The following is a 57671-nucleotide window of genomic DNA, read 5'->3' on the forward strand; positions in this document are numbered from 1 at the left end:
AAGTGAAACGCCGTAGCGCCGATGGTAGTGTGGGGTCTCCCCATGCGAGAGTAGGGAACTGCCAGGCATCAAATAAGTGGAAAGCCCTGTACTGACGTACAGGGCTTTTTGCTATGGGAAATTTGGGTGAAGCATCGTGAATTTTGAAGGCAATATATCGCGTTCAGTCTCAACATATTCACGGTAAATGGTTGCTTATTAATAGTGCGTCAGATGATAAGCGCTGTATCCGACAGCCGCTCCTGCAATATCCCAGCTAAAGTCCTTCCAGCTCCAGCCACTTCCTCCCGCACGGCTATCATAAAGCTCTTTTGTCGCCCCAAGGCCGACTGAAAATAATAAGCCGAATGAACGACTGCGCGCTTCATTCCTGCCCTGATTATCTGCGTAGGCTGTGCCTGCTGCCGCTAATACCGCAGAGCCAACAAAGTGCCCGGCTTTGTCCTTACCTGTCCATTGGTCATTGGCGAAATGGGTACAACCGCTGCAAAAAAATATAAGGCTGATGACAGAGAGTCTGACGGAAGAAGGGAGTAATGGCGTCATAAAATGAAATTCCAGATATAAAAAAGCCCGATCAGGATGATCAGGCTTTCAGTATAGCCAATTATAGAATTCGGCTGATTAATCTGTCGATTCGAATCCGCCGCAGACGGCGAATAAGTTTACGTACTTTAACCGGATAATTAGGAATACTTTCCAGTTCCATGTAATGAGAGACAACTTGCGTATGCTGGCGGATCTGTTCCAGCTCTTTTTGACGCTCAACCGCCATCTCTTTAAGCGGATCGTGGATCAAAATGGCATTCTCCAGATCCAAACGCCAGGCGCGTGGGTTGAGGTTATTACCGGTGATCAGCTGCCAGCGGTCATCCACCCACATACCTTTCAGATGGTAACTATTGTCCCCATCTTTCCATAACCGGACAATTAATTGCCCGCTGTCGACAAAGCGTTGCAAACGGCTCAGGAAGCGGCGCAGATTGATTTCATACAAATAAGGCAAGGCGCCGATGATTTTAAAAGGCTGATCTTGCGGAATATAGAAATCGTTAGCGGTTTTATCACCCACAATAATTTCAACCTGTTTACCCCGGCGCAGCAAATGAATGATATTGCGCGCCAGCATTGCAGGCATATTGAAATAAGGAGTACACAGCGTCAGCTTATGATCGGTGCTGGCCATTAAATGGTGAATCGTACGATTCAATTCATTCTGCTTGCCCAGGCCTACAATTGGCGTGACCGCCAGTTCATCATTACCGGCGCTGTCTTTGAAATGATAACCACTGGTGCGCAGGGTTTGCCGAAACTGACGCGTTTCGTTTTTAATCTCAATACTTTTCGGGCGATCTTCACGATCGAGACGCTGAACCGCTGCGGCAGTGAGGATCGATTTCTTTATAAAGTCGATCATCGTGTTAGCCAGCGTAGTATTTGTCAGCAACTGATAACGGTCATAACGATATTTTTCATGACGATGCAGATACACATCATTAAGACTCGCGCCGCTGTAAATGACCTGATCGTCGATAACAAAGCCTTTGAGGTGCAAAACGCCCAGGGCTTCACGGGTATTCACAGGTACGCCATAGACCGGTACGGAAAGCTCAGGATGCTCTTTCGCCATACGACAATACCAGTCAGCATTGGTATTGGCCGCAGCTGCGCCGATACGCCCACGCTGAGCGCGGTGCCAGTCAACCAGCACGCAAATCTCCAGTTCAGGACGCCGCTGCTTGGCATCATACAGCGCCGACAACACATCGCGACCACCATCATCGTTCTCTAAATAGAGAGCAACCAGATAAATCCGTTGGGTGGCGTTAACAATGGCTTCAAGCAGTGCCTTACGGAAATCGGTAGGGCAGTAGAGCGTTTTTACAGCACCAACTGTTTGGGGGAGTTTTGGCAGTTGAGCAAGGTGTTGTTGATGTTTATTACGTTTGAATTTTGACAACATCACAGTGCGCTTCTTCTCTCTTCAGGTAATGATTTTAGCGGCACAGACAAACTGTGGTGACCGCACAATCGGTCGATAATACCATTAGTCCTGCCGCATGTGCGCATCTTTTGCCTGTTCATCGCTCAGGCTCACGGTTTTCTGCTGTGAATTTCGGCGCTTTTCCAGTGCCAGAGACAGATTAACAATACTGTCCTGAATCTGAATATCGACGTCAAATCCCAGTTTTTTAGCCAGTGTAATCATGCCGCGGTTATTCGGCATCGTGATGCCCGTAAGACGTTGCAGGCCGTGCTCTGCGGCATAATCAATCATCTTATCCAGCAGACGTCGCCCGAGCCCCAGACCTTTCAAATCAGATCGTACCAGTACGGAGAATTCGGCATCGATATTGTCGGGATCCGAAACGGTTCGCGTGACCCCAATAATTTCACTTTCTTCATTTTCTGTACGCACGGCGACAAAAGCCATCTCACGGTCATAATCAATCTGCGTCATGTTCGCTAAATCTTCATGAGTGAACTCATTAATCTCACTGAAATAGCGGTAATACAGGTCTTCTTTAGTGACCTTCAGGATGAAAGCTTTCAGCAGCGGCTCATCTTCCGGAAGAATCGGGCGGAACAGTGCAGGCAGTCCATTCTTCAGTATAACGTGCTCTTCGAGTTCACGCGGATAAGGACGGATTGCCAGTCGTGATGGTGTCCCGGCAGAATGTGCAGAAAGCTGCATGGAAACATCAAGCAGGCTGAGTTCATTACCGGACACCAGCAAAGGATGAATATCCAGGCGTTCGATTTCCGGACAATCAATAATCAGGTTAGACACGTTAACCAGAAGCTGACTCAGGGCGGGAATATCGAGAGGATGTAACGCATTGCGACCGCGTATTTTACCGCTCTTCAATGCCTGCACGACCTGGTAGCGCGCCAGCGTCATGTTCAGGGGCGGAAGCGAAACGGCTGCCTGCCTTTCCGGACGCCAGTCAGTTCCGCCTTCGGCCAGCATAATCAGCGGGCCGAAGACCGGATCCTGCTCTACGACTACCCGTAATTCCTGAGAGCCCGGGCGGTTAGCCATCGTCTGTACCAGCAGACCCAGAATTCGCGCCTGCGGAAATGCCTCTCTGGCGCGGTCAAATATCGCATTCGCCGCCTGTTCCACTTCGCTGGCGGTGCGCAGATATAACATGACGCCCTGAACTTCAGAGTTATGCGGAATGTCCGGCGAACGCAGTTTCAGCGCAACGGGATAACCAATCTGGCTGGCAATATTTACGGCTTCAGCGCTGTCACTGGCGATCCACGTCGGCAACACATTCATTCCGTACGCCTGCAAAATCGCGCGGACTTCATGTGTATCAAGCTGCGTGGTGCCTTCTGCCAGCGTTTGTGCAATCAGTTTGTGAGCCTGATCGGTATTTTGTTCAAGGTCTGCTGGCAGCGCAGGCGTTTCTTTCAGCTGTTTCTGATTCCGGCGATATTCAACCATATGCATAAACGCCGTTACCGCGCCTTCCGGGGTGCGGTAAGTCGGGATCACGGCGGTACTGAACAGCTTGCGCGCTTCCTGTGAGGAGAATTCCCCGCACCAGTTTGTCAGCAGCGTGATGTATTTTCCGCGTGGATGTTTTCGAACGACATCTATCACCCCGCTTGCTGTCACTGTGCCGTGCGCTGCGGCACTCGGGGCGTGTATCACCAGCAGGGCGTCGTAATCTGTACTGTCGAGCAGCGCCATTATCACCGACTGATATAGCTGAGGCGTGGCGTCATCATGCAAATCCAGCGGATTAGAGGCGGTAATGTTCTTCGGCAGAATGCCAGTCAGCGCTTTGCTCGTTTCATTCCCCAGCTTTGCCAGTTTGCCGTTACGCAACAGCAGCTGATCTAACGCCATCGCCGCCGGTGCAGCGCCGTTACTGATAATGAGTAAGCGCTCACCGCGCAACGGGCGCATATGGCTCAGGGTTTCGACGGCCGAAAACAGTTCATGCGTATCTTGTACGCGCAGCAAACCCGCACGCTGGATGGCGGCATCGTAGGCTGCATCGAGGCTGAGCGGGCTGTTCAGTAGCTGCTGAGCCTGTCCGCTGCGGCCACTTTTGATGACCAGAATAGGCTTGTTGCGTGATGCGCTGCGCGAAGCAGAAAGAAAACGCCGGGCATCGCTGATGTGCTCCAGATAAAGAAGGATGGCGCTGGTTTTTGTATCGCGGGCGAGAAAATCAAGCAGATCATCAACGTCGATATCCAGGCTGTCTCCCAGTGAGACAAAATACGAAAATCCGACGGCACGCTGCTGCGCCCAGTCAAGAATGGTATTAGCCACGGCGGCCGATTGTGAAATAAACGCAAGTTTGCCCGGCAGGATCGGCACCGGAGAAAAACTGGCATTCAGCTTTTGCCAGGGAGCGAGAATGCCGAGACTGTTTGGCCCAAGCAGCCGCATTGAAAAACGCTGGGCGCAGGCTTTCAGTTCCGCGAACTGATCGGGTTGAGAGGAAAGCACGATGACAGTTTTGCAGCCACGCTCGCCGAGCTGTTCCAGCAGCGCCATATTACGGTCTGCGTGCGTGCAGAGAATGGCGAGATCAGGCGACATCGGCAGACTGGCGACATCCTGCCAGGTCAGAACGCCACAGACTGCGCGATAAGCCGGAGTGACCGGCAAAACAGGGCCGTTGAAGCTGCTGTCGAGCAGATTGCGCATCATCAGATAGCCGGCGCGCCCCGGTTTATTACTGGCGCCGACGACGGCAATCGACTCAGGTCGTAATAGTGCTTCTAGTCCGCGCTGGCTCATCGTCTCTCCGATTCATCATGTTCCCATGATTCTAGAGGCTTTCTTCGTTCTTTGCTGTGAGCTGATGCACCGGATGATGGGGTTTTCCTGCCAGATATTGCGTGCGGAAGTGCGTAAAAAGTCGTGATAAACCCGCCGACGCCTGTGTATCGCCGGCTTTTTCGAGCAACGCGGCGGCCACTTCAACGGTGCAATGCAATTCCGGACGCGAGGCTTCACGCAGGATATAGCCGGAGCTGGCGCTTACATCCAGAGAGAATACCGGCAGATTATCCAGATACGGACTTTTGCGGAACATCTTGCGTGCTTCATTCCAGGTGCCGTCCAGCATGATAAACAGCGGCGGTTTACTGCCCTCGGGGACTTCGGTAAAGACCTGACGCGGCGGCGTTGCGAAAGACGCCGGAAAAACCACGTAAGGCTGGCGCGACGGGTCAGAAATGGCATCCAGCAACGCCGGATCGGTTTCCGTACGCGACCACAGAAATGCCTGCGTATCCGGCAAAACATCCGCAATCAGGCGACCGGTATTGCTGGGCTTCATCGGCTCGGTGTCAAACATCACCAGACAGAAACGGCTGTTCGCCTGATGGATCTCACGCGTGGCGCAGATGCAATGACGTTGAGGTAACAGGCATGCCTGGCAACGAATGGCACGGGATCCCCGGGCCAGAAAAGGGCGGGTCGATCGGGCTAAACGCTGCTCACGCAGGCGAAGGACGGCGTTGTCTGACATAAGCATTCCGGTATTCGAAAAGCGGCTATTTTAATCACCCGCCGTTCGCTGGCAAGCAGCATCTGCTGAACGTACAAAAAGGCCCGCGCTGAGGCGGGCCATCGGCAGGGCTTTATAACGGCTTATGCGTTACAATGATTCATTAAGCCAGGTGTTGAAAGGCGCTTTAGGCATTGCGCCGCTCAACATATCGACCATTTTGCCTTCATTAAACACCATAATGGTCGGAATACTGCGAATACGGAACCGCGCGCTCAGTTCAGGTTCTGCTTCGGTATTAACCTTAATGAAACGGATTTTACCGGCACGTTCCTGCGCAACATCTTCAAAAATAGGCGCGAAGTTCACGCACGGGCCACACCACGGTGCCCAGAAATCGATGACAACCGGCAGGTCGTCCTGCAGATATTTGTCCAGCGTGGCGGCAGTGGCGTGAACTACATCGCCTTCAAAAAGTGCATGACCGCAGCGGCCGCATTTCGCGCCGTCGTCGATACGATCCTCAGGCAGGCGGTTGGTGGCCTGACATGATGAACAAACCGTATTCATAAATAGCCTCTACATTGCTTAACGTGAGAAGGGTATCAACCAGAAACCCGCTTTTACCCTTAAAAATGGTTAATAAAGCGGCTGATATGTTACTTGTATGTTGTAAGTATGGAGGCACCACGTCACGGAAACAACGCGGTTTATTCAATGAATACGATAGTTTTTAGCTTTTGGTCGAAAGCCTGTGGCTTAGCTCACAGACATCAGGTAATCTTCGCGCCCTGCGCGTAGGTGGAGAGAAAAATGAACGATTCATTCAGTGGCAAGAACGGCAAAGTCAAAGTGATGTACGTCCGTAGTGACGACGACGGCGATAACCGCAACAACGATAAACGTCCTTCCAACAATAAAGGACGTCCGGGCGATAAACCTCGCCAGGGTTCCCGTCCTGACGATGCCCGCCGCAATGAGCGTCGTAGCAGCGATTCCCGTGGCGATTCACGCGGCCCTGCACCTCGTCGTGGTGATGATCGCCCGCGTCGTCCGGCACGTGAAGACGACGGTCCGTACTCCTCACCATGGAAAACCGTTTCCCGTGCACCGGCGGATGAATCCGTACCGGATCACGGTGGTATCAGCGGTAAAAGTTTCATCGACCCTGAACAGCTGCGTCGTCAGCGTCAGGAAGAAACCCGCGTTTACGGCGAGAATGCCTGTCAGGCGCTGTTTGCCAGCCGTCCTGATGCGATTGTTCGCGCGTGGTTTGTGCAATCAGTCACGCCACGTTTCCGCGAGGCGCTGCGCTGGATGGCGGCAAACCGCAAAGCGTACCACGTGGTTGAAGACGAAGAGCTGGTGAAAGCTTCCGGCACCGAGCATCATGGCGGCGTGTGTTTCCTGATTAAAAAACGTCAGGGTCTGGATGCAGAAACCTATCTGCAATCTGCTCCTGCGAAAGACTGTGTGCTGGCGCTGGAAAACGTCGGTAACCCGCACAACCTCGGCGGTATCATGCGTTCATGTGCGCATTTTGGTATCAACGGGATGATGGTTCAGGATCCGGCTCAGCTGGAATCCGGTGCAGCCGTGCGTACCGCTGAAGGCGGCGCAGAACACGTTAAAGCTATCAGTGCGGATAACTTCCTTGATGTGCTGGCGACCTTCCGTAAAGCCGGTTACACCATCGTGACCACGTCCAGCCACAAAGGGACGGCGCTCGGTAAAGCTGAGCTGCCTGCCAAAATGGTGCTGGTGCTGGGTGAAGAAAGCGACGGCCTTTCCGACAGCGCATGGCAGCAGGGCGACCTGAGCGTGTCTATCGGCGGTACGGGCAAAGTGGAAAGCCTGAACGTTTCCGTTGCGACAGGTATTTTGCTGGCTGAATGGTGGCGTCAGAATCAGGCGTAAATCCTGATTTTCACCCATAAAAAAACGGACGCCCTGAGCGTCCGTTTTGCTTTCTGATGTTTACTGATTCGTGTTTACTGATGACATGAAATCAGTGCGCACCACCGCCGCCACCGCCACTGCTGAATGGCGGACGGGCGAACCAGATTAAGATCAGCAGTACCAGGAATGCCCCGCCGGATAACCAGAAAATCTCGTTAGCAGAGATGATAAGCCCCTGATTCGTAATTTCCCGCGCTATCCAGCCGGAAGCCTGCTGATGGCTCATGCCAATCCCTTCCAGCTGCTGATAAGTCTGCGTCGCCGCCGGGTTGTACGGTGTGATGTTTTCGGTCAGCTGCGCATGGTGCAGCGATTCCCGGTTTGACCACATCGTCGTGGTGATTGACGTCCCGATAGACCCCGCCAGCGTACGAATAAAGTTCGACAAACTGGAGGCTGCCGCCATACGTTCCGGCGGTAATCCCGACAAAATAATGGTGGTCAGCGGCATGAAGAAGCAGCCTACGGCAAAGCCCTGAATAAACTGCGGCCATGCAGAAGCACCAAAATCCATCCCCGGTTCAAAGGTATATGCACGCCAGAAGAAACAGTAGGCGTACATAATAAAGCTGAACGTCACCAGTTTTCGCATATCCAGACGGTGTGCGAAGCGGCCAATAATCGGCGACATCAGCACCGGCAGAATACCCACCGGCGCGGACGCCAGACCCGCCCAGGTGGCGGTATAACCATAGACCTCCTGCAACAGCTGCGGCAGCAAAACAATCGCGCCGAAGTAGAGCATGTAGGCCAGGCTGATACACAGTACGCCGATGGTGAAGTTTCGGGATTTAAACAGTGACAGATCAACTATCGGGTGGTCATCGGTCAGTTCCCAGACAACCAGGAAGCACAATGCGATCACCGCCACGACCGCCAGTACAATAATTTCCGTCGAGTTAAACCAGTCCAGCTCCTTGCCCCGGTCGAGCATCACCTGCAATGCGCCAATGCCCAGCACCAGTAACACCAACCCGACGCTGTCGATCGGGCGGATCTGCGTGGCGGTTTCGCGGCCTTTCAGGGTTCTCAGCGTCAGCACAACGACCACGATGGCGATCGGTACGTTGATGAAGAAGATCCATCCCCAGTGGAAGTTATCACTGATATAACCGCCGAGGATCGGCCCGCAAATCGGGGCGACGATCACCGTCATCGACCAGAGCGCGAGCGCGGTACTTCGCTTGGCCGGCGGATAGTTATTCAGTAGCAAACTTTGTGATAACGGGATCAGCGGACCTGCTACCACGCCTTGCAGCACACGGAAGAAGATCAGCATTTCCAGGCTGTTGGACATCCCGCAAAGCCAGGACGCAAGCGCAAACAGTATCGTGGACCACAGGAACAGTTTGACCTCACCGATGCGCTTTGCCAGCCAGCCGGTGATGGGGATCGAGATGGCGTTTGCCACCCCGAACGACGTAATCACCCAGGTGCCCTGTGAGTTCGAGGCACCCAGATTCCCGGCGATGGTCGGGATCGCCACGTTGGCGATCGTCGAGTCCAGCACCTGCATAAAGGTGGCCAAAGACAAAGCCACCGTCATCCAGGCCAGCGGGGCGCCTACCAGCGGTTTATTTGCCACAGAGGCCTCCGGAGGTTTTAGCCCGCATTTGCGTGAATAACATCAGCAATGATGGCATTAGCCGGGGCCAGATCCAGTGTCAGAGCCGAAGTCTGGTACAGCGGTTCGGAACGCACGGTATCAGCCAGCACCAGGCCATCACGGTTTTGAGTATCAACCGTCACCAGCGTGGACAAACCAATGCGCAGCGGATGTTCCGCCACTTCCTGATCGTTAAGCTCAATACGCACCGGCAGGCGCTGAACCACTTTGATCCAGTTGCCGGTCGCATTTTGTGCAGGAAGCAGCGAGAACGCGCCGCCGGTGCCCATATCCATACCGACCACTTTGCCGTGATATTTCACGTCATCGCCGTACATATCGCTGACGACGGTGGCGACCTGACCAATACGCATATTCGCCAGCTGAGTTTCTTTAAAGTTGGCATCAACCCAGATGTGATGAGCAGGAACAACGGCCATCAGAGACGTGGTCGGGCTGATTTGCTGTCCGACCTGAACCGCGCGACGGGAAACAAAACCGTCAATCGGGCTGCGCACTTTGGTTCGTTGCAGGGCAAGCCATGCGTCACGTACCTGTGCCGCGGCCTGCATCACCTGCGGTTGTTTATCGACCGGCGTATCCAGAATCATCGCCTGATTCGCGTTGTATTGCTGTATGGCGACATCATATTGCGCTTTCGCGGTATCCACGGCGTCACGGGCGTGTTGCAGTTCTTCACGGCCAATCGCGTCAACGTTGCCCAGCACGATACGGCGTTTCAGGTCAGACTGCGCCTGTTGTAGTTGTGTCGCACGCAGTGCGATATTTGCCTGATACTGTTTGCCGTTGATGATCAGCTGATGCGTCTGGCGGACGCTGTTAGCCAGCGCCGTTTTAGAACGTTCAAACGCCTGTTCCGCATCGGTCGGATCAATAGTCACCAGCACATCGCCTTTTTTGACAAAGTCGGTGCTGTCGAAATTGACGTCAGTCACGCTGCCTGACACCTGCGCCATAATCTGAACCTGATTACCGGCAACATACGCATCATCGGTAGACTGGAAATGACGTAACACCAGCAGCCAGTAGAACAGGTAGGCGATGGCGATAAGAATGAAAATCCCGGTTAACAAGAGCATCGCGACTTTGCGCGTTTTCTTCTTATTTTTCGGAGCTTGCGGCGTTGCCTGAGTTTCGGCATTTGCGCTCATGGTCTTCTCCACACTGAGTCTTTTATTATGATTTTTGGTTCGCAGCCGGGGCCTGATAGCCACCCCCGAGCGCACGAATGAGACTGATTTTTGCCTGCATCAGCTGACTGCTGGCGGTAAGTTGCGCCTGTTGCTGTTGCAGGAGCGCTGACTGGCTGCTTAACAGCTCATCCCGTCCGATGACGCCAGCGTTGTATCTTGCATCCGAAACGCGATACACCTCTTCCAGCGATTTAGCGGCAGAAGAAGCCTGCTGCAATTGTTCAACGCCGCTTTTCGAGAGGGTAATGGCATCCGCAGTTTGCTGGATGGCGTTCAGGATGGTCTGGTTATATGACTCAACGGACTGATCATATAACGCGGACTCTTCGCCCAGTTTGGAACGCAGTGCGCCCGCGTGGAATATCGGCAGCGAAATCGCTGGCGTGATATTCCAGGCCTTGCTGGCTGCTTCCAGAAGATTCGGGCTGGTGCCGCCGTAGTTGGTGGTCGTCAGACCGCCAAAGGCGCTGATGGAAAGGCTTGGGTAGAACTCTTTTTTGGCCGCACTGACGCGCTGGGAATAAGATTCCACCAGATCACGCTGTGCAGTAATGTCCGGGCGTTTACCCAGCAAATCCAGCGTCAGCTCGCCTTTCGGTGCCAGCGCTTCAGCCGGTGGCAATGCCACGGCGTGAAGTCCGTTCATCGCATCAGGCCCCTGACCCGCCAGCGCGGAAAGCTGATGTCTCAGCTGTTCGGTCTGGGCTTTCAGGTTGATGATTTGCTGTTTAGCACTGTCGGCCTGCGCCTGGGTTTGTTGCGGAATTTCAATGCCATAGACACCGGCCTGATACTGCGCTTTGCGCAAATCCGCCAGATGCTGGTTGTTATCCACTTCATGTTGCAGAACATCCTGCAAAGCCAGATTGGCCTGCAACTGATAATAGGCTGACGCCACCGAACTGGTCAGCGTCAGCGCGGCTTCTGCCTGCTCGGCGCGGGCGGAATCCACCTGTGCTTTCGCGGCATTCACCTGATTGCGGTATTTACCCCACCAGTCAAACTCATAGCTCAGATTCAGCCCGAGGCTGTTGCTGTTATCATAGATTGGCGCTTCCGGATAGCTGGTCAGGAACGGCGGGATCGTGTTTTTAGCCACACGTTCACGTCGCATCGAACCATTCAAATCCAGATAGGGGCCATTGGCTGCATCTGCTTCGCCCATCACGCTCTGCGCTTCGCGCACACGAGCCGCGGCCTGACGCAATGACGGCGAGTTTTGCAACGTCGTGGTCATCAGGTTATCAAGCTGCGGATCATTAAGACTACGCCACCACTGTGGGCCGATGGTCAGAGAACTGACTTTTGCCTGCTGCAGATGAAGCTGTTGGGTATCCAGCAGCGACGACTGAGGAGCAATATTATTACTGGAGGCGCAGCCAGCCAAAATCAAAACGGCAAACAGCGGCGTAAGCCTCCAGCGAGCTTGGAGTGACATGTGTGGTTTACCTGAACAGAAATTTAGAATTGTTGTAGTGCTGTCGCATCCATCTGATCAAGGCGAGTTAACAGTTTGCGCGTCAGGGTTTCTAACTGCTTCTGCTCATCTGCGTCCAGGGTTGACCAGAGAAAATGCAGGCTCTTATGTTGAGGCGGCAGTAACTTCTGGATAAAAGCTTCACCATCGGCCGTCAGGTGCAAATGCAGACACCGACGGTCATTGTCGCTCTCACGACGTTCAATCCATCCGCGTTTTTCCAATTCATCCGCAATACGGGTGGCATTGGTGCGGGAAGAACCCAGCGCTGAGCTTAGCTCCGAAGGCTGAATACTGTGGCTTTCCTGCGCATCAAGTGTGATCAGAGCCATAAACAGCGTTTCGTTGATGCCTTGCGCTTTCAGCATCTTATTGCGGTTTTCCAGTAATTTACTTTGCATGTGCATACACAGGCGCGTCAGCAGGATTTCCTGATAAGGGAAATCTTTTTGCTTTTTAGCCCGGAAATTTAACATGTGTTCAATTGGCGCGAACGAACTGTCCATATGAGAAGCCTCATTAGTTACAGATGACATAGTAACGATGGTAATTAATAATATCAATGTCATGAATCACCAATTCTTTAGCAATTAGTGTGATTCATAACTCCAGTGAATTATTCGATGTTTAAAGTATTCGGCAGAGTTTGCTCTGCTGTTACTCTGCGGTAAAAAATGGTCTTCAGCCTGCGGCCATCAGCATCACCTTGAACACCAACCCGTACACCAGAGCGCCGGACAGCGTGGCCATAATGATACTTTTGGTTCGCCAGAAAATGATCGCGAGCACCACAAAACCGGCCAGTGAAGGCAGCAGTTTTTGTTGATCACGAAGAATTTCCGGAGTGCTGGACACCACCAGTAATGCACAGATTGAGGCGATACCGATGCTGTCGAGCACGCGGGATAGCGGGCCGCTTTTCAGTGTCCCCGACTTCTGCCGCGCGCCCATGCGCAGTGGCAAATATCGGAAGAGGTAATTGACGGCGCCGACCAGCAGGCAAACCAGAATGACATTAGTGCTCATCCGGGGTGACCTCCGTGGTGCCCGCTGAGGCTGCGGGTTGCAGCAGGGCGGCCAGACATCCGGCGCCTAGGCCGCATCCGATAGCGGCAGGGATCGACCAGAACAACAGTCCGCCGAGCGCACCGGCCAGCGAGGCGACAAACACCATGCTTTGCTGGCGCTTAAAAGCGGCGAGCAGGAAACTCAGGAAAAGGGCGGGCAACATGAATCCGAGCGCAGCTTCAATGGCAGGGTAATTTTCCAGCGGACCATTGCCGAAAAGTGCGCCGACGGCGGTGCCGAAAACCCACGAGAGCCAGGAAGAAAGCGCGATGCCACACATCCAGTTCTCGCTCCAGCTGCGTTTATCACGGACGAGTTTGGCGGTGGCGGCGGCAAAGACTTCATCGGTCAGGCCAAACGCCCAGAGTGCGGTTTTTTTGCCGCTGAGTTTTCCTGCAATACGGTTACGCAGCGAAGGACCGTAGAGAACATGGCGAACGTCCATGGCCATCACGGTCAGAGCAGAAACCCAGAGAGACATCCCTGCGCTGAGCAGCGCGGTGATCACAAACTGACTGGCGCCAGCATAGATAAGTATGGAGAACAGCAGACTTTCAGCGGGCGTGAAACCGAGTTTGACGGCGCTGAGGCCGAACGCAAAAGCGATAGGAAGATAACCAATCACGATAGGAAGGCTATCGGTAATACCTTGTGCGAAAGTGGAAACGCGAACGGGGTCAGGCGCTTCGAGATCAGGGTTGCTGTGCATGGGTATTTAAAACATTGTGAAAACCGGGAGGATGCCGGCGAATAATTTATGGCGTAAACATTACCAGACTGTAAGTATTGTTAACACCCTTTGGTTCAAATAAATTTCTAATATGATTATTCGCAAGCTAATCAGGAGGGGTGATGATTCCCTCCTGATGTAATTTCGTACGTTATCAGGCCAGCTTGTGTTTATACCCTTTCAGCCAGACCAGTAAATTCAGTACGCACATGATGGTGCCTGCCACCGAGACCCCATACCAGCCCGCCGTTTGATAAGCCGAAGCCGACACCAGAGACCCTACCGCGCCGCCAATAAAGTACGTTGTCATGTAGCCTGCGGTCAGGCGGTTACGCGCTTCCGGCATCGATTTATAAATCACACTTTGATTGGTGATGTGTACACCCTGAACCGAAAGGTCCAAAACGATGATGCCGACGATCAGGGAGATCACCGAATGCTGACCGTAAGCAATCGCCGCCCAGGACAGTAAAAGCAGCACCAGCCCCGCCGTTGTTGTCAGATGCGCTTTGCCTTTGTCGGCCAGATGTCCGGCGCGTGTAGCCGCCAGTGCGCCCGCTGCGCCGACCAGACCAAACAAGCCAATCACCCCTTCGGAATAGTGATACGCAGGACCGGCCAGCAGGAACGCCATCGACGTCCACAGAATACTGAAGTTGGCAAAACAGAACATACCGATCAGCGCGCGGGTGCGTAAAACTGGCGTGTGGATAAACAGGGTGAAAATGGATTTAAGCAGTTGCGGATAATTAAGATCCGTATGTTGCTGATGTTTTGGCAGTTTTCGCCACAACACCAGTGCCATGATAATCATCAGCGCACTGGCAACCCAGTACACCGTCCGCCAGCCGCCGAGTGTCGCCAGTGCACCGGCAACCGTCCGGGCCAGCAGAATACCCAGCAACAGGCCGGACATAATCAGCCCGACCACTTTGCCGCGCCGTTCCGGTTCAGCCAGCGTCGCCGCCAGCGGCACCAGAATCTGCGCCACCACCGAGAACAGCCCGGTCAGCGCCGTCCCCACCAGCATGATAGTCAGCGTCGGTGCCATCGCGGTGATCAGCAATCCGGCGGCTGAAAGCAGTGTCATCAGCACGATTAACCCGCGACGTTCAAACATATCGCCGAGCGGCACGATAAACATCAGGCCGCAGGCGTAACCCAGCTGAGCGACGGTGACGATAAAACCGGCCTGATTAACGGAAAGGCTGAACGCACGCGCAATGGTTTCCAGCAGCGGCTGCGGGTAATAGTTACTGGCGACGGCGAGCCCGGTGGCGACTGCCATCAGAATAATCAGCGCGGGGCTGAGGGAGGAATGTGTGGTCGTTTTTTTCATAATGGGGATAACAGATCTTATTGAATAAGCAGGGGAATGCGAAAAACGATTATCGTTTGAGTTAAAATATTAAACCAATGAATAGTTTTCATGGCAACTATTGGGTTTTGCAATAGCGCTTATTTCAATACGCTCCCCAAAAAAAAACGGGCGGAGATTTCTCTCCGCCCGCGGGTTTTACTGAGTCTGTAACGGCGTTACTTCGCGGCCGCAGCAGCTTCTTTCACCCAGCCATCGAACTCTTCCTGGTGGGCTTTAATCCAGCCGTCGGTCTGTGCATCGATATCAGCATCCGAGTTTTTACCGGCGTGCATCGCAGCATTCTGCGCATTGATGTCTTTCAGCGGTAATTTCATGATGGCAAACAGCTTCGCGGCGGCCGGGTTTTTCTCAGCCCAGGCTTTGTTTGCCACGATATGCATAGTGCTCACCGGGAAACCGTAGTTCTTGCCGTTTGGCAGTGTGGTATCGGCGTTTTTATCACCCGGCACGACGGAGAACGGCACCTGCATCCACAACACATCTTTGCCCGGGATCAGCACATTGCTGACCCAGTACGGCGTCCAGGTGTAATAGAAAATTGGTTTGCCTTCTTTGTATCGCGTAATGGTGTCGGCGATCATCGCGGAATAGTTACCCTGATTATGTGTCACGGTTTTTTCCAGACCGTACGCTTTCAGCTGTTCGTTCAGTGCGGCTTCACAGCCCCAGCCCGGCGTACAACCGGTCAGATCGGCTTTGCCGTCGCCGTTGGTATCAAACAGCTTGGCGAGTTTCGGATCTTTAAGCTGTTCGATGTTGGTAATGTGATACTGCTCGGCGGTTTTCTTATCGATAAGCCAGCCCTGCGCTGCGCCGGTCACATACGTCCCTTCACGATAGAAAACTTTATCGCCACCGGCGGCTTTGTACATTTCATCATGCAGCGGTGACCAGTTCACGGCGGTAAACGTGGCGTCACCGGCGGCAATGGTGGTGTAGCCGACGTTGTAATCCACTTCACGGGTCGGCTGAACGTCGTAGCCCAGTTTTTCCAGCGCCTTATTCACCAGTTCCGTCTGGAAGGTTTCTTCGCTGATGGTGCTTTGAATCGGTGTCACGCTGACGCCTTTACCCGGAAGATCGGCGGCGAACGTTGTGGCTGTGGCAAATGTGGTGAGGGCGGCAACCGCCCAGATTCCTGTCTTTTTCATAAATTCCTCTGAGATTTTCATCGGTTATTTCGTGGCGGCTGCGGCGGCCGCTTCTTTGATCCAGCCATCAAACGTGGCCTGATGTGCTTTGATCCAGCCGTCAACGTGCTGCTGGATATCATCAGAAGAGGATTCCCCTTCGTGCATCTTCAGGTTTTGCGCGTTCACATCCGCCAGCGGCAGTTTCATGATGGCGAACAGTTTCGCGGCGGCCGGGTTTTTCTCAGCCCAGGCTTTGTTCGCCACGATGTGTTCGTTGTTGACCGGGAAACCGTAGTTTTTGCCGTTCGGCAGCGTGGTATCCATGTCTTTCAGTGAGCCCGGATTGGCCGAGAACGGCACGGTCAGCCAGACTACGTCTTTGCCCGGTTTCATCTCGTTGCTCACCCAGTAAGGTGTCCAGGTGAAATACAGCACCGGTTTGCCGGATTTATAGCGGGTCAGCGTATCGGCAATAATCGCCGAATAGTTGCCTTCGTTCTGGGTAACGGTGTCGCTCAGGCCGTAGGCTTTAATCTGCGTATTGATGACGGAGCCGCATACCCAGCCCGGATTACAGCCGGCCATATCGGCTTTGCCGTCACCGTCGGCGTCAAACAGTTTGGCTATCTTCGGATCTTTCAGCTGCGACAAATCATGAATGTGATATTTGTCGGCTGTTTTCTTGTCGATCAGATAACCCTGCGCCGCGCCGCTGATATAGGTGCCCTGACGGTAAAATTTCTGATCGCCACCGGCGGCGTTGTACATGTCTTTTTGCAGCGGTTCCCAGTTCACCGCCATGTACGTCGAATCGCCGCTGGCGATGGCGGTGTACGCGACGTTGTAATCCACTTCACCGGTTTGCTGAACGTCGTAGCCCAGTTTTTGCAGGGCGCGGTTAACCAGTTCCGTCTGGAAAGTCTCTTCTGCGATGGTGCTTTGCAAAGGTTTCACGACCACGCCTTTGCCCGGTAAATCAGCGGCGAAAGCGGCGGGTGTCGCAATGGATAATGCGAGGATGAGTGCTTTTTTCTGAATTGTGCGCATGGTGAACCCTTATTCTTATTAAGTTTGTGGCTTATGAATACGTAAGAGTGGACTGCGTTGTTTTAGCTTTTGAGAGTTCCCGGCAGCGAACCGCCGGGAAAAGTGCAGTGTGTGAATCAGGCTTTTTTGACGAAAGGCTTCATCACCAGACCAACCGGTCCGCGGGTGAACCAGCGGTGGCCGCCTTTGCTGCGGCTGTCGCGGCCCATAGACTGTGTCAGGCGGTCGAGGATGATGGCGAGAATAACGATACCCGCACCACCGACCGAGGCGAGGCCCATATCCAGACGGCCGATACCGCGCAGTACCATCTGACCCAGCCCCCCGACGGCGATCATCGAGGCGATAACCACCATCGACAGCGCCAGCATCAGCGTCTGATTAATACCGGCCATGATGGTCGGCATCGCCAGCGGAAGCTGAACTTTAAACAACATCTGACTCGGGCTGGAACCGAAGGATTTCGCGGCTTCGATCAGATCTTCCGGTACCTGGTTGATCCCCAGAATCGTCAGACGCACGACCGGTGGCAGGGCGAAGATGATGGTGACCACGACGCCCGGCACGTTACCGATACCAAACAACATGACGATCGGCACCAGATACACGAACGCCGGTGTCGTCTGCATGGCATCGAGCAGAGGCCGGATAATTTTTGCCGCCCGCTGACTGCGCGCCAGCCATATCCCCATCGGCAAACCGATCAGAATACAGAAGAACAGCGAGGTCAGAACCAGCGCCAGCGTCACCATGGCCTGTGACCACGCGCCGATTGCGCCGATCAGAACCAGAGAAACCAGCGTAGCAGCACCCATGCCTAAACCCGCCATCTGCCAGGCGAGCAGGGCGAAAATCAGGATCGCAATGGGTGCTGGTAATGATTCCAGCCCGCTTTGAAAACCGCTCAGCACGAAATCGACCGGCACGCGGATCCCCTGGAATACCGGACGGAAGTTGCCAACCAGCCAGTCGATCCCGTTGGTTACCCAGTGGTCGAGCGGGATCAGCGTGCTGTGAAACGGATCCAGAATATTGAAATGCTGATGCTGTTCAGGTGCGACGCTCAGCCAGTCGTTGGCCTGTGCGGCGGCGTGGTGTGTGGTGTCAGGTGCGCTGGTTGCGGCATCGCTGCCACCGCCCCACGGATCGCCACCGGCATCGGCAGGTGCGGAACTGGCTGCTGCGTCAGGCTGCGGCGCAATGCCACCGCTGGCGTTATCGGCACTCCACGGATCAACGGATGCATCCAGTGGCTGAGTCTGAGCCGCCTGCGCGTGCTGAAAAACTGTATTGTTTATGGTTGAGTTGCTCATTCGTTACCCCCTTCTTTATCCAGAGCCTGAAGCAGCATGGCTTTGGAAATAATGCCGATATAGTTATTGTCCTCATTGATCACCGGTACTGCGCAAGGCGCGGCGGCCACATGAGAAATCAGTTCGCTGAGCGGCATATCTGCCTGCACCGGTGCCGGAGATTCCAGCAGGGCACTTTCCAGCGGCTGATTGGCTTTCAGCGCGGTTTTCAGGGATTCAATCGACACGACGCCGATGAATTTCTGTCCGCGTTCCAGCACATAACCATATTCGCGGTCTTCGTCTTCGAGCAGCTTGAGTGCGGCACGTGGACCAAAACCGGGGGTTTTACGAATAAGCGCGCCACGACGGCGGGCGATGTCTTTGGCACTGAAGACCTGACTGATATCGACGCCACGGAAGAAGGTGCGGACATAGTCATTGGCCGGATTATTGAGGATATCTTCCGGCGTACCGACCTGAACCACTTCGCCGCCCTGCATAATCGCAATGCGGTCGCCGATGCGCATGGCTTCGTCGAGGTCATGGGAAATAAACACGATGGTGCGCTGATGCTGCGCTTGCAGCTTCACCAGCTCATCCTGCATTTCGGTACGGATTAACGGATCGAGCGCCGAGAAGGCTTCATCCATCAGTAGAATGTCAGGGTTATTGGCCATCGCACGGGCTAAGCCGACACGCTGACGCATCCCCCCGGACAATTCATCCGGATAAGAATTGGCATAGTTTTCCAGCCCGACCTGACGCAGCGCATCCAGCGCTTTGGCATTTCGCTCTTCCACCGGCACACCGGCCAGCTCCATACCAAACGCCGTATTATTCAGCACGGTCAGGTGGGGCATCAGCGCAAATGACTGAAACACCATACTGATTTTACTGCGACGCACCTGGCGTAATTTTGATTCTGAGATTTTGGCGATGTCTTCGCCGTCAATCAGCACTTCGCCGCGGGTGGGCTCTATCAGACGATTGAGAAGGCGTACCATGGTGGATTTACCGGAACCGGATAACCCCATGATGACGAAAATCTCGCCTTCTTCAATGGCCAGACTGGCATCTTTAACGCCAAGTGACAGACCGGTTTTCTCGAAAATTTCTTCTTTACCCTTGCCAGCGTCAATCATCTTGAAAGCGCGTTCCGGGTTCTCGCCAAACACCTTATAAAGATTTTTTACTTCGATTTTAATTGCCATGCAATATGCATTCCTTGGATATAAATAGCCGTATCGGCTTGATGTCTAATTTTTCTGTTGAAACGTATAGTTTTTTGCCTGTTACAAAATAGTGAACGCTTTATACCCTAACACACCAAAATTCTGAGACAAGTCTCAATGTTTCTCATGAATATTCATGGTTGTGTTTCTGGTGGCGTATTTTTATGTATTGTGCGTGTCTAATTTACGTCAGCGCAGGTTGACATTTAATGACAATTTTAAGGGCGCTGTGTTTATTGTTGTATGCCTAATTATCTGATGCGTGCGTTTTGCTTAATATATAATTAATTAGTTGATTTTTAATGATTTAATGCCTTCTTGTTTTGTGGGGTTTTTAGTGGTTTAAATAGCGTGGTTCAGGGGGATTTAATGCAAATTCCATGGCGGGATTTGCAATGTGTAAATAGTGATTTCAGCTTGCACTGAAAGCCCTGAATTTACCGGTTGTCTGAAAGGTGAATATTTGTGGAAATAATCGCACTGTGCGGGGTGAAATGTGGGAATTTGGCCAGCGGAACCGCTGGCCGTGAAGGCGAAATTCAGAGGGGCAGAACGCCATAATTCGGGTTCAGGAGGCGGATTTTTCCTCAGTCACTATTTTCCGGTAAAGACGCCTCGGATGGCCGATATTTCCGTACTGCATCTCGACGCCGATAAAGCCAATTTCCACACAATATTCCAGATACCGGCGGCCGGTGGTTTTGCTGATCCCAACCTCCTCAACCACCTGTTCCACCGACCAGCTGACGTCGGGTTTCGCGGTGAACACCCGCTGAACCAGTTCGAGCGTATTCGGCTCAATCCCTTTTGCAGAAGGGGCTGGCGGCGTGTCGCTGGCGGGGAGGTTAAACAGTTTGTCCAGCGCCCGCTGATCGACCACTTTCACATTGCGCAGGGTTTGCACCAGTTGCATGAAACGCTCGAGCGAGCTGCGCAGGCGGTGAAACGACACCGGCTTAATAATGTAGTCAAACGCGCCGCTGCGCATGGCGTGGCTGCACGTCTGCATATCGCTGGCCGCCGTAATGAAAATCACCGAACAGTCGAAGCTTTTCAGCAGCGGGCTGTCGATCAAATCCACGCCCTGGCCGTCTGGCAGGTAATTATCCAGCAGTACCAGCCTCGGCTGATGCTGCCGCAATAACGAACGGGCCTGTTCCAGCGTGGCGGCAATCCCGACCACGCGCAGGTTAAAGTTTTGCTCGATAAAATCACGGTGCAGACCGGCAAGGTGCGGCTCGTCTTCCACAATCACGACATCGAGTGCGCTGCTGTTATTCATGTTGCTGTCCTGTTGACCTCTCTGACGGATACGGGATAAACACTGAAAATATCGTACCCTGAGGCGCATTGTCTGAGATTTCGATGCTGCCGCCCGCCTGACGGACGTAACCGGCCACCAGATAAAGCCCGATGCCGTGTTCCGCGCCGGTCTTCTCATCGCCGCCGGAAGGCTTCGAGGTGACGCCCTGCTCAAACAGATTCGGCTTCAGGGTGTCATCGACGCCGCCACCGCGATCGGCCACCTCAATCAGCAGCTCGCGGTTTCTGTCTGAAATATACAATTCTACCGGCGAAATCGGTGCGCCGGCTTTCAGCGTGGCGTCCACGGCGTTATCAAGCAGATTGCCGATCACCGACATCAGCTCGGTTTCGCCGATGACCGGCGGAATACGGATTAACTGGCAGGCCGGGTCAAACACCAGCTCCACGCCTTTCTCGCGCGCACTGACGAATTTTCCCAGCAACAGCCCGCAAAGGGCAGGCGACGTGAAGCGTGCCGACACGAAATCCAGCACCGCCTGCGCACCTTCTGACTGTGCCTGAATATAGTGCATCGCATCATCGTAACGCTGCATTTGCAGCAAACCGGCCAGCGTCGCCGTCCAGTTCAGCTGTTCATGGCGCATGATGCGCAGGCTATCGGCGTAGCGTTTCACCTGACTCAGCTGGCTGCTCAGCGTATTAATGTCATTTTTATCGCGGAAACTGAACACCCATCCGCTTTCTTTGCCCGGCTCCAGCTCAATAGGCACGCGGTTCATGATTACCTGACGCTGGTTGAGCACCGTTATCTGATCATGGCGGCTGCTATTGTCCTGAAGACCGCTTTGCGTAAAGAACGCGGGCGGCGTATGGAGCACTTCTTCCAGCGGTTTGCCGATCAGCTCGTTTTCCGGCTGACGGATATCGAGTAATTCCCGGGCGGCGCGGTTAATGGAAATCAGCTGCTTCTCGGCATTAATCGCAAATACGCCTTCATACATGGCTTCCAGCAACGCTTTTTGCTGGCGAACCAGCAGCGCAATATCCTTGGGTTCAAGCCAGAACATCTGTTTTTTGACGTTACGGGTAAACATCCACGAGAAAATAAACAGCAGTAATAAAAGAAGAAGACCGTATAAACCGGCCTGCGCCAGACGGTGACCGTTAATATTGTCGATGTAAGACGTGAGATAGCCGACCGACACAATGCCGATGACCTGATTATTTTCGTCGAGGATCGGCGCTTTGCTGCGTAATGAAACACCGATGCCGCCCTGACGCACCGATATAATGGTTTTCCCGGCCAGCACCTCCGCGTTATCGCCGCCAATCATCGGCAGATCTATTCTGTCCGGGGATTCCGAGTGATAAAGATGCCGCTCGCGGACGTCACCAATCACGATATAACTCGCATCACTCTTATCGCGTAACGGCTGGATAAGACGGGCAATTCCCGGCACATCGCGACGGGCGACTTTCTGCGCCAGCCCCGGCATCAGCGCGATTTCGCTGGCCTGAACTTTGGCGCGTTGCCCCAGGTCGTGATGCAGCTGGCGGTCAATAATATGAAATAAAATAGCGCCCAGCAGTGCCAGCAACAGGCAGGAAAATACCACCAGAGATAAAAAGAGCTTTACCTGAAAAGGTAATCTTAATTTCATACATCCCGCCAAAAGCCAGCCCTGACACACACATCGAATAAGCCTATCACGGCGAAAACGCTGCCGTAATCTGACATAAGCGAAGTTGTGAACGAAGAAGATAAATAGAATGTAATTCACACAGTGATTGCAAGGTTAATTGCGGGTTTTACTACTTATCTGATAATCCTTATAAATTTGGACGCATTAACTCCATAAACACCATAACAACCTTTATCCCTGCGGCCTTAATTTGAACAACCTCACATCCGCCTGACCGGCCATTTTCATATGCTCAGATCATCAATAAGAAAAGTATTACCAAGAAAGAGGCAATGCCATGAGCACAACCGACGATTCCTACATCGCTGTCAACAAAACAAAAGCTTCCGGCCTGTCTGCCAGACAAAAATGGTGGCACATTCTGGATAACTACAAGATAGGGATTATTCCGCTGCCGTTTTTCCTGCTGGCGGGCGTGCTGATCCTGCTGGATTGCCTGAACGGCAAACTGCCCAGCGATATCGTTGTGATGGTCGCGACGCTGGCCTTCTTCGGCTTTGCCTGTGGCGAATTTGGAAAGCGGCTGCCGGTGGTCGGCAAACTCGGCGCGGCGGCGATTTGCGCCACCTTTATTCCGTCCGCGATGGTGCATTACGGTCTGCTGCCGGACGTTGTGGTCGATTCCACGGTCAAATTCTATAAATCCACCAACATTCTCTATCTCTACATCTGCTGCATTATTGTCGGCAGCATCATGAGCATGAATCGCCAGGTGCTGATCCAGGGCTTTATGCGGATCTTCGTGCCGATGCTGTGCGGGGAAGTGGTCGGGATGATCGCCGGAATGGCGATGGGTACCGCGTTAGGTTTACCACCGGTGCAAACCTTCTTCTTCCTGATCCTGCCTATCATGGCCGGTGGCGTGGGTGAAGGCGCGATCCCGCTGTCGATGGGCTACGCGACTATCCTGCATATGGAGCAGGGCGTGGCGCTGGGGCGTATTCTGCCGATCGTGATGCTCGGCGGCCTGACAGCGATTGTGCTGGCGGGCGTACTGAACCAGCTGGGGAAACGTTATCCGCATCTCACCGGCGAAGGTCAGCTGATGCCGTCGAAGAAAGGTGAACTCGGCAGCGGGACTGATGAATTCGAAGGAAATCCGGGCGTGAATGCGCTGGCCTGTGGTGCGCTGCTGGCGATCCTTCTGTACATGGTCGGGATGCTCGGACAGAAATGGATCGGCCTGCCCGCGCCGGTCGGTATGTTATTTGCGGCAGTGCTGGTGAAACTGGCTAACGGCGTGTCACCGACCATTCAGCACGGCTCGATGACGGTATATAAATTCTTCCGCACCGCGGTGACTTATCCGGTGCTGTTCGCGGTGGGCGTGGCGATTACGCCTTGGCAGGAACTGATCAACGCGTTTACCGTGCAAAATCTGCTGGTGATCGTGACCACCGTGCTGGCGCTGGTCGGCACCGGTTTTTACGTCGGGAAAAAAATCGGTATGCATCCCATTGATGTGGCGATTGTTTCCTGTTGCCAGAGCGGGCAGGGCGGCACCGGCGACGTGGCAATTCTGACGTCCGGCAATCGTATGACGCTGATGCCTTTCGCACAAATCGCCACCCGTATCGGCGGTGCGATCAACGTTTCCGTCGGGCTTTTCGTGCTGGCGAAGTTCTTCTCCTGAGTTCCTTCCGCCCCCTTTTTCCGTTAAAGGGGGCAAACCTGCAAAAATTAGAAAGTCTCATTTTGGACTCGTTTTGGGGTGGTTATTTTTTGCTCATCGGTTATTATTTGCGCACTCAACGAAGAGTCACCCGCCCCGTTCGCTGGTCTACAGGTAAGGATAAAATCTATTTTTGAAAAAAGAACGTTCGTATGTTTCGCATTAAAACCCTGGTTTATTTTTTATTATTGATAGTCTCTTCATTCTTTAGCATTAATTCCTTTGCCTTCGAATTGCCAAAGGAATTCACGTCTCTCGGGAAAAAGAATTATTCCCATAAAGAAATTTTTAAATTACATAACGAAGCGCCTTTATCCGCAGATAATGGCAATCCTGATGAAATTAAAACGGCATTATTATCTCAGTATTCCCATTGGAAAGGCACTCAGTACCATCTGGGGGGCACGACCCACAAAGGCGTGGACTGCTCAGCGCTGATGCAGCATCTGTTCAATGACTCCCTGCATCATCCGTTGCCACGCACGACGTTTGAGCAAATTAAAAATGGCAAAAAGGTGAATAAAGATAACCTTCAGCCCGGTGATTTAGTCTTTTTCAAAACAACAGAGGCCGATCGCCATGTGGGTGTTTATATTGGCGATAATCAGTTTATTCATGCTTCTAAAATTGAAGGGGTGACGATATCGTCACTGGATAATCAGTATTGGGTCAACCATTATGAAACAGCGCGACGTCTGGAATTAATGAGTTAACACTTATAAATTAAAAAGGCGGATTAATACTCTCCGCCCTTTAATTACTGATTATTTATCTGACGATGTTTGCCACAAATTTAACTGACCGTCTGAGACATGCTGATCAATCGCCGCCAGCTCTTCGGTGGTGAAGCGCAGGTTTTCCAGCGCCCTGACGTTTTCTTCCAGCTGTTCAGGACGGCTGGCACCAATCAGCACAGACGTCACGCGATCGTCTTTCAGTAACCAGCTCAGCGCCATTTGCGCCATGCTCTGACCGCGCTTCTGCGCCATTTCATTGAGCAAACGCAGACTGTTCAGATTCTCTTCTGACAGCATTTTTGCATTCAGCCCGCGCACTTTATTGCCTTCCACCTGCATGCGCGAACCGTCCGGGATCCCGTTAAGGTACTTACCGGTGAGCAGCCCCTGAGCCAGCGGCGTGAACGCGATGCAGCCCGCGCCGTTTTGTTTCAGCGTATCCAGCAGGCCGCTTTTATCCACCCAGCGGTTCAGCAGATTGTAAGACGGCTGGTGGATCAGCAGCGGCACTTTCAGCTCGCGCAGCAGTTCCGCCATTTTCTGCGTACGTTCCGGCGAATAAGACGAAATCCCGACATACAGCGCCCTGCCGCTTTGCACCGCATACGCCAGCGCAGCCGCGGTTTCTTCCATCGGCGTTTCTTCATCCACGCGGTGGGAATAGAAGATATCAACGTAATCCAGCCCCATGCGTTGCAGGCTTTGATCGAGACTCGCCAGCAGATATTTGCGCGAGCCACCGGAGCCGTACGGACCCGGCCACATGTCATAACCGGCTTTAGTCGATATGATCAGTTCATCGCGGTACGGGGCGAAATCCTGTTTCAGCAACCGGCCAAAATTTTCTTCGGCAGAACCCGGAGGTGGCCCGTAGTTATTCGCCAGATCAAAATGCGTGATGCCCAAATCGAAGGCTTTTTGCAGCAATGCTCGCTGGGACTCCAGCGGGCTGACATGGCCGAAGCTGTGCCATAAACCGAGAGAAAGTGCAGGGAGTTTTAAACCACTCTGACCGCAGCGGCGGAATTGCATGGTTTCATAGCGTGAAGTTGAGGGCTGATACAACATGATGTTTCCTTTTCTAATGGCGTAGGGTTTTGAAACACTGTTTCTATACTAACGCTGAGAAAAATAACGGCAACATCAGAAAGTGAGGTTTTAGCTCCCTCCCCTGCGAAGGGGAGGGCGGGGGTGGGGTATTAATGGCTTCTCAGTCGCCGCGTCGTCTGCGAACCAACACCCCATCCCAACCTTCCCCTCGTGTGAGGGGAAGGAGCACAAGCAGCCCTTCGCAAGGAGCTGTTTAGAAATCCCAGTCCTCGTCTTCAGTATTCACGGCTTTGCCGATCACATACGACGATCCGGATCCGGAGAAGAAGTCGTGGTTTTCGTCGGCGTTTGGCGATAACGCGGAAAGGATCGCCGGATTCACATCCGCCATGCTGGCCGGGAACAGCGCTTCGTAGCCCAGATTCATCAGCGCTTTGTTGGCGTTGTAATGCAGGAATTTTTTCACGTCTTCGCTCCAGCCCACGCCGTCGTACAGTTCTTCGGTGTAGCGGATCTCGTTGTCGTACAAATCCTGAATCAGATCAAACGCCTGCTCTTTGATCTGCCGCTGACGTTCTTCGCTTTCCAGCGCCAGCGCTTTCTGGAACTTATAGCCGATGTAATAACCGTGAACGGCCTCATCGCGGATGATCAGACGGATCAGATCCGCGGTATTCGTCAGCTTGGCACGGCTCGACCAGTACATCGGCAGATAGAAACCGGAGTAGAACAGGAACGATTCGAGGAACACGCTGGCGACTTTCTTCATCAGCGGATCTTCGCCGTCGTAATACGACAAAATGATCGCCGCTTTATTTTGCAGCGCGACGTTTTCTTCGCTCCAGCGGTAAGCCTCATCCACGTCCACGGTGGCGCACAGCGTCGAGAAAATCGAGCTGTAAGAACGCGCATGCACCGCTTCCATAAAGCAGATATTCGAGTAAACCGCTTCCTCGTGTGGCGTCACCGCGTCTTTCATCAGCGTCGGTGCGCCGGCCACGTTCTGTACGGTATCGAGCAGCGTCAGGCCGGTAAACACGCGGATGGTCAGCTGTTTCTCCTGCGCACTCAGCGTCGCCCATGACGGAATATCGTTCGACAACGGCACCTTTTCAGGCAGCCAGAAATTCGACGTCAGACGGTTCCACACTTCGAGGTCTTTATCATCCTGAATTTTGTTCCAGTTGATGGCTTTGCTGACCGGCTGCGGTACTAACAATTGTTTTACTGCGCTCATTTTTAAATCCTTTCAGTCAGTTACAGCGTGCAGGAAACGCAGCCCTGAACTTCGGTGCCTTCCAGCGCCATCTGGCGCAGACGAATGTAATAAATGGTTTTGATGCCTTTTCGCCAGGCGTAAATCTGCGCTTTGTTGATGTCTCGCGTGCTGGCGGTATCGCGGAAGAACAGCGTCAGCGACAGCCCCTGATCGACGTGCTGCGTCGCTTCGGCGTAGGTATCAATGATTTTTTCCGGACCGATTTCGTACGCATCCTGGTAGTAATCCAGATTGTCGTTGGTCATAAACGCTGCCGGATAATACACACGGCCAATTTTGCCCTCTTTGCGGATTTCCACGCGGGACACAATCGGGTGAATACTTGAGGTCGAATTATTGATGTAAGAAATCGAACCGGTGGGCGGCACCGCCTGTAAATTCTGGTTATACAGCCCGTGCTGCATCACAGAATCTTTCAGCGCTGCCCAGTCTGCGGTGGTCGGAATCGCGATTCCGGCGTCAGTAAACAGCTCACGCACGCGGTCAGTTTTCGGCTGCCATTTCGCGGCCAATGCCTCATCGACATATTTGTCGAAATAAGCGCCGCTGGCGTAAGTTGAATCTTTGAAACCTTTAAATGACTGCTGACGTTCGATAGCGATCTGGTTCGACGCACGGATCGCATGGAAAGCCACAGTGCAGAAATAGATGTTGGTGAAATCCAGACCTTCTTCTGAACCGTAGTAAATACGTTCGCGGCAAAGATAGCCGTGCAAATTCATCTGCCCGAGGCCAATGGCGTGGGAATCCTGATTCCCCTGATCGATAGACGGCACCGAGCGGATGTGACTCATGTCCGACACCGCCGTCAGCGCGCGTACCGCCATTTCAACGGTATTGCCGAAGTCCGGGGAATCCATGGCTGAGGCAATATTCAGTGAGCCGAGATTACAGGAAATATCCTTGCCAATTTCCTGATAAGACAGGTCTTCGCCGTAGAGGGTCGGCGAATTCACCTGCAAAATCTCCGAACACAGGTTGCTCATATTGATGCGACCTTTGATCGGATTGGCGCGGTTTACCGTGTCTTCAAACATCATGTACGGATAGCCGGATTCAAACTGAATTTCCGCCAGCACCTGGAAGAATTCGCGCGCGTTGATTTTGCTTTTGTGAATGCGTTTGTCATTCACCATTTCGCGGTATTTCTCGCTGATGCTGATTTCAGACATCGGCACGCCATAGACCTTCTCGACGTGATAAGGCGAAAACAGGTACATATCTTCGTTGTTCTTCGCCAGTTCAAAGGTAATGTCCGGAATGACCACGCCGAGCGACAAGGTCTTAATTCGAATTTTTTCGTCGGCGTTTTCGCGTTTGGTATCGAGGAAACGCAGAATATCCGGGTGATGGGCGTTCAGATACACCGCGCCCGCGCCCTGACGTGCACCCAGCTGATTGGCATAAGAGAAGGCATCTTCCAGCATTTTCATGATCGGAATGACGCCGGATGACTGGTTTTCGATACGCTTAATTGGCGCGCCGACTTCACGGATGTTGGTCAGCATAAACGCCACGCCGCCGCCGCGTTTGGAAAGCTGCAACGCCGAGTTCACCGAGCGACCAATGGATTCCATGTTGTCTTCAATGCGCAACAGGAAGCAGGAAACCAGTTCGCCGCGCTGTTTTTTGCCGCAGTTGAGGAACGTCGGCGTAGCAGGCTGGAAGCGGCCGGAAATTATCTCATCGACAAAATGGCGGGCGAGCTGAATATCGCCGCGTGCCAGTGTCATCGCCACCATGCATACGCGGTCTTCGTAACGTTCCAGATAGCGTTTGCCGTCGAAGGTTTTCAGCGTGTAACTGGTGTAATACTTGAATGCGCCCAGAAAGGTCTGGAAGCGGAACTTTTTGGCGTAAGCCTGTTTGAATAACGCCTTAATGTCTTCAAAAGCATATTGATCCAGCACGGCGGCTTCGTAATAGCCCTCCTCAACCAGATAACGCAGTTTCTCGGCCAGATTATGGAAGAACACCGTGTTCTGGTTGACGTGCTGCAGGAAGTATTGGCGCGCGGCCAGGCGGTCTTTATCAAACTGGATCTGACCGTTCGCGTCGAACAGATTCAGCATCGCGTTGAGCGCGTGATAGTCCGGGCTGCGGGTGCCGGGGTCGGTGATTGCTAGTTCTGTCGCTGCCAAAATTCTGTTACTCCCTGTCTGACCTTTGCAACGTCTTCCGGCGTTCCCAGCAATTCAAAGCGGTACAGGTAAGGCACCTGACACTTCTGGGAAATAATGTCGCCGGCAATGCAATACGCTGCGCCGAAGTTGGTGTTCCCGGCGGCAATAACACCGCGGATGAGTGAACGGTTATGTTCATCGTTCAGAAAACGGATCACTTGTGCGGGCACCGCGCCTTTGGCCGATCCGCCGCCGTAGCTCGGCACCACCAAAATGTACGGTGAGTCAACGCGCAATTTTTCAGGCTGTCTGTCTGTCGGGATGCGGATCGCCGGCAATCCTGTTCTGCCGACGAAGCGATGGGTGTTTTCTGAACTGCTGGAAAAATAGACCAACGGATTCATCCGCCTGCCCTCAGAACGCGTTCTGAAGCTGGCGCAGGGCGCTGATCTTGTCCGGGCGGAAACCAGACCAGTGGTCGTCACCGGCCACAATCACCGGCACCTGCTGATAACCCATCGCGCGAACCTGCCCGAGCGCCTGATCATCCTGAGTCAGATCGACAACCTGGTAAGCGATGCCTTGTTTATCTAATGCACGGTAAGTCGCGTTGCACTGGACACAGTCTGGTTTACTGTAAATAATAATGCTCATGATTCGTATTTCCATCTAGTAAGAAATCAGAGACAATTTTTGCCTGTCCGCTGTGTGGCTGTTTCAGCCGGGGAAAGGCGCGAGAGTCGGTGCCATCGTGGCGTCCCGATGGATTGAATACTAGATGTGGTGATTTAAATTTTCAACCACACAATATGTAGTTTTTCCAGTTTTGCTTATTGCAAAAACGACAAAGCCCGCAGGAAGCGGGCTGGCGGGGAGAAACTTTTTTGGTTCAGATTTTTGCGCAACGGATTGTTTAAAAAATGCACTGCGCAAAGTGTGAAACTTACTGGCGCATACCCACAGCAAGACGGTTAAACGCATTCATCAGGCCGATAGCAAAAGTCAGTTCTGAAATTTCCACGTCGCTGAAATGTGCTTTCAGTGGTTCAAAGGCGCTGTCCGGTGCACCGGTGGCGGCAATTAGCGTCAGCGATTCTGACCAGGCCAGCGCCGCACGTTCACGTTCTGAATACGCGTGGCTGACCTGCCAGCCCGCCAGCTGATCCAGCTTAGTTTGCGCGACGTCCATTTTGCGCAGCGCTTTGGAATGCATATCCAGGCAATAGGCGCAGCCGTTAATTTGCGAAACACGCAGGAAGGCCAGTTCGATAATCACGTTATCCAGCGGACCGTTTTCCAGTGCGCCGAGCGCCGCTTTCATCGGCTCCATCACGGAAGAAGACAGAGAATAGTAAGGCAGGCGAAGTGCAGTCATGATGATTTCCTCTGGGATTTTTTGAAGTAAATTTTTCAGCAAAGAGTGACGCATCGTGCGTCTCAGTGACCGCTACTTTACGCTTCGTATGGTCTATACTACAGGGCCATAAAATACCTATTTAAGCAGGTCATGATGCGCGGCTTCAGTCTTTCCTTTCAGCTCGATCCCCGGCGCAAAGCACCGCTTTACCGCCAGATTTATCAGCGGGTTAAACAGGCGATCATGGCCGGGCAACTCAAGCGTGACAGCCGCGTGCCGTCGGTGAGGGCGCTGGCCAGTGAACTCGGCGTGGCGCGCGCGACGGTGGAAAATGCCTATGGCCTGCTGATGGCGGAAGGTTTTTTGCAAAGCCGCGGACAGGCCGGAACGGTGGTCAGCGCGCCGGAAAGCTTATCCGTCCCCGCGCCAGCGCCGGTCAGGAAGAACGCCGCATCTGATCCCATCAACCCGATGTTGCCTTCAGTATCTTCGCTGCCTTTTCAGCTCGGCCTTCCGGCGCTGGATGCGTTCCCGCGTGCTATCTGGTCGCGCATTGTCTCAAGGCAAATCCGTCACACCAGCATGAATGATTTAGGCCATCCGCCGCTGGCGGGCACCGACGGATTGCGTAATGCGGTCGCACGCTATCTGCAACTTTCCCGAGGATTTACCTGCCGCCCGGAACAGGTCTTTATCTGTGGCGGATACGCACCGGTGCTGGATTTGATCATCGGCAGCCTGTTACAACCCGGTGATGGCGTGTGGCTGGAAGACCCCGGTTATCCGGTGACACAGGCATTCTTTCGTGCGGCAGGGGCGGTTGCCAGGGCGGTGAAAGTCGATGATGAGGGCATGGATGTTCCGCAGGCTGTTAAGCAGTTTTCTGCTGCACGGTTTGCCGTCGTTACGCCCGCTCATCAGAGTCCGACCGGTGTGACCATGAGTTTAGCGCGACGCATGGCGCTGCTTGAGTGGGCGGCGAAACAGCAGGCGTGGATTATCGAAGATGATTACGACAGCGAATTCCGTTATCACGGCCAGCCGCTGCCTTCTCTGAAAAGTCTGGATACGCAGGGAAGGGTTATTTACGCAGGAACATTCAGCAAAGTGATGTTTCCGGCGCTCCGTTGCGGTTATGTGGTGGTGCCGGAAAGTCTGGTGGAAAAAATCGGGGCCTATTGCCCGCTGCGAATTTGCGGCACGCCACCTCTGATACAAAGCAGCATTGCGGAGTTTATCGAACAGGGACATTTCTACCGGCATCTGAAACGTATGCGCCAACTGTATGCTGAACGTCGTGGTTATCTCGAACAGGCGCTGACGGCGAAGTTTCCGGCGGACATATTGCGGGTGAATCAGCAGGCTGGCGGCATCCAGCTATCCACCAGTCTGAGTGCTCATCTCGATGATTCCCTGATCGCCAAAAACGCCCGCGAACAGGGACTGGCGGTACAGGCGCTTTCCGACTGGCAGGTTAAGTGGCGTGAGCGTAGCGATGCGTTGCGCCCGAACGGACTGCTGATGGGATTTCCGAATATCAGCTCGCAGGAGCATGCCAGCGGGCTGGTGCAGCGTCTGGCCGACGTCCTTGAAAACAGCCGCTGATCAGTGCGGCATCCGTCGGGCGATCAGGGTAAATTTATAATCATCGGTGCGGAAGGTATTGCGGCTGAATTCAAATACCGTGCCGTCCGCCAAAAATCCCTTCGAGATCTTCTGCAAAATCGGCTGATCAGCCGCCACGCCCAGCAGTGACACCATCTCTTTGGTCGGCATCAACGGAATAATTTCCTGTTCGCTGCGGTCAATCACCAGATGTTTGGTCTGCTCCATCCAGGCATATTTTGACCCCTGCATCACTTCGTAGGTCAGATCAGGAAAGAGTTCCAGCGGCATCCAGGTTTCTTCCAGTGTGACGGGTTTGCTGACAATAAAGCGTAGCCGTTTAATGTAATAAACCCGCGCCTGTTCAGATAACGCCAGCGCTTCGGCGATACCGATCGGCGGCTTAAGGATGGAGAATGCCAGCACCTCGCTGTGCGACGGCCTGTCCAGAGGCTGTAACTTCTCATCAAAGCTGGTCAGCTGATAAATATCGTAATTGACCTTTGCTTCCTTCACGTAAGTTCCGCTGCCCTGCACACTTTCCAGCACATCCTGTTCCACCAGCAGCTTAATCGCCTGCCGTACCGTCACCCGGCTGACGCCAAACTGCTCGCGCAGTCGTAATTCCGTTGGCAGCGCGTCGCCTGTTTTGATTTCTCCGCGCTGGATTTGATCGCGGATCTGCGTCGCGATCTGGCGGTAAAGTGGCTGATTACTCACGTTTCAGGTTCCTTCAGAGCAGTTTAGGCAGAGTGTAGCAGTTCGTCCGTCCCGGCAAAAACAATACAACTGAACGAAAAATCTTCTATCTGGATCACATTCAGTCCATGCCTCTTTGTTGTTTAATACAAATACAATACAACAATAATACAAATATTGATGTTTCATCGATTCAGACAGGACAACTTTATGGATCTGACATTACTGACCTCACCCGAACTGATACATCTCAACACCACTTTTGCCAGCCGCGAACAGGCGATCGCTTTTCTTGCTCAGCGGCTGGATCAGCAGGGGATCCTTAATCATGCGCAGGATTTCCTGCATGCAGTTTCTGAACGCGAGACTGAAGGCCCGACCGCGCTGGGCGAAGGGCTGGCCGTTCCGCACGGTAAATCTGCCAGTGTGAAGCGTGCCGCTTTTGCGCTGGCGACACTGCGGCAACCGCTGCTCTGGCAGGGTGTGGATGGCGATGAGCCGGTGAATATGATCTTTCTGCTGGCGATCCCTGAAGCCGAAGCGGGATCGACTCACATGCAGTTACTGACGGCGCTGACCACGCGGCTGGTGGATGATGAAACCCGTGCTGCATTGCTGGCAGCGCGCGATGCACAGGAGGTACTGACATTATTACGGGAAGAGGCTGCGCCGGAAATTGATGACCCGCAGGCTTTGCCTGAAGAGACACCGCTGGTGGTCTGCGTGACCGCCTGTCCGGCAGGCATCGCGCACACGTATATGGCGGCTGAATATCTGGAAAAGGCGGCTAAAAAATTGGGTATTCGCGTACATGTTGAAAAGCAGGGCGCTAACGGCATTGAGGATCCCATCACTGCCGCTCAGTGCGATCGCGCCGTGGCCTGCGTTTTCGCCGCCGAAGTGGCAGTCAAAGACAGTCAGCGCTTCGACGGGATCCCGTGCATTAGGGTACCGGTGGCAGAGCCTATCCGCCGTGCTGAAGCCTTGCTGCGACAGGCGCTGGCGATGCAGCGTAAACCCGGCGAAACACTGGGATCCGCGCCGGTAAAGCCGCCGGAAAACAGCGTGAAGGCAGATTTGAAGCAGGCGTTGCTGAGCGGAATTTCCTTTGCCGTACCGATGATTGTGGCCGGCGGCTCGGTGCTGGCGGTGACAGTGCTGATCGCACAGCTGTTTGGCTGGCAGGAACTTTACGCGCAAAAAGAGTCGTGGTTGTGGATGTACCGCCAGCTTGGCGGCGGTATGTTGGGCATTCTGATGGTGCCCGTGTTGTCGGCTTACACGGCGTATTCGCTGGCGGATAAACCGGCCCTGACGCCGGGGTTTGCCGCCGGACTGTGCGCCAACATGATCGGCGCAGGATTTCTCGGTGGTGTGGCGGGCGGGCTGATTGCCGGTTACGTCATGCGCTGGATGAAAAAGCACGTCCGGCTGAGTGCCAGTTTCAACGGCTTCCTGATGTTTTACCTTTATCCGGTATTCGGAACGCTGATTACCGGCAGCATTATGCTCTTTGTGATTGGTGAACCCGTCGCGTTGCTCAACAGCAGCCTGACCGTGTGGCTGAACGGATTATCCGGCAGTAACGCGATTGTCCTTGGCGCGCTGATTGCTTTCATGTGCTCTTTCGATCTGGGCGGGCCTGTCAACAAAGCGGCCTACGCTTTTTGTCTTGGTGCGATGGCAAACGGCGTTTACGGTCCGTATGCCATTTTCGGGGCCACCAAAATGGTCTCGGCTTTCACCGTGACCGCTTCAACTGTGCTCGCGCCACACCTGTTCAAATCCTTTGAAGTCGAAACCGGAAAATCCACCTGGCTGCTCGGCCTGGCGGGGATCACTGAAGGGGCGATCCCGATGGCAATTGAAGATCCGCTGCGTGTTATCGGCTCCTTCCTGACCGGATCCGTTGTCACGGGCGCGATTGTCGGCGCGGCAGGGATCGGCCTTTCCACGCCGGGTGCGGGCATTTTCTCCCTGTTTCTGCTCCACGACGGCGGATTAGGCGGGTGGCAGGCGGCGGCAGTCTGGCTGGGCGCGGCGCTGGCAGGCACGGTGATTTCCACGCTGGTTTTGCTGAGCTGGCGGGGCTACGCCGTACGCCGCGGGCAGTTCTCCGGTGACGCTCCTTCTTCTTAAACTCCCTCATTTATTCACATTGCGCCCTGCCTTGCAGGGCATGAAAGGAAAGATTTTATGACAGTTTCCCGCGTTCATCTGACGCCGCATATGCACTGGGATCGCGAATGGTATTTCACCACCGAGGCCTCAAGGATCCTGCTGGTTAACAATATGGCGGAGATCCTCGATCGTCTGGAGAATGACCCCGACTATCCGTTTTATGTGATGGACGGACAAACGGCGATCCTCGAAGATTATTTTGCGGTTTGCCCGAACAACCGCCCGCGCGTGAAGGCGCTGGTAGAAGCCGGTAAGCTTATCATCGGGCCGTGGTATACACAGACCGACACGATGGTGGTTTGCGGCGAGTCCATCCTGCGTAATTTGCTGTACGGCATGCGCGATTGCCGCGAGTTTGGTGAGCCTATGAAAATCGGCTATCTGCCGGATTCATTCAGCATGTCTTCCCAGCTACCGCATATCTTTAACGGTTTTGGCCTGCAACATGCCATGTTCTGGCGCGGGTGCTCGGAGCGTCATGGCACGGATAAAACGGAATTCCGCTGGCAAAGTAATGACGGCAGTGAAGTCACCGCGCAGGTGCTGCCGCTGGGTTATGCCATTGGCAAATACTTGCCGGAGGATGAAGATGCGCTGCGCGAACGCCTGGATAAATATCTGCCGGTGCTGGAAGCCGCGTCACTGACCGGCGATATCCTGCTGCCCAACGGTCATGACCAGATGCCGCTCCAGCAAAATATCTTTACCATCATGGAGATGCTGCGCCGCATTTACCCGCAGCGCAGTTTCCAGCTCAGCCGTTTTGAAGACATATTTCAACGTATTGACGCCATCAGACCTCAGCTGGCGCTGCTGCGTGGAGAATTTAATGATGGCAAATATATGCGAGTTCACCGCACCATTTCATCGACCCGCATGGATATCAAACAGGCCAATGCAGCGATTGAGAACAAAATCGTCAATGTGCTTGAGCCGCTGTGTTCCATTGCCTGGCGCTTAGGTTTTGATTATCACCATGGTCTGATTGAAAAAATGTGGAAGGAAATCATGAAGAACCACGCGCACGACAGCATCGGTTGTTGTTGCAGCGACAAGGTTCATCAGGAAATTATGTCGCGCTTTATTCTTGCCGATGACATGGCCGAAAACCTCATTCAGTTCACGCTGCGTAAAATTATCGACAACCTGCAACCTGACGGTCACACCGCTGACCGGCTGGGGCTGTTTAATTTCTCGCTGCATCCGCGTCAGGAAACCATTAATACCACCTTAAGGGTCCGTGCCTCATCTTTCAGCCTGACTGACGACCAGGGGCATCCTGTACCTTATTTTATCCGCGGAACGCGGGAGATCGACCCGGGTCTGGTGGACCGGCAAATTGTGCATTACGGCAATTACGATCCGTTCATGGAATACGACATTCAGCTTTGCGCCACCCTGCCGGCGATGGGGTACGTGACGTTAAACGTCACACCGCACCAGCCGGGGATTTTGCTGCCTGCGCCGAAGGGTGAAGACGCCCTGGAAAACGATTATTACCGTGTGACGGTCAATCCGAACGGCACGCTGGATATTCTCGATAAGCAGACATTCCGCCGCTATCAGCAGGTTCTGGAACTGGAAAACGGTTCCGACGATGGCGATGAATACGATTATTCCCCGGCGCGCGATGAATGGCGGCTGACCTCTGGCGCGCTAAAGGCAGACGTGAGTTATCAGCATCAGCCGTGGCAAAGTACCGCGGTCATTGCACTGAAAATGCCGCTGCCGCGCACGCTGGAAGATCGCGCAATGCGCATTCTCAACAGTGAAATTCCCGTGACCGTCAACGTAACGCTTTCGAAAAACAGCCGACGGATTGAGATTGAACTGGCTCTTGAGAACCACGCCGAAGATCACCGGCTGCGCGTGCTCATCCCCACACCGTTTGCCAGCAAGACGGTGGTGGCCGACAATCAGTTCGGCTGCATCACCCGCCCTGTGGACGATACGGCAATGAAAAATTGGGAGGCGGAAGGCTGGAAAGAAGCGCCGGTGCCGGTGTGGCAACTCATGAATTTTGCGGCGTTGCAGGACGGTCATCAGGGGCTGGCGCTTTTTACAGAAGGGTTGCGCGAGTTCGAAGTGGTGGGCGAAAAGCGCGATACTTTCGCCCTGACGCTGTTCCGCGCTGTCGGCGTACTCGGGAAAGAAAACCTGCTGCTGCGCCCGGGTCGCCCTTCAGGCATCAAAATGCCGACGCCGGATTCTCAGATGCCCGGCAAACAGCTTTATCGTTTTGCGTTGTTCGGTTTCAGCGGCGATCACATCCAGGCCAGCGTGATGCAACATGCGCGTGATTACCTGACGCCGGTGCGCACCTACAACAAAATTCCGTACGACGCGATGAAGCTAAACCTGACGGACAACAAAACGCCTTCGCGCTTCAGCCTGATGCAAAAATGTATTTCGGGTTCGGTGCTCAGTGCACTGAAAAAAGCCGAAGATGACGAAGCGTTGATTGTGCGGGTTTATAACCCCTCCGAAACGCAAAGTCTGCAAGACAGCCTGCAGGTCAATGCGACACTTAGCGGATGGCAGGAAGTCAGCATGGATGAAACGAGGGTAAACACCGAAAATAGTGGCGGGCAAATGGGCGAATTTAAGCCCTGTCAGTCAAAAAGTTTTCGCATTCGTTTTTAATTTCAGCGAAAGCCACAAATAGAAAACGGAGCCCGGGGGCTCCGTCGTCTTTTTAGCAATTGCGCGGCAATGAGGGAGCCACGCGGATGTTTCAGATAATCCCGACACAGGAATGAAACACCGCAAATTGCCTCTTGTGTTACCGACGTCCCAGCAGGACACCGATAACAATACCGATAGCTGCACCGGCACCCACGCCATACCATGGGTTATCTTTTACGTAGTCGTTCGCGGACGCGGCGGCGTCACGGGCATGCTTCGTCAGTGTTTCACCGTTGAAACGTGAACGGGCGTCGCGTAACACGCCTTCAGCTTTGCTGCGGAGTTTATCCAGTTCGTCCTTGGATTTATTTCCGGCAGACTGAAGCACTTCATCCAGCGTGTCAGCCAGCAGGGTTACGTCCTGATCGATTGTCTGTTCTGATTTCTTAGCCATTCTGTCTCTCCTTGTTGTGAACTGTAGCTTTCGTTTTGCTAATGACTAAAGCATAGACCAAAATGTTGTACCGGAGGGCTCTTTGAGAACATCGGGCTATGACTGGGGGTGTTTTCAGGTCATGTAGCTGTCAGGAGAAATCAGGTGTGGCGCGGCTTTGCGTGATGCGGCTCAGATTTCTCTGCAAATGCTTTTGAGCGTTACAGCCAATAACATTTTTTGCGCCGTTTTACGTTTGATCCTCCCCGAAACCTGTTTATGCTATTGATTCCACTCGCAGCGTTTTCATCCCGGTTCTGCCCATGTTTTTAAGTACATTTCGCTCTAACGCAATGCTCAACAAACGCATTCTGTCGTTCATGCTGTTTACTTTCGTCGTCTATCTGACCATCGGTTTGCCGCTCGCGGTGTTGCCCGGTTTTGTGCATAACACGCTGGGGTATAACTCCGTGCTGGCCGGTCTGGTCATCAGTGTTCAGTATTTTTCGACCCTGATCAGCCGTCCGCATGCCGGGCGCTATGCCGATCTTCTTGGGCCGAAACGGGTGGTGATTTTCGGCCTGATTTGCTGCGCAATGAGCGGCATTTTCTACGCTGCGGCATTTTTCCTGACTGACTGGCCGCTGGCGAGCCTGCTTTTATTGTGTCTGGCGCGCGTTTTTCTTGGGGTAGGTGAAAGCTTTGGCAGCACCGGCACCACGCTGTGGGGAATTGGCGCGGTGGGCGCGAAACACACCGCGCGGGTGATTTCATGGAACGGCGTGGCGACCTACGGCGCGATGGCCGTGGGCGCGCCGCTCGGCGTCATGCTCAATCATGCGTTTGGCCTGATGGGCGTGGCCGTGCTGATTGTGGTTGCCGCCGCCATTGCCGCCGTTCTGGCCTGCCTGAAAGCTGCGATTTCTGTCACCGCTGGCAAACGGATTGCCTTCAAGGCAGTGGTCGGGCGCATCTGGCTTTACGGCCTCGGGCTCGGTTTTGGCACCATCGGATTCGGCGTTATCGCCACCTTTATCACGCTCTATTATGCGGACAAAGGCTGGAGCGGCGCGGCGTTTACCCTCACATTATTCAGCCTCGGGTTTGTGGGTGCGCGTCTGGTTTTCGGCAACATGATCAACCGCTTTGGCGGCCTGCGGGTTTCGCTGGTGTCTTTCGTCTTTGAAATCGCGGGCTTACTGATGATCTGGCAGGGGCACGATCCGCTGTCTGTTCAGCTTGGTGCGTTCCTCACCGGTTCTGGTTTTTCACTGGTTTTTCCGGCGCTGGGCGTCGAGGCGGTGAAACAGGTTCCGCCGCAGAATCAGGGCACGGCGCTGGGGCTGTATTCCGCGTTTCTGGATCTCGGATTGGGCATCACCGGGCCTGTTGCCGGTCTGATTATTTCCCATCTCGGCACGCCTTCTATCTATCTGGCGGCGGCCTTTATGGTAGTAGTGGCGTGGCTGCTCACCCTCAAATTATGGATGCAAACCGGCACCAAAAAACCCGCCGAATAGCCTTTTCATAGCAGGGTTTTGGGGTTTAGATAAATCCTAAATACGCCAAAACTCAGGATTTAGGCATTGTTTGGCAGAGTTATTGCGGTAAGGTCGCCTTGCGGTTAAAGAAGCGAGGAGCAACCATGTATTTACGGCCAGATGAAGTGGCACGCGTTCTGGAAACATCCGGATTTGAACGCGATTATATTGATGATAAAGCATACGGTTATCGCCGTGGCGAACACTATGTGTATGTAAACCGGGAAGCGCGGTTTGGCCGGACTGCCCTGGTAATACACCCGGCGCTGAAAGAGCGCAGCGAACGTTTTGCCGAACCGACGGCATCGTTTCGCAGCAGTGATGCGTATAAAAACTTCCCTCTGGATGTCTCGAGCGACAACGAAACGTATTATGGCATCTGCCACGGTTTCAGCTCGCGGCAGATCCTGGCCAGTTATCTGGATAACGTGTTCAGATAATCCGGAAGAAACAGCGCTGCCGTTCAGTATCAGCCAAGGCAGCGCTGCCTGATGTTCCTTTACTTACTTCAACGGCAGCAAAATATCGGTTTGCTGCGCATGTTCCGGTAATTCCTGATCAAGATGCAGATAGCGGAAATACACCGGGAAATCCCGTAATTCCTCTCCGCTTTGCGGCAACCATTCCCGGTAAAGATAATACACGCTGTCGCTGATGCGGTCATACGCTCCGACGTGCCTGACCACGGCGCAACGCCCGCCCGGCAGGCTTTTCGCCACCACGCCTTGTGGATTTTCGGGCACACGCCCGCCCGATTCAGGGTTTAACTCCCCGCAAACGTCAAAGCGAAAATCTTCACCCGGCGTCACCAGCGGATCGTTGTAGGGAATACCGTATGTCCCGCGTACAGTGTAATCCGACAGCCCCGACGCTTTTCGCCATTCAATGAATTTCGCGACGGTATTGTTCACCGTCATCGGGTCACCGCGATGCTCCAGCACCGCAATGCTCACTGGCGCAACCTCAATAATTTTCACATCCATATTTTCCAGCCTCTGCTGATTTTCCCTGCCGGGAAATTGAAAATGCACATGCCAGTCAACCCAGACGGGAGCTTTGCGAAACTCGCTGGGCGTCAGGCCGAAAGTGTTCCTGAAGGCACGGGAAAACGACTCCGGATTTTCAAATCCGGCATCAAACGCAATCTCAATGATCTTCTCCTGCGGATTTTGCACCAGCCGGAAAGAGGCTCTTTTCAACCGCATCAGCGTGATATAACGGCTGACGCTGACGCCGCAAAACTGGCTGAACTGGCGGTGAAAGTGAAACTGCGAAAAGCAGGCCACTTCACTTAGCTGTTCAACCGTCATCGGGCTGTCCAGATGCGCCTCAATATAAGCAAACACCTGCTGAAAACGCCGCTGATAAAGATGAGTTTTTTCGTGATTCATTTCCGCTCCTTCAAGGCACTTACTTTGCACGGGTCGCCGCGGGCTTTCCTGACTGAGATTGCTTTTTCATCGTGAAGGCAAAAAAAATGGCCCCGCCAGGGCCATGGGTGAAACACTTCTGAACATCAGACCAGATGGATCTGATTGTAGGTTTCGTTGTAATCGCGACGAAACTGCGCCAGTTCGAAAGGCTCAATATCCAGCTCAGCAAAGTAGAACAGCGCCAGTTCGGCGTGCTCACTGCTGAGCTGAGGCGGCAGGTGCGCGCGCACAAGAATGTTCCGCCAGCGGACAATATTTTCCGGCGAAGCATCTTTGATAAATGTCTGATAAATAAAGACAACGTAGGCCGCTTTGCGGATTTCTTCAGCATAGCCACCGCTGATGGAGCGGATAAACATCTGGCTCTGTCTTTTGCCCATTTCCAGCAGCATTGAATCAATGTAAACCGGTTTAATTTTCAACAGACTGGCGAGAGAAGCGTTCGCTTTACGGGTGTCTGCCGTCATAAACCAATAACCCACAATAAAAACCACAACAATTGCAGCAAGCATAATCCATATCATTCTGGACTCTGGCCTCCGGCCTTTTCTGGCGTGATGTGAAAGGTGCATGCAACACCCGATGCTGCGAGTTTATCTGCTAATGAAAGGAAATACGTGAAGGTGTGACAAAGAATTTACGCTCCGCGACGCCGGGAGACCTCGCGGAACGCATTCAGGGAATTAATGTGCCAGTGTTTGCTGGCATAAATACTGATAAATCTGCTGAGTATCTTTATCCGAACACAGCCGTGTGCCGATGTTCAGCGTCGCTGCGCTGCCCGCGGCAACGCCGAAACGCACAATGTCGTGCAGATCAGCACCGGCGGCGAGTTTGAGCGTCATCGCGCCTACCATGCTGTCACCCGCACCGACGGTACTCATTTTTTTCACCGGCGGCGGAACCACCTGGAATGCACCTTGCGCATCAACGGCCAGTGCACCCTGCGGCCCGAGTGAAACCACGACGCGCTCGGCTCCGCCTTCGCGGATAATTTTCTGCGCCGCGGCCAGCACGTCGCCCGGATTTTCCAGAGGCCGCCCGACCAGCGCAGAAAGCTCGTTCTGGTTTGGTTTCACCAGCGCCAGACCGCCCAGTTTCAGGCCCGCGGCCAGTGCATCACCGGAGCTGTCGAGAATGCAGCGCAAACCGGCGTCCTGCGCTTTGCGGATAAGATCGGTGAGCGCGTTAATGTGCGTGCCGGGTGGCAAACTGCCGCTGATCACCAGTATTGAACCGGCATGAATATTTTCGATTTTTGCACTCAGGCTGGCGAATTCAGATTCCGTCAGCCGCGCACCGGGCATGACAAACCGGTATTGCTCACCGGTATTTTCGGTATGGACATGCAGGTTTTGTCGCGTCCAGTCCTGGGTTTCTACTGTTTCGGTAGCTATCCCTTCATCAAGAAGTAACTGCTTTAGATGCTCTCCGGTCGGGCCGCCAATCGGGAACAGCGCTGTCGCCTGCCCGCCAAGGTGGACAATGGCGCGGGCAACGTTAATGCCGCCTCCGCCAGGCTCAAAGACCGGCGCGGTACAACGCAGTTTCCCTTCGGGATAAATCTTGGGTGTTAGTGTGGCACTGTCGAGTGAAGGTGCCAGAGTCAGCGTAAAAATTTTGGTCATCATCGTTCCCTCAGTTTTCCAAAAACTCCCATGAGGTTAGCACCCTGATCCGATTTTGCAGCCTCTTATTGCGTATTTAGTAAGCGAGATCAAACCTCCTTGCCGCGGAGCATTCTGTCACGGTAAGGTCAACGGATGTTCATCAAAGACACGTAAAAAAGAGTCAACTTTAAGGGAGTAAGCGATGGCCAGAAATATTGAGATTAAAGCGAAGGTTGATGATTTTTCCTCGCTGTACGAAAAGATTGCGCTGATATCCGACGGACTGCCGGACATTATCGGGCAGGATGATACCTTTTTTATCTGCCCGCACGGACGCCTGAAACTGCGCACGCTGGCGGCGGATCGTGGCGAACTGATCTTCTATCAGCGACCCGATCAGGCAGGGCCGAAAACCAGCTTCTATATGCTTTCTGAAACTCACGATCCTGACAGTCTGCGCGAAACGCTCACACTGGCCTACGGTGCGGCAGGCAGGGTTATCAAGCAGCGCACGCTTTTTATGCTCGGCCAAACCCGTCTGCATCTCGACCGCGTAAAAGGGTTGGGCGATTATCTGGAGTTTGAAGTGGTGCTCGAAGATAGCGAAACACCGGAGCAGGGCATTGCGATTGCTGAGGATTTGCTTGAACGGCTGGGGATTGACCGGAAGGAACTGGTGGATCAGGCGTATGTCGATTTGCTTAATCAGAAAGGCAAACATCACCACGCTTAAGCCGGATATCACGTTGAGAATTGCCGCCTTCTTTTAACCGTTCGGTCATGAAGAGGGCGGCAGCGAGCTTTCGGATTACTTAGTCTCTTCCAGCGAATACGGCAGCGGCTGAATACTTAAATGGCTGGTTGTATCATCGCGAACGCGCAGGCTGGCGTCGGCTTCCAGGTCGTTGTTAAGAACGGCCTGAACCCAGACGGTGCCATCACTGAGCTGAACTGCCGCCAGCACGGTGCCGGTTCGACGCCAGTTTTCACCAAGTTGCAGTTCGAGATCGTCAGCCGGAGCCGGTACTTTTGAGGCTTTACCGGATAACCAGTACAGCGCGCGCTTGTTCGCGCCACGGTATTTTGCCCGTGCGACCATCTCCTGACCGGCGTAGCAACCTTTGGTGAAACTGATCCCGTCCAGCGCCTGAATATTGGTGGCCTGCGGGATAAACTGCGCAGTATTGGCGGTATCAATAACCGGGAAACCGGCTTCAATATCCAGCGCCAGCCACTGCTGGCTGTCGTTGCGCTGCGCCTGCTCACCCAGTTCTTCCACTACCTGACGGGCTTTTTCCGGGCTGGTGACGATCAGAAAACGTTCAGCGGGCAGGGAGAAATGCAGCAGAGTCGTTTCATCCTGCTGTACGACCGGCTGTTCTGCTGTTGGCAGCGTCGAGAATAACCCCGTCAGCGCAGCGCTGGCCTGAAAACCGGCCACACCGAGCAGCACCACGTCATCATCGGCGGTAAACGTAATTTTCGAAAACACGGCATATTTCTTTATTTCATTCAGCTGCGTGTCGCGCAGATTGCGGCGCTCGATATAGGCCATGCCATCGCCACGCGTGAACAGACGCAGGTTGCTCCACATTTTCCCTTTGGCGTCACAGTGGGCGCAAAGAATGTGGTGATCGACCGGCAGGGCATCGATGTCTGCCGTCACCTGACCTTGCAGGTATTTCACCGTATCGGCGCCGGTCATGGTCACCAAAGCCCAGTCTTCCAGTGAAATCAGGGTCAGCGGCAGATGCGAAGACGCTGAAGGTTTTTGCGGTGGAAAGGGGAATGCGTTAGCCATTTTCTTATCCCGGTCAATGAAATGTGACTGATGCTTCATGGTAAAAGAGCCTACCGCCTTTGAAAACAGTTATTGGTGCCTTTTACGGGATGCTTTCCAGAGAATGTAAAGCCAGTGACAGGTTTGCAGCAGGTTTTACGGCACATCACGTAGATTGACAAAACAGGGCACTGAAAAGTTACTTATGACGGCTGACGGCTGATAGAATCGCTTTCTATATAAAAGAATTCTCATTCTGTATCCCAAAAAAAGAGTCTCATTATGGAAAGCAAAAACCAACTGGATATCAATAACCGTTCCCGTATTCACTGGGCCTGTCGCCGCGGTATGCGCGAGCTGGATATCTCCATCATGCCGTTTTTCGAACATGAATATGATTCGCTGCCCGATGCCGACAAAGAACTGTTTGCCCGTCTGCTGACCTGTGACGATCCGGATTTGTTCAACTGGCTGATGAATCACGGCGAGCCGCAAGACACAGAATTGCAGCGCATGGTGGCCCTCATTCAGACTAGAAACAAAGCCCGTGGCCCTGTGGCGATGTGATCTCAGGGTGTCCTGGCGCAGTCAGCTCATTTCACTGGGGTCTTACGGTGGTGTGATGTTACTGATTTTGCTGGCACCCTGGCCTGCCGGCTACTGGCCGGTATGGATGACATTACTTTTGCTGGTGCTCTTTGAATGCATCCGCAGCCAACGCCGTATTACGGCCCGTACCGGCGAAATTGTCCTGCTTGAGGATAACCGCCTGTTGTGGCGTGGCCATGAATGGCAAATTAAGCAGCCGGTCTGGATGATCAGCAGCGGTGTGCTGCTGACATTGCGTCGTGAAAAACGCAAAGGCGGGCTGGCGCAGGCGATGCGCAGCTCAAGACAGCGGCTATGGCTGGCGTCTGACAGTATGGGGCCGGATGAATGGCGGCACTTGCGCCAGATCTTGCTGAGCGGAGATCCCCGTAGCCCGGCTGAACCGGGCTGAGGTAATTACTGGTTCGTTGGCGAACGGCTACAGCAGGGCGTCCATTTCCAGCAGGATCTGCTCGCACCACTGTTGCAGGCGCTTATCGGTGAGATCAAACTGGTTTACGTCGTCGAGCGCGAGGCCGACAAAATGTTTACCGTCGGCGCTGAGCGGTTTCGGGCTGGTAAATTCGAAACCTTCCGTCGGCCAGAATCCGATGAAGTGAACGCCCATCGGGAGCAACTGATGGTAAAGCATGCCGAGCGCGTCGAGAAACCACTCGCTGTAACCGAGCTGATCGCCCATGCCGTACATGGCGACAATTTTCCCGCGCAATTTTAGCGTAGGCAGCTCATTCCAGACGGCCTCCCAGTCTTCCTGAATTTCGCCGAAATCCCATGTCGGGATGCCGAGGATCAGGATGCTGTAGTCTTCCATCTTATCGGGATCAACATCTTTAATGTTGTGCAGATCAACCAGCTCTTCGCCCAAAATATCGCGAATTTTCTCCGCGGCCATTTCGGTGTAACAGGTGCTGGAACCGTAGAAAAGTCCAATTTTCATGCTTGCTGCCATAACGTCATCAGAATACGAATGGCAGGCAGTGTAGCAGATTTGGGCGAATGAAAGGCATAATGGCGGGTGTAGTCTGTACGCAAGCAACAGGAGTCGGGATGCCAAAACAAGATAATGCAGGCCATCAGGAGTTAACGCCTGAACAGGCTGCGCAAGCTGTCAATCAGGCCGATCAGGGTCTGACGGAACAGTTTCTCGATATGCTCTGGATTGAGCGCAATCTCGCAGAAAATACGCTCTCGTCTTATCGTCAGGACCTGAAATCGCTGCTGGGCTGGCTGCATCATAACGAAACAGATTTGCTGCACGTCAGCGCCGAAGATTTACAATCTTTTCTGTCTGAGCGCATTGAAGGTGGCTATAAAGCGACCAGTTCCGCGCGCCTGCTCAGTGCGATGCGTCGCCTGTTTCAGTACATGAACCGCGAATCGGTGCGGCAGGATGACCCGACGGCGCTGTTGTCCTCGCCGAAACTTCCGCAGCGTTTGCCCAAAGATCTGAGTGAAGCCCAGGTTGATGCGCTGCTGGCCTCGCCGGTGGTGGATGTTCCGCTTGAGCTGCGTGATAAAGCCATGCTCGAATTGCTCTATGCCACCGGTTTGCGTGTCTCCGAACTGGTGGGGCTGACGCTCAGCGATATCAGCCTTCGGCAGGGCGTGGTGCGGGTTATCGGTAAAGGTAATAAAGAACGGCTGGTGCCGATGGGCGAAGAAGCGGTGTACTGGCTGGAGAATTATTTCGAGCACGGAAGGCCGTGGCTGCTGAACGGTCAGTCTCTGGATATTGTATTCCCCAGCAACCGGGCGCAGAAAATGACGCGGCAGACATTCTGGCATCGCATCAAACACTATGCGATCCTTGCCGGTATTGATGCGGAGCGGTTATCCCCCCACGTGTTGCGCCACGCATTTGCAACCCACTTGTTAAACCACGGTGCAGATCTCCGCGTTGTGCAAATGTTGTTAGGCCACAGTGACTTATCAACAACTCAAATTTATACCCATGTAGCGACTGAACGACTCAAACTGCTACATCAACAACATCATCCCCGCGCGTGACGTGCCAGGGAAAAAGGACGAAATGATGAAAAAAGGTTTAATGCTGCTGACCCTTCTGGCTGCGTGTATAAGCTCCGCGGCGCAGGCTGACGATGCTGCAATCAAAGCCACGCTGAACAAGCTGGGAATGAACAATGCCGAAATTCAGACGACGCCGGTCACCGGCCTGAGCGCGGTTTCCACGGACAGCGGCGTCATTTACATCACTAATGATGGTAAACACGTTTTACAGGGTCCGATGTACGACGTCAGCGGCAGCCAGCCGGTTAATGTGACCAATAAAGCGCTGGTGAAAAAGCTCGATGCGCTGCAAAACGAGATGATTATCTACAAGGCCAAAAACGAGAAGCATGTGATCACCGTTTTTACAGACATCACCTGCGGCTATTGCCACAAGCTACATCAGCAAATGCAGGACTATAACGACCTCGGCATTACCGTGCGTTATCTGGCGTTCCCGCGTCAGGGGCTGAATTCCAAAACTGAAAAAGATATGCAATCCATCTGGTGTACCGGCAACCGCAAAACCAGTTTTGATGCGGCGATGCGTGGAGATGACATCACGCAGGCGACCTGTAAAAGCAGCGATATCGCGAAACATTTCGAGCTGGGCGTGCAGTTTGGCGTCACAGGCACTCCGGCCATTGTGCTGGAAGACGGTACTTTGATCCCGGGTTATCAGCCGCCAAAAGAAATGGCCGCGATGCTTGACCAGCGTGATCCTTCACATAAAACCGGTGGTTGATTTTTCGTGACCTTGCAGACTCAACTTCGCCGCCGTGAGGTGGCAACTGGCGTGGATCTTCCCGCTGAACTTTCCCCGTTATTACGCCGGTTATATCTGGCCCGTGGCGTTAAGCAGAGCAAAGAGCTGGAGCGCAGCGCAGCAGGTTTGCTGCCGTATCAGCAACTTGATGGCATCGCTACTGCGGTGAAATTGCTGCAAAAAGCCCTGAGCGAGCGGATGCGCATTATTATCGTCGGCGATTTTGATGCCGATGGCGCAACAAGTACGGCGCTCACGCTGCTTTCTTTGCGCAGTATGGGATGCGGTAATCTGGATTATCTGGTGCCGAACCGTTTTGAAGACGGCTACGGCCTCAGCCCGGAAGTGGTGGAACAGGCTGCATCGCGCGGTGCGGAGCTGATCCTGACCGTCGATAACGGGATCTCATCGCACGCCGGTGTGGAGCTTGCTCACGCCAAAGGCATTCAGGTGCTGGTTACCGACCATCACCTGCCGGGCGAAACGTTGCCGGACGCCGAAGCGATCATTAACCCCAATCTGCACGGTTGTGAGTTCCCGTCTAAATCGCTGGCAGGTGTCGGCGTAGCGTTTTATCTGATGCTGGCGCTGCGAAGTGCATTACGTGAAAGCGGCTGGTTTGAGCAAAACAATCTGGTGGTTCCTAATCTTGCGGAACACCTGGATCTGGTTGCGCTGGGCACGGTCGCGGACGTCGTGCCGCTTGATGCCAACAACCGCATCATGGTGTATCAGGGCCTTAACCGAATCCGTGCCGGAAAATGCCGGGCAGGGATCCGCGCGTTGCTCGAAGTGGCGGGGCGCGAAGCCCGCACATTGTGCGCCAGTGATTTAGGTTTTGCGCTCGGGCCACGGCTCAATGCCGCCGGTCGCCTCGATGATATGTCCGTCGGCGTGGCGTTATTGCTCAGCGAGGATATCGGTCAGGCACGTGCGCTGGCCAGCGATCTGGATGCGCTGAACCAGACGCGTCGTGAAATAGAGCAGGGCATGCAGGTTGAAGCGCTGGCGCTGTGCGACAAACTTGAGCGCAGCACCGACGCATTGCCTTTCGGGCTGGCGATGTACCATCCGGAATGGCATCAGGGCGTCGTGGGTATTCTGGCTTCGCGCCTGAAAGAACGCTTTAACCGGCCGGTGATCGCGTTTGCCCCAGCGGGCGACGGTATTCTCAAAGGTTCTGGTCGCTCAATTGCGGGTTTGCACATGCGTGATGCGCTCGAGCGCCTGGATACGCTCAATCCCGGTCTTATGTTAAAGTTTGGCGGTCATGCGATGGCGGCAGGTTTGTCACTCGAAGAAGGCAAATTCGACGAGTTTCGCGATCGTTTTGCTGAACTGGTGGGTGAATGGCTGGATCCTTCACATCTTGAAGGCGTGGTCTGGTCGGACGGCGAACTTTCCGGGCATGAGCTGACGATTGATACCGCAGAAATGTTGCGCAATGGCGGCCCGTGGGGACAGGCATTCCCGGAACCGACGTTTGACGGCACCTTTCGTATCCTGCAACAGAAATTACTGAAAGAGCGCCACCTGAAGCTGATGATCGAACCTGTCGGCGGCGGCCCGCTGCTCGACGGCATCGCGTTTAACATCGATCCGACATTCTGGCCGGACAGCAGTATCCGCGAAGTGCAGCTGGCATACCGGCTGGATATCAATGAATTTCGGGGAAATCGCAGCGTTCAGTTGATCATCGAGCATTTATGGCCGAAATAAGCGATTTCCACCCGCAATAAACCCTGCAAAAAAACGGCTCGTTGCTATAAAAAGACCGCTAATTCCGTTAGAATCGGCGGTTCGAATGGCATTGGGCCAACTCCGAATCTAACGTAAGACGCGAAAAATCATGTTTGAAATTAATCCGGTTAAAAACCGCATTCAGGACCTGTCCGAGCGGACAGTCGTTCTTCGGGGGTATCTTTGACTATGATGCCAAGAAAGAACGCCTCGAAGAAGTAAACGCCGAGCTGGAACAGCCGGACGTCTGGAACGAACCTGAACGCGCACAGGCGCTGGGTAAAGAACGTTCCTCTCTGGAAGCTATCGTTGAAACCATTGATGAGTTGTTGCAGGGTGCCGAGGATGTTACCGGCCTGCTGGAACTGGCTGTTGAAGCCGACGATGAAGACACTTTCAACGAAACCATCGCTGAACTTGATGTGCTGACCGGCAAGCTGGAACAGCTTGAATTCCGTCGCATGTTCTCCGGCGAATACGACAGCGCCAGTTGCTATCTCGACATTCAGGCGGGTTCTGGCGGTACTGAAGCACAGGACTGGGCGAGCATGCTGCTGCGTATGTATTTGCGCTGGGCAGAAGCCAAGGGTTTCAAAACAGAAGTTATCGAAGAATCTGACGGCGAAGTGGCAGGGCTTAAATCTGCGACCATCAAAATTATCGGTGATTATGCGTTCGGTTGGCTACGTACTGAGACCGGCGTTCATCGCCTGGTGCGTAAGAGCCCGTTCGACTCCGGTGGCCGTCGCCATACGTCTTTCAGTTCCGCGTTTGTGTATCCGGAAGTGGATGACGATATCGAAATCGAAATTAACCCTGCCGACCTGCGTATCGACGTATACCGCGCGTCCGGCGCGGGTGGTCAGCACGTCAACAAAACGGAATCTGCGGTACGTATTACCCACCTTCCGACTAACATTGTGACTCAGTGTCAGAACGACCGCTCCCAGCATAAAAACAAAGATCAAGCCATGAAGCAGATGCGTGCGAAGCTTTATGAGTATGAGATGCAAAAGAAAAATGCGGACAAACAGCAGCTCGAAGACAACAAGTCTGACATCGGCTGGGGCAGCCAGATTCGTTCTTACGTGCTGGACGATTCCCGTATCAAAGATTTACGCACGGGCGTCGAAACGCGAAATACGCAGGCCGTACTGGATGGCGACCTGGATAAATTCATTGAGGCAAGTTTGAAAGCCGGGTTATGAGGAACCAAAATGTCTGAGCAACAACCAGCAGCGCAAAGCGCAGAAACCGTACCAGATCTTAACAACGAGCTGAAATCTCGTCGTGAGAAGCTGGCTTTACTGCGCGAATCCGGTATCGCTTTCCCTAACGATTTCCGTCGTGACAGCATCTCTGATGAATTGCATGCGAAATACGGCGAAAAGACTAACGAAGAGCTGGAAGCCTTAAACATCGAAGTCACTGTCGGTGGCCGTATGATGACCCGCCGTATCATGGGCAAGGCGTCTTTCGTGACCCTGCAAGATGTGGGTGGCCGTATCCAGCTTTACGTTGCGCGTGATGATCTCGCCGAAGGTATCTACAACGAGCAATTCAAAAAATGGGATCTGGGCGATATCCTGGGTGCGACCGGTAAACTGTTCAAAACCAAGACCGGCGAACTGTCGATCCATTGTTCTGAACTGCGTCTGCTGACCAAAGCACTGCGACCGTTGCCGGACAAATTCCACGGCCTGCAGGATCAGGAAGCGCGTTACCGTCAGCGTTACCTCGACCTGATCGCTAACGAAGATTCCCGTAAAACCTTCAAGATCCGTTCTCAGATCATGTCTGGCATCCGCAGCTTCATGGTGGAAAACGGTTTCATGGAAGTCGAAACCCCGATGATGCAGGTGATCCCGGGTGGCGCAGCGGCTCGTCCGTTCATCACTCACCACAATGCACTCGACATCGACATGTACCTGCGTATCGCGCCGGAACTGTATCTGAAGCGTCTGGTTGTTGGTGGTTTTGATCGCGTGTTCGAAATCAACCGTAACTTCCGTAACGAAGGCGTTTCTCCGCGTCACAACCCAGAGTTCACTATGATGGAACTCTACATGGCATACGCGGATTACAAAGACCTGATCGTTCTGACCGAAACTCTGTTCCGCACCCTGACAGAATCCGTTCTGGGCAGCAGCGTTGTGCAGTACGGCGACCAGACCTTCGATTTCGGCAAGCCTTTTGCCAAGCTGACCATGCGTGAAGCGATTTGCAAATACCGTCCTGAAACCAACGTTGCCGATCTCGACGATCTGGCTAAAGCGACCGCTATCGCTGAATCTATCGGTATCAAAATCGAGAAGAGCTGGGGTCTGGGCCGTATCGTGACTGAAATCTTCGAAGAAACCGCCGAAGCGCAACTGATCCAGCCAACCTTCATTACCGAGTATCCGGCAGAAGTTTCTCCGCTGGCGCGCCGTAATGATGAGAACCCTGAAATCACTGACCGTTTCGAATTCTTCATCGGTGGTCGTGAAATCGGTAACGGCTTCTCCGAGCTGAATGACGCAGAAGACCAGGCACAGCGCTTTGCTGACCAGGTTTCTGCGAAGGATGCCGGCGATGACGAAGCGATGTTCTTTGATGAAGACTACGTGACAGCGCTGGAACACGGCCTGCCACCGACTGCCGGTCTGGGCATTGGTATCGACCGTATGGTTATGCTGTTCACCAACAGCCATACCATCCGTGACGTTATTCTGTTCCCGGCGATGCGTCCGCAGACACAAAAATAAGTTGCCTCAGAAACAACAAAAGGGCGCTCCGGCGCCCTTTTTCATGCGGCAGATCACGCGATGCGCTAACTGCTTAAAACTCCAGCGCTTATCCGCAATCACGCCTTGCTCCGCCGCCGTAACCGGTTATAATGCCAGTCGCACACCGATGCGGGTGTAGTTCAATGGTAGAACGGCAGCTTCCCAAGCTGCATACGAGGGTTCGATTCCCTTCACCCGCTCCAAAAACTTCCTTCTCTAAACCTCTTTATTACCCCAAAAAATTTGCTCCCTAATCCCGTTTATTCGTATTTCCCGTACGACGTTTTTAGCTGCCTAAATTTTGATACCAGAATATAAAACGATGCAAATCAGCCCCCTCACCGGCGAAGGAGAGGGGGCTGATTCATGTAAGTTCCAGCAAACTCGTTTTAGCTAAAATTACTTATTCTTTACCTGCAAGCCGCGTGGCAGATTATTGTTATCCACCTGCGGTAAACCGGTAGAAGCAGATGAGGTCAGTAAACCTGTCTCTACGTAGTTTTGCAGCTTCTCACGGGTATCGGTGATATCCAGATTACGCATGGTCAGCTGACCAATACGGTCATCAGGAGAGAATACAGAATCACCTTTCTCCATGGTCAGACGTTCTGGTTTGTACGTCAGATTCTCAGACACGGTATTCATGATGGTGTAGTCGTTGCCGCGACGCAGTTCCAAAGTGACTTCACCGGTGATTTCGCTGGCGACCCAACGCTGAGCGGAGTCACGCAACATCAGAGCTTGTGGATCGAACCAGCGGCCCTGATACAGCAGGCGACCCAGCACACGGCCATTCGCATGGTATTGCTCGATGGTGTCTTCGTTATGGATACCGGTCAGCAGACGCTCGTAAGCGATGTGCAACAGTGCCATCCCGGGAGCTTCGTAAATGCCACGGCTCTTGGCTTCGATAATACGGTTTTCAATCTGATCGCTCATACCCAAACCGTGACGACCGCCGATGCGGTTGGCTTCCATCATCAGCTCAACGCTGTCGTCAAAGGTCACGCCATTCAGTGCAACCGGATAACCCCGTTCAAAACGGACAACCACTTCTTCCGCTTTGACGACCACATTTTCGTCCCAGAATTTTACGCCCATAATCGGGTTAACGATTTTGACGCCGGAATCCAGGAATTCCAGATCTTTGGCTTCGTGCGTCGCGCCCAGCATATTGGAGTCAGTAGAGTAAGCTTTTTCGGTCGACATTTTGTAGTCAAAACCGGACTGAATCATAAATTCAGACATCTCATGACGACCACCCAGTTCATCGATAAAGTCGGTGTCCAGCCACGGTTTATAAATTTTCAGTTCAGCATTGGTCAGCAGGCCGTAACGATAGAAACGTTCAATATCGTTACCTTTATAGGTGCTGCCGTCGCCCCAGATATTCACGCCGTCTTCTTTCATTGCGGCAACCAGCATGGTGCCGGTCACAGCACGGCCCAGCGGCGTGGTGTTGAAATAAGTCACACCGGCAGTGGTGTTGTGGAATGCGCCACACTGAATAGCGGCAATGCCTTCGGCAACCAGCTGTTTACGGCAATCAATCAGGCGAGCTTTCTCGGCACCGTACTCCATCGCTTTACGCGGAATGGCATCGTAATCCTCTTCATCAGGCTGGCCCAGGTTGGCCGTGTAGGCATAAGGAATCGCTCCTTTCTTTTGCATCCAAAGCAGCGCGGCACTGGTGTCCAGACCGCCGGAGAATGCAATACCCACACGCTGATTGATAGGAAGGTGCTTAAGAATAGTTGTCATCGATAAAATCCTGTATGAATTAGGTCAGTCTGGTAAAGGTCTCAATGCCTATATTAATATCGCAAAACCGGCGTCGGGTAAAAGAAATTTTGCATATTTATGCGCATTTAATTGCATGACTATTTAGTAATCACGCGTGGGAAGCGTTGTTTCATTCAAAATCTCTTAAAATGTTGATGCGATATTTTTACGGGTTTTGTCTTGCAGCTATGAGGTTAAAATCTAAAGCGGGAAGCCACCAAAGTAAACCAGCGTTTAGACGTGGGTTTTACTCTGATGACACATCCATCACCTATGCCAAGTGTCTTCAAACTATTAATTTTGAAAACTATTTACTGGTGCCAGAATTCATATTCATCGGTTGAAATCAGCTTAACGAAAGGGCCGTTTAGCGTCCGGTTGTGGTGAGCAATAATTGCCGGGGCGGGCAAAATGGGCGTATCCATTGTGGTATGCGCATCTGAAATCAGAACAGGGCGAAATCCCAGATCGGCTGCCGCACGGCAAGTTGTATCAATACAAAATTCCGTTTTCATCCCCGCTATAACCAGCTCATCAATTGATTTTTGATGCAGCCAGTCTCCTAACCCGGTTCCCGAAAAGCAGCTCGGACGAGTTTTATCGAAAATTTTATCGTGTGAGTTATCAATTTTGAGCTCCGGCACTAATTGTGTCAGTGGTGTGCCCGGCGCAAAGGGGGAATCTGCGGGCCCGGTATGGCGGGCAGCAAAAATGGGTATTTGTGAGTGGCGGGCTTTTTCAATCAGGCAATTGATATTGGCGAGCACCCGCAGGCCATCGTGGGGTTTATCCGGGCCGTTAAACAGGCCGACCTGCATATCAATAATTAATAATGCACGTTTTTTTATCAGGGGATCAGACAAGATATTTCTCCTTAAAGTGCCGTTTTGGCCAGGAGAAAAAATGATAACCCGGCCATTGCGAGCGGGTTGTGTTGGATTCAGTTTTTCTAACGCACAGCATCCAGACAACCCGTTAACAGGGTTGTGGTCGTTGTTGTCCGGGTAACGCGCAGGAATTTTTTCATCACCTGACAATATAAAAGCGCCTGTTGTGCGTCAATTTTTTTTGCCTGAAGCAAGATTGGCTCTGGCTGATGATGCAACTTTTATTCAAGCTGCAAATTCAGAGTGTCACTCCAATTGCGCTTAGATGGGTTCTCCCACTGTTAAAAATGCCCTCTTAATAATGCTCTATAAAAGCCTTCCCTGGCCGTTTTGATTGATTGGAACTTAAGTTAAGGCTTAGCCTGCCCCAGAGTGAGTAATGCATACCTGTTTATTAACTGAGAAAACTGATTATCCAGTTGAATCGTCAGTGCTGGCGGAACCTCAGTATTTTGTTGTTTTATTTCGGCCAGTTTTCTCAAGGATTCTTCAACGGGTGGAGAATTGTTAAGTGTCTGCTGGAGGGTAAATACCGATGATTTCAGCTGGGAGACGGTCATATATTTTCCGCGTTGCTCATCCAGTCCGTTGAGTTTGTCTGCCAGTTGCTGCAGTTGCGCATTCGCATCATGCCAGCCATTGAGATCATTTATTGGAATAGCATTGGCATTAAGCTGTTGCGTCCAGTTTTTTGCCAGGCGGTCAGTTTCCGGGTTATCTGGCCATAAGGTTTTTGCCTGCTTCACCAACTGTATACCTGTGTCTTGCGCCCAACGTGGCGAAAGCGATGCGAGGCGAGACATCTGTTGTTGCGTTGCGGCAATAAACTTTGGGGCATCACGTTGTAGTATGTCTGCCTGCTGCACTTTCAACGTTTCAAGTGCGTGCGCATTTAACGGTTTAGGTAATACCGTAAGTTGCGCCATGAGTGGTTGACCCGCGTCAGCGTGATGGAACGCTGTGGTGCCCGTGAAGATCCCTGCGCCAGCCAGCAGCGTTGCCCCAATACCGGCCACAAATCCTTTCCACTGAATTGAGCGTTTTGCTGGCACCGGGGAACTCATCATAATTTGTGACTCTTCCGGTTCTGCTTGTGCGACATAAATCCACTGTTCACGCGGCTGGGCAGGTAACTCTTTTTCGGCTTTTTCTATCGCTGCTGAAGAAAGCACGATAGTTGAGTCATTTGTGGCATACATATTCTCGAGCCTGACGGCTGCGCCGTGCATAAAACTGCTCAATGTTTCCAGCTGGCTAACGTGCTTAAGTTCTATACGCTGCAACGTATCGCACAGTGCGACGATCAACTTCTCCGCCTGATAAATTTGCGGTAAATCGCGATATTCCAGTGTCATGCTTCGCAATGACTGGTGCAGACGCTGGCTCAGGCCGGACAGTATCTCCACACGGGCATGTGCAGGCTGCGGCCATAAACTGGACCATTGCCGGGAAACCAATGCTTCGAGAATAGCCAGCCCTTCATTCAGTCCGGCCAGGCCGGTAAGTTGCAATCTGGCTTGCGTATACCATGAAGCAGTTTGCAGCTCTATTCCGTTTTGTTGAAACAGGTGCAGGCACAGTTGTTCAACTTTCTGCCAGTTCACGTCCGGACGGGCAGGATGAGTCAGCTTGCTCAGTTCTTCGCGTAAAATGGCATAATCAGCCAGCGCGCGAGGGTCGCCACCGGTGCGCAGCTGGCGTTCAATAGACATGGGCGTTTTCCTTAACTGATGTAATTCTGCTGTCTTATTTGATGTATTTGCACTGGCCTTCCGCGATATTCCCGAAGGCCTGTGGATTTAAGTGTTCAGATGATGGAGTTAAAGGTCACGACAATAAGCCTTCAATCATGTTGAAAAATACGTCCTCACTGAACACTCCTCCAGGTTGTGTAGACCAACCCGCCGGACGCCATGTCCAGTGATTTTGCTCTGTAGACCGCATAAACAAACGACAAAGGGAGGTAGGAATCCCCTCACCGCAGAGACTGGCTTCCACACATCCCGTTACGCCCTGGCCATATAAAAAAACAGGCGTGAATTTCACCATTCTGTTTTCATATTGAAGCTGAATCCCGGGAATGCTGAAGGTCTTCCCGCCTATAAGCAATTCAACCAATGAAACGGAAGTGCTTTGAGTCTGAATACCCGTGCCTGTCAACCATGTCTCCATCTTCTCCTGAAGCTGACTCATCTGTTGTTGAAACTCTGCGATGTCAGCCTGAGCTCTATTTTCAAATACGTTACGGCCCGGCTGTTTGTCCTGTAGTTTTTTTAAAAAACGTTCTTTCGCTGACATATTTCCTCTGTCATTGATGATTAGAGGTGATATTCAGAATCAAATCTGGCTATCACACATAATTCTGCTGTTTCATATGCCGCATAAGTACCCGA

At 53.1% G+C, this 57671-nt stretch carries 53 protein-coding genes, 1 tRNA gene and 1 pseudogene (1 of these 55 running past the window's edge); 17 read left to right on the forward strand and 38 right to left on the reverse strand.

Translation table 11 applies throughout. The annotated features are described in order from the left end of the window. Positions 1–198: 198 nt before the first annotated feature. From M2403_RS19460 to trxC, 5 genes are all read right to left on the reverse strand, one after another. Positions 199–546: a YfiM family lipoprotein gene (locus tag M2403_RS19460; protein WP_208951934.1), complete on the reverse strand. Its 348-nt coding sequence runs from the start codon at positions 544–546 to the stop codon at positions 199–201. A 61-nt stretch (positions 547–607) separates the two neighbouring features. After that, on the reverse strand, positions 608–1960 hold the full coding sequence (pssA, locus tag M2403_RS19465) for a CDP-diacylglycerol--serine O-phosphatidyltransferase (RefSeq protein ID WP_405047847.1): 1353 nt from the start codon (positions 1958–1960) through the stop codon (positions 608–610). A gap of 87 nt (positions 1961–2047) precedes the next feature. Further along, complete coding sequence (locus M2403_RS19470; protein WP_259230597.1) at positions 2048–4768, reverse strand: bifunctional acetate--CoA ligase family protein/GNAT family N-acetyltransferase; 2721 nt, start codon at positions 4766–4768, stop codon at positions 2048–2050. A 31-nt stretch (positions 4769–4799) separates the two neighbouring features. Beyond that, the gene (locus M2403_RS19475) at positions 4800–5504 is read right to left on the reverse strand and encodes a tRNA-uridine aminocarboxypropyltransferase (protein WP_259230598.1); all 705 of its coding nucleotides are present in this window, start codon (positions 5502–5504) and stop codon (positions 4800–4802) included. Between the two features lie 129 nt (positions 5505–5633). Further along, a complete protein-coding gene (trxC, locus tag M2403_RS19480; protein ID WP_152324845.1) occupies positions 5634–6053 on the reverse strand; it encodes a thioredoxin TrxC in 420 nt (139 codons plus the stop codon). A gap of 243 nt (positions 6054–6296) precedes the next feature. Between trxC and M2403_RS19485 the strand changes: the two genes are divergently transcribed. After that, complete coding sequence (locus M2403_RS19485; protein WP_152324846.1) at positions 6297–7400, forward strand: tRNA/rRNA methyltransferase; 1104 nt, start codon at positions 6297–6299, stop codon at positions 7398–7400. 91 nt (positions 7401–7491) lie between these two features. On the opposite strand, the gene emrB is transcribed toward M2403_RS19485, so the two are convergent. From emrB to M2403_RS19550, 13 genes are all read right to left on the reverse strand, one after another. Then, positions 7492–9027, reverse strand: coding sequence for a multidrug efflux MFS transporter permease subunit EmrB (gene emrB / locus M2403_RS19490; RefSeq protein ID WP_152324847.1), 1536 nt, complete (start codon positions 9025–9027; stop codon positions 7492–7494). A gap of 17 nt (positions 9028–9044) precedes the next feature. Beyond that, complete coding sequence (emrA, locus tag M2403_RS19495) at positions 9045–10220, reverse strand: multidrug efflux MFS transporter periplasmic adaptor subunit EmrA (RefSeq protein ID WP_259230600.1); 1176 nt, start codon at positions 10218–10220, stop codon at positions 9045–9047. Between the two features lie 25 nt (positions 10221–10245). Next, entirely contained in the window at positions 10246–11700 is a 1455-nt protein-coding gene (locus M2403_RS19500) for an efflux transporter outer membrane subunit (RefSeq protein ID WP_152324849.1), read from the reverse strand. 23 nt (positions 11701–11723) lie between these two features. Continuing rightward, positions 11724–12245 (reverse strand): transcriptional repressor MprA, encoded by a 522-nt coding sequence (gene mprA, locus M2403_RS19505; RefSeq protein WP_152324850.1) that lies wholly within the window; start codon positions 12243–12245, stop codon positions 11724–11726. Positions 12246–12420: 175 nt separating this feature from the next. Beyond that, positions 12421–12765 (reverse strand): L-valine transporter subunit YgaH, encoded by a 345-nt coding sequence (gene ygaH, locus M2403_RS19510; RefSeq protein WP_152324851.1) that lies wholly within the window; start codon positions 12763–12765, stop codon positions 12421–12423. Beyond that, entirely contained in the window at positions 12755–13516 is a 762-nt protein-coding gene (locus tag M2403_RS19515; RefSeq protein WP_217152219.1) for an AzlC family ABC transporter permease, read from the reverse strand. The genes ygaH and M2403_RS19515 overlap by 11 nt, the downstream gene beginning before the upstream one ends. 175 nt (positions 13517–13691) lie before the next feature. After that, positions 13692–14876, reverse strand: coding sequence for an MFS transporter (locus M2403_RS19520; protein ID WP_152324853.1), 1185 nt, complete (start codon positions 14874–14876; stop codon positions 13692–13694). 197 nt (positions 14877–15073) lie between these two features. Beyond that, positions 15074–16069 carry a glycine betaine/L-proline ABC transporter substrate-binding protein ProX gene (gene proX / locus M2403_RS19525; RefSeq protein ID WP_152324854.1) on the reverse strand — a complete coding sequence of 332 codons (996 nt, stop codon included), beginning with the start codon at positions 16067–16069 and terminating at the stop codon, positions 15074–15076. A gap of 24 nt (positions 16070–16093) precedes the next feature. Further along, on the reverse strand, positions 16094–17098 hold the full coding sequence (proX, locus tag M2403_RS19530) for a glycine betaine/L-proline ABC transporter substrate-binding protein ProX (RefSeq protein WP_152324855.1): 1005 nt from the start codon (positions 17096–17098) through the stop codon (positions 16094–16096). Between the two features lie 116 nt (positions 17099–17214). Continuing rightward, the gene (gene proW / locus M2403_RS19535; protein ID WP_217152218.1) at positions 17215–18411 is read right to left on the reverse strand and encodes a glycine betaine/L-proline ABC transporter permease ProW; all 1197 of its coding nucleotides are present in this window, start codon (positions 18409–18411) and stop codon (positions 17215–17217) included. Beyond that, positions 18408–19604: a glycine betaine/L-proline ABC transporter ATP-binding protein ProV gene (gene proV, locus M2403_RS19540; protein WP_152324857.1), complete on the reverse strand. Its 1197-nt coding sequence runs from the start codon at positions 19602–19604 to the stop codon at positions 18408–18410. Before proV ends, proW begins: the two co-directional genes overlap by 4 nt. Positions 19605–20193: 589 nt before the next feature. Next, complete coding sequence (locus M2403_RS19545) at positions 20194–20907, reverse strand: response regulator (RefSeq protein ID WP_152324858.1); 714 nt, start codon at positions 20905–20907, stop codon at positions 20194–20196. Continuing rightward, positions 20900–22552: a sensor histidine kinase gene (locus tag M2403_RS19550; RefSeq protein WP_259230603.1), complete on the reverse strand. Its 1653-nt coding sequence runs from the start codon at positions 22550–22552 to the stop codon at positions 20900–20902. Before M2403_RS19550 ends, M2403_RS19545 begins: the two co-directional genes overlap by 8 nt. Before the next feature lie 319 nt (positions 22553–22871). On the opposite strand from M2403_RS19550, the gene M2403_RS19555 reads away from it, so the two are divergent. Both M2403_RS19555 and M2403_RS19560 read left to right on the forward strand, forming a co-directional pair. Further along, positions 22872–24227, forward strand: a complete 1356-nt coding sequence (locus M2403_RS19555) for a 2-hydroxycarboxylate transporter family protein (RefSeq protein WP_208951940.1) — start codon at positions 22872–22874, stop codon at positions 24225–24227. Between the two features lie 191 nt (positions 24228–24418). Beyond that, positions 24419–24979 (forward strand): NlpC/P60 family protein, encoded by a 561-nt coding sequence (locus M2403_RS19560; protein WP_259230604.1) that lies wholly within the window; start codon positions 24419–24421, stop codon positions 24977–24979. Between the two features lie 51 nt (positions 24980–25030). Here M2403_RS19560 and mgrA read toward each other — a convergent pair whose 3' ends face one another. The 6 genes from mgrA to M2403_RS19590 all read right to left on the reverse strand — a co-directional run bounded on the left by mgrA (position 25031) and on the right by M2403_RS19590 (position 30830). Next, positions 25031–26071 (reverse strand): L-glyceraldehyde 3-phosphate reductase, encoded by a 1041-nt coding sequence (gene mgrA, locus M2403_RS19565; protein ID WP_259230605.1) that lies wholly within the window; start codon positions 26069–26071, stop codon positions 25031–25033. Between the two features lie 235 nt (positions 26072–26306). After that, positions 26307–27290 (reverse strand): class 1b ribonucleoside-diphosphate reductase subunit beta, encoded by a 984-nt coding sequence (nrdF, locus tag M2403_RS19570; RefSeq protein ID WP_120508967.1) that lies wholly within the window; start codon positions 27288–27290, stop codon positions 26307–26309. A 20-nt stretch (positions 27291–27310) separates the two neighbouring features. Further along, positions 27311–29473, reverse strand: a complete 2163-nt coding sequence (gene nrdE, locus M2403_RS19575) for a class 1b ribonucleoside-diphosphate reductase subunit alpha (protein WP_259230607.1) — start codon at positions 29471–29473, stop codon at positions 27311–27313. Then, complete coding sequence (nrdI, locus tag M2403_RS19580; protein WP_152324864.1) at positions 29455–29859, reverse strand: class Ib ribonucleoside-diphosphate reductase assembly flavoprotein NrdI; 405 nt, start codon at positions 29857–29859, stop codon at positions 29455–29457. Before nrdI ends, nrdE begins: the two co-directional genes overlap by 19 nt. Positions 29860–29869: 10 nt before the next feature. Continuing rightward, positions 29870–30109, reverse strand: a complete 240-nt coding sequence (nrdH, locus tag M2403_RS19585; RefSeq protein ID WP_259230608.1) for a glutaredoxin-like protein NrdH — start codon at positions 30107–30109, stop codon at positions 29870–29872. A gap of 289 nt (positions 30110–30398) precedes the next feature. Beyond that, complete coding sequence (locus M2403_RS19590) at positions 30399–30830, reverse strand: carboxymuconolactone decarboxylase family protein (protein ID WP_152324865.1); 432 nt, start codon at positions 30828–30830, stop codon at positions 30399–30401. A 135-nt stretch (positions 30831–30965) separates the two neighbouring features. On the opposite strand from M2403_RS19590, the gene M2403_RS19595 reads away from it, so the two are divergent. Then, positions 30966–32417 (forward strand): PLP-dependent aminotransferase family protein, encoded by a 1452-nt coding sequence (locus tag M2403_RS19595; RefSeq protein ID WP_259230720.1) that lies wholly within the window; start codon positions 30966–30968, stop codon positions 32415–32417. Here the strand turns inward: M2403_RS19595 and M2403_RS19600 are convergent, their stop codons facing one another. Then, entirely contained in the window at positions 32418–33137 is a 720-nt protein-coding gene (locus M2403_RS19600; RefSeq protein ID WP_259230609.1) for a GntR family transcriptional regulator, read from the reverse strand. Positions 33138–33326: 189 nt separating this feature from the next. On the opposite strand from M2403_RS19600, the gene mngA reads away from it, so the two are divergent. Both mngA and mngB read left to right on the forward strand, forming a co-directional pair. Then, complete coding sequence (gene mngA, locus M2403_RS19605) at positions 33327–35255, forward strand: PTS 2-O-a-mannosyl-D-glycerate transporter subunit IIABC (RefSeq protein WP_259230610.1); 1929 nt, start codon at positions 33327–33329, stop codon at positions 35253–35255. A 57-nt stretch (positions 35256–35312) separates the two neighbouring features. Beyond that, positions 35313–37940 (forward strand): mannosylglycerate hydrolase, encoded by a 2628-nt coding sequence (gene mngB, locus M2403_RS19610; protein WP_259230611.1) that lies wholly within the window; start codon positions 35313–35315, stop codon positions 37938–37940. 139 nt (positions 37941–38079) lie between these two features. Here the strand turns inward: mngB and M2403_RS19615 are convergent, their stop codons facing one another. Continuing rightward, complete coding sequence (locus M2403_RS19615) at positions 38080–38376, reverse strand: YqjD family protein (protein ID WP_152324869.1); 297 nt, start codon at positions 38374–38376, stop codon at positions 38080–38082. A gap of 302 nt (positions 38377–38678) precedes the next feature. On the opposite strand from M2403_RS19615, the gene M2403_RS19620 reads away from it, so the two are divergent. Both M2403_RS19620 and M2403_RS19625 read left to right on the forward strand, forming a co-directional pair. Beyond that, complete coding sequence (locus M2403_RS19620; RefSeq protein WP_259230613.1) at positions 38679–39875, forward strand: MFS transporter; 1197 nt, start codon at positions 38679–38681, stop codon at positions 39873–39875. Positions 39876–40000: 125 nt separating this feature from the next. Beyond that, positions 40001–40336, forward strand: a complete 336-nt coding sequence (locus M2403_RS19625) for a DUF2002 family protein (protein WP_152324871.1) — start codon at positions 40001–40003, stop codon at positions 40334–40336. Positions 40337–40399: 63 nt separating this feature from the next. Here M2403_RS19625 and M2403_RS19630 read toward each other — a convergent pair whose 3' ends face one another. From M2403_RS19630 to pfkB, 3 genes are all read right to left on the reverse strand, one after another. Continuing rightward, on the reverse strand, positions 40400–41287 hold the full coding sequence (locus tag M2403_RS19630; protein WP_165062091.1) for a GyrI-like domain-containing protein: 888 nt from the start codon (positions 41285–41287) through the stop codon (positions 40400–40402). 125 nt (positions 41288–41412) lie between these two features. Continuing rightward, positions 41413–41853, reverse strand: coding sequence for a DUF1198 domain-containing protein (locus M2403_RS19635; protein WP_152324873.1), 441 nt, complete (start codon positions 41851–41853; stop codon positions 41413–41415). A 159-nt stretch (positions 41854–42012) separates the two neighbouring features. Next, positions 42013–42957 carry a 6-phosphofructokinase II gene (gene pfkB, locus M2403_RS19640; RefSeq protein ID WP_208951959.1) on the reverse strand — a complete coding sequence of 315 codons (945 nt, stop codon included), beginning with the start codon at positions 42955–42957 and terminating at the stop codon, positions 42013–42015. 184 nt (positions 42958–43141) lie between these two features. Here pfkB and M2403_RS19645 point away from each other — a divergent pair, with 184 nt between their 5' ends. Beyond that, a complete protein-coding gene (locus M2403_RS19645) occupies positions 43142–43672 on the forward strand; it encodes a class IV adenylate cyclase (RefSeq protein ID WP_259230616.1) in 531 nt (176 codons plus the stop codon). A 75-nt stretch (positions 43673–43747) separates the two neighbouring features. Here M2403_RS19645 and ygfZ read toward each other — a convergent pair whose 3' ends face one another. After that, positions 43748–44740 (reverse strand): tRNA-modifying protein YgfZ, encoded by a 993-nt coding sequence (gene ygfZ / locus M2403_RS19650; protein WP_195815690.1) that lies wholly within the window; start codon positions 44738–44740, stop codon positions 43748–43750. A gap of 279 nt (positions 44741–45019) precedes the next feature. Between ygfZ and sdhE the strand changes: the two genes are divergently transcribed. Together sdhE and M2403_RS19660 are read left to right on the forward strand one after the other, a co-directional pair. Beyond that, positions 45020–45286 carry an FAD assembly factor SdhE gene (gene sdhE, locus M2403_RS19655; RefSeq protein ID WP_152324902.1) on the forward strand — a complete coding sequence of 89 codons (267 nt, stop codon included), beginning with the start codon at positions 45020–45022 and terminating at the stop codon, positions 45284–45286. Beyond that, entirely contained in the window at positions 45267–45719 is a 453-nt protein-coding gene (locus M2403_RS19660; protein ID WP_152324876.1) for a protein YgfX, read from the forward strand. Before sdhE ends, M2403_RS19660 begins: the two co-directional genes overlap by 20 nt. A 27-nt stretch (positions 45720–45746) precedes the next feature. Here the strand turns inward: M2403_RS19660 and fldB are convergent, their stop codons facing one another. Then, a complete protein-coding gene (fldB, locus tag M2403_RS19665; protein WP_152324877.1) occupies positions 45747–46265 on the reverse strand; it encodes a flavodoxin FldB in 519 nt (172 codons plus the stop codon). Between the two features lie 110 nt (positions 46266–46375). Between fldB and xerD the strand changes: the two genes are divergently transcribed. The 6 genes from xerD to M2403_RS19695 all read left to right on the forward strand — a co-directional run bounded on the left by xerD (position 46376) and on the right by M2403_RS19695 (position 52812). Then, a complete protein-coding gene (gene xerD, locus M2403_RS19670; protein WP_208951951.1) occupies positions 46376–47335 on the forward strand; it encodes a site-specific tyrosine recombinase XerD in 960 nt (319 codons plus the stop codon). Between the two features lie 25 nt (positions 47336–47360). Continuing rightward, on the forward strand, positions 47361–48080 hold the full coding sequence (gene dsbC / locus M2403_RS19675; RefSeq protein ID WP_152324903.1) for a bifunctional protein-disulfide isomerase/oxidoreductase DsbC: 720 nt from the start codon (positions 47361–47363) through the stop codon (positions 48078–48080). A 6-nt stretch (positions 48081–48086) separates the two neighbouring features. Further along, complete coding sequence (gene recJ / locus M2403_RS19680; RefSeq protein WP_152324879.1) at positions 48087–49820, forward strand: single-stranded-DNA-specific exonuclease RecJ; 1734 nt, start codon at positions 48087–48089, stop codon at positions 49818–49820. A gap of 130 nt (positions 49821–49950) precedes the next feature. Next, positions 49951–51049, forward strand: a protein-coding gene (gene prfB / locus M2403_RS19685) for a peptide chain release factor 2 (protein ID WP_152324880.1) whose coding sequence is annotated in 2 segments (ribosomal slippage) — positions 49951–50025 and positions 50027–51049 — 1098 coding nt in all. Because the reading frame shifts where the segments join, the coding sequence is not laid out codon by codon here. A gap of 9 nt (positions 51050–51058) precedes the next feature. Then, positions 51059–52588, forward strand: a complete 1530-nt coding sequence (gene lysS / locus M2403_RS19690) for a lysine--tRNA ligase (RefSeq protein WP_152324881.1) — start codon at positions 51059–51061, stop codon at positions 52586–52588. 150 nt (positions 52589–52738) lie between these two features. Then, positions 52739–52812: transfer RNA gene (locus M2403_RS19695), tRNA-Gly, on the forward strand. A 196-nt stretch (positions 52813–53008) separates the two neighbouring features. On the opposite strand, the gene argG is transcribed toward M2403_RS19695, so the two are convergent. The 7 genes and pseudogenes from argG to tssE all read right to left on the reverse strand — a co-directional run. Then, the gene (gene argG, locus M2403_RS19700) at positions 53009–54370 is read right to left on the reverse strand and encodes an argininosuccinate synthase (protein ID WP_112290320.1); all 1362 of its coding nucleotides are present in this window, start codon (positions 54368–54370) and stop codon (positions 53009–53011) included. A 332-nt stretch (positions 54371–54702) separates the two neighbouring features. Beyond that, positions 54703–55242: a cysteine hydrolase family protein gene (locus M2403_RS19705; RefSeq protein ID WP_259230721.1), complete on the reverse strand. Its 540-nt coding sequence runs from the start codon at positions 55240–55242 to the stop codon at positions 54703–54705. 386 nt (positions 55243–55628) lie between these two features. Beyond that, positions 55629–56507 carry a VasL domain-containing protein gene (locus M2403_RS24945; protein ID WP_405047848.1) on the reverse strand — a complete coding sequence of 293 codons (879 nt, stop codon included), beginning with the start codon at positions 56505–56507 and terminating at the stop codon, positions 55629–55631. Positions 56508–56541: 34 nt separating this feature from the next. Next, positions 56542–56721 carry a hypothetical protein gene (locus M2403_RS24950; protein ID WP_371819737.1) on the reverse strand — a complete coding sequence of 60 codons (180 nt, stop codon included), beginning with the start codon at positions 56719–56721 and terminating at the stop codon, positions 56542–56544. Beyond that, a pseudogene (locus tag M2403_RS24955) lies at positions 56673–56990 on the reverse strand (type VI secretion system ImpA family N-terminal domain-containing protein); the annotation flags it as partial. The gene M2403_RS24950 and the pseudogene M2403_RS24955, both read right to left, overlap by 49 nt. 115 nt (positions 56991–57105) lie before the next feature. After that, positions 57106–57576 (reverse strand): hypothetical protein, encoded by a 471-nt coding sequence (locus tag M2403_RS19715; RefSeq protein WP_152324884.1) that lies wholly within the window; start codon positions 57574–57576, stop codon positions 57106–57108. Between the two features lie 52 nt (positions 57577–57628). After that, positions 57629–57671 carry the final stretch of a type VI secretion system baseplate subunit TssE gene (gene tssE / locus M2403_RS19720; protein ID WP_165062102.1) on the reverse strand. It continues 383 nt past the right edge of the window, so 43 of the gene's 426 nt are visible here — the last part of the coding sequence; its start codon lies off the right edge, out of view; it ends in the stop codon at positions 57629–57631.

Origin of the sequence: Rahnella sp. BIGb0603, from assembly GCF_024808755.1 — a bacterium.
Classification (GTDB): domain Bacteria; phylum Pseudomonadota; class Gammaproteobacteria; order Enterobacterales; family Enterobacteriaceae; genus Rahnella; species Rahnella contaminans.

Bases quoted from the DNA above. Each gene is read 5' to 3' on its own strand.
- M2403_RS19460 (WP_208951934.1), bottom strand. From the start codon at position 546: ATGACGCCATTACTCCCTTCTTCCGTCAGACTCTCTGTCATCAGCCTT.
- M2403_RS19470 (WP_259230597.1), bottom strand. From the start codon at position 4,768: ATGAGCCAGCGCGGACTAGAAGCACTATTACGACCTGAGTCGATTGCC.
- M2403_RS19475 (WP_259230598.1), bottom strand. From the start codon at position 5,504: ATGTCAGACAACGCCGTCCTTCGCCTGCGTGAGCAGCGTTTAGCCCGA.
- trxC (WP_152324845.1), bottom strand. From the start codon at position 6,053: ATGAATACGGTTTGTTCATCATGTCAGGCCACCAACCGCCTGCCTGAG.
- M2403_RS19485 (WP_152324846.1), top strand. From the start codon at position 6,297: ATGAACGATTCATTCAGTGGCAAGAACGGCAAAGTCAAAGTGATGTAC.
- emrA (WP_259230600.1), bottom strand. From the start codon at position 10,220: ATGAGCGCAAATGCCGAAACTCAGGCAACGCCGCAAGCTCCGAAAAAT.
- M2403_RS19500 (WP_152324849.1), bottom strand. From the start codon at position 11,700: ATGTCACTCCAAGCTCGCTGGAGGCTTACGCCGCTGTTTGCCGTTTTG.
- mprA (WP_152324850.1), bottom strand. From the start codon at position 12,245: ATGGACAGTTCGTTCGCGCCAATTGAACACATGTTAAATTTCCGGGCT.
- ygaH (WP_152324851.1), bottom strand. From the start codon at position 12,765: ATGAGCACTAATGTCATTCTGGTTTGCCTGCTGGTCGGCGCCGTCAAT.
- M2403_RS19515 (WP_217152219.1), bottom strand. From the start codon at position 13,516: ATGCACAGCAACCCTGATCTCGAAGCGCCTGACCCCGTTCGCGTTTCC.
- M2403_RS19520 (WP_152324853.1), bottom strand. From the start codon at position 14,876: ATGAAAAAAACGACCACACATTCCTCCCTCAGCCCCGCGCTGATTATT.
- proX (WP_152324854.1), bottom strand. From the start codon at position 16,069: ATGAAAAAGACAGGAATCTGGGCGGTTGCCGCCCTCACCACATTTGCC.
- proX (WP_152324855.1), bottom strand. From the start codon at position 17,098: ATGCGCACAATTCAGAAAAAAGCACTCATCCTCGCATTATCCATTGCG.
- proW (WP_217152218.1), bottom strand. From the start codon at position 18,411: ATGAGCAACTCAACCATAAACAATACAGTTTTTCAGCACGCGCAGGCG.
- proV (WP_152324857.1), bottom strand. From the start codon at position 19,604: ATGGCAATTAAAATCGAAGTAAAAAATCTTTATAAGGTGTTTGGCGAG.
- M2403_RS19545 (WP_152324858.1), bottom strand. From the start codon at position 20,907: ATGAATAACAGCAGCGCACTCGATGTCGTGATTGTGGAAGACGAGCCG.
- M2403_RS19550 (WP_259230603.1), bottom strand. From the start codon at position 22,552: ATGAAATTAAGATTACCTTTTCAGGTAAAGCTCTTTTTATCTCTGGTG.
- M2403_RS19555 (WP_208951940.1), top strand. From the start codon at position 22,872: ATGAGCACAACCGACGATTCCTACATCGCTGTCAACAAAACAAAAGCT.
- M2403_RS19560 (WP_259230604.1), top strand. From the start codon at position 24,419: ATGTTTCGCATTAAAACCCTGGTTTATTTTTTATTATTGATAGTCTCT.
- mgrA (WP_259230605.1), bottom strand. From the start codon at position 26,071: ATGTTGTATCAGCCCTCAACTTCACGCTATGAAACCATGCAATTCCGC.
- nrdF (WP_120508967.1), bottom strand. From the start codon at position 27,290: ATGAGCGCAGTAAAACAATTGTTAGTACCGCAGCCGGTCAGCAAAGCC.
- nrdI (WP_152324864.1), bottom strand. From the start codon at position 29,859: ATGAATCCGTTGGTCTATTTTTCCAGCAGTTCAGAAAACACCCATCGC.
- nrdH (WP_259230608.1), bottom strand. From the start codon at position 30,109: ATGAGCATTATTATTTACAGTAAACCAGACTGTGTCCAGTGCAACGCG.
- M2403_RS19590 (WP_152324865.1), bottom strand. From the start codon at position 30,830: ATGACTGCACTTCGCCTGCCTTACTATTCTCTGTCTTCTTCCGTGATG.
- M2403_RS19595 (WP_259230720.1), top strand. From the start codon at position 30,966: ATGCGCGGCTTCAGTCTTTCCTTTCAGCTCGATCCCCGGCGCAAAGCA.
- mngA (WP_259230610.1), top strand. From the start codon at position 33,327: ATGGATCTGACATTACTGACCTCACCCGAACTGATACATCTCAACACC.
- mngB (WP_259230611.1), top strand. From the start codon at position 35,313: ATGACAGTTTCCCGCGTTCATCTGACGCCGCATATGCACTGGGATCGC.
- M2403_RS19615 (WP_152324869.1), bottom strand. From the start codon at position 38,376: ATGGCTAAGAAATCAGAACAGACAATCGATCAGGACGTAACCCTGCTG.
- M2403_RS19620 (WP_259230613.1), top strand. From the start codon at position 38,679: ATGTTTTTAAGTACATTTCGCTCTAACGCAATGCTCAACAAACGCATT.
- M2403_RS19625 (WP_152324871.1), top strand. From the start codon at position 40,001: ATGTATTTACGGCCAGATGAAGTGGCACGCGTTCTGGAAACATCCGGA.
- M2403_RS19630 (WP_165062091.1), bottom strand. From the start codon at position 41,287: ATGAATCACGAAAAAACTCATCTTTATCAGCGGCGTTTTCAGCAGGTG.
- M2403_RS19635 (WP_152324873.1), bottom strand. From the start codon at position 41,853: ATGATATGGATTATGCTTGCTGCAATTGTTGTGGTTTTTATTGTGGGT.
- pfkB (WP_208951959.1), bottom strand. From the start codon at position 42,957: ATGACCAAAATTTTTACGCTGACTCTGGCACCTTCACTCGACAGTGCC.
- M2403_RS19645 (WP_259230616.1), top strand. From the start codon at position 43,142: ATGGCCAGAAATATTGAGATTAAAGCGAAGGTTGATGATTTTTCCTCG.
- ygfZ (WP_195815690.1), bottom strand. From the start codon at position 44,740: ATGGCTAACGCATTCCCCTTTCCACCGCAAAAACCTTCAGCGTCTTCG.
- fldB (WP_152324877.1), bottom strand. From the start codon at position 46,265: ATGAAAATTGGACTTTTCTACGGTTCCAGCACCTGTTACACCGAAATG.
- xerD (WP_208951951.1), top strand. From the start codon at position 46,376: ATGCCAAAACAAGATAATGCAGGCCATCAGGAGTTAACGCCTGAACAG.
- dsbC (WP_152324903.1), top strand. From the start codon at position 47,361: ATGAAAAAAGGTTTAATGCTGCTGACCCTTCTGGCTGCGTGTATAAGC.
- lysS (WP_152324881.1), top strand. From the start codon at position 51,059: ATGTCTGAGCAACAACCAGCAGCGCAAAGCGCAGAAACCGTACCAGAT.
- argG (WP_112290320.1), bottom strand. From the start codon at position 54,370: ATGACAACTATTCTTAAGCACCTTCCTATCAATCAGCGTGTGGGTATT.
- M2403_RS24945 (WP_405047848.1), bottom strand. From the start codon at position 56,507: ATGCACGGCGCAGCCGTCAGGCTCGAGAATATGTATGCCACAAATGAC.
- M2403_RS24950 (WP_371819737.1), bottom strand. From the start codon at position 56,721: ATGGTCCAGTTTATGGCCGCAGCCTGCACATGCCCGTGTGGAGATACT.
- M2403_RS19715 (WP_152324884.1), bottom strand. From the start codon at position 57,576: ATGTCAGCGAAAGAACGTTTTTTAAAAAAACTACAGGACAAACAGCCG.